The sequence below is a fragment of the Pantoea sp. BS_8 genome (assembly GCF_041954965.1).
Lineage (GTDB): Bacteria > Pseudomonadota > Gammaproteobacteria > Enterobacterales > Enterobacteriaceae > Pantoea > Pantoea stewartii.
The window spans coordinates 56,502-113,499 of record NZ_JAVAXU010000012.1; the positions used below are offsets into that span (position 1 = coordinate 56,502).

The window sequence follows — 56,998 nt, forward strand, 5'->3', positions numbered from 1 at the left end:
CGGGCGAAGTTTGCCATCAGATCGCTAAAACCGACCACGTCGACATTGGGCAGATGTGCAGTGGCCTGTTGCGCCAGCGCCACTCTTTCGTCCAGCGTAAACAGCGGTTTTTTACTCGGGCTGGCGGCAATCGCCACAACAAGCCGATCAAACATCTGTGCTGCACGAGTGACGATATCAATATGGCCCAGGGTAATGGGATCGAAGGTGCCAGGATAAATCGCTTTTGTCGTCATGTGCGCCCTTCCGCCGAAGTCTTATTTAGCGCCCAAAGCGCTGCATATTTATTGAATGTGTACTGGGCATTAACGACTGCCAGTAGCCAGCCCTGTTTGCCATCAAGGAATCCGGCACGCAGCAGCAGCGTTTTTACAAAGGCACCCGCTGTATGACTGAAGACAGAAAACAGGCTGCACGTTTTTCCATGCTGGAATCTTTCCTGCGCCCAGGCTTCAGCATAAGCCAGTTGTTTTCGCTGGAAAACCATCAGGTCACGGCAGGTCAGATGCTGTAAATCCCCTTTCAGTACCTTAACGGGCGCACCTTCGGTCTTGAGTGACTCATGGACCTGATTATCGTTATAACCCAGTGTACGAGGATACAGACGCATCACTCTGTCAGGATACCAGCCGCTGTGACGCATAAAACGGCCCAGGAACAGGTTGCTACGACTGAGGCTGTAAACGGTTGGCCCCGGCGGCGCTTCCAGAACCTGTTCAATCGCCTGACGCAATTCTGGCGTCACGCGCTCGTCGGCATCGATCATCAAAATCATATCGCCACTGGCAAAACTTTGCGCCCTCTGGCGTTGTTTTCCATAACCCTGCCATTCCGTTGCCTGAAAAACCTGTGCGCCGGCCTGTTGAGCCAGCGAGAAGGTGTCATCGGTACTTCCGGAATCCAGCACGATAATTTCATCGGCCCAGCTGACTGACGCAAGACAGTCAGGCAGCAAGGCGGCTTCATTTTTGGCAATCATCACCACTGAAAGGCGTTGGCGCGTAGCGGTCATCAATGAGCCCGTGGCGGTAAATGAGGTTCAAGTAACTGTAGCAGGCGCTGCAGCGCACCCTGATTTTGGTGCAGCACCTCGACGGCGTGGCGACCGTAATAACGACGATAGTCGTCATCCTGTAGCAAATTCGTCACTTCTTTTTCCAGCGACGCCGCGTCAGTCACAGTGATCAATCCCTGTGCCTCCTGCAGTTTGCTGCAAATATCTTTGAAGTTCCAGGTATGCGGGCCCATCAGTACCGGGATAGCATGGGCTGCCGGTTCCAGCGGATTATGACCGCCACGCTCAACCAGGCTGCCTCCTACGAAAGCCAGGTCGGCTATACCGTAGAGCAGCATCAGTTCGCCCATTGAGTCACCAATGACAACCTGTGTTGAACTGGAGGGGATCTCTCCGCTACTGCGTAAGGTAAAGCTGAAGTGACGTTTTTGAGTAAGTTCGCGCGCATCGTTGAAGCGCTCAGGATGGCGTGGTACCAAAATCAGAAGCAGATCGGGAAAGGTCTCCAGTAAACGGCGATGCGTATCCAACAGAATCGCTTCTTCACCTTCATGTGTACTGGTCGCGATCCAGACCGGACGGCGCGGAGCCCATTGGCGACGCAGCGTGACGGCGCGTGCCGCCAGCTCGGGAGTAACTGAAATATCGAATTTCAGGCTGCCGGTGATCGACAGGTGAGAGCGTTTCAGCCCAAGCTGGATAAAACGCTCACCATCCTCGGCATTTTGCGCAGCGATCAGCGTGATGCTCTGCAGGAGATTGCGCATAAACTTGCCCAGCTTGCGATAGCCTTTGGCTGAGCGTTCTGACAGGCGAGCATTGGCGATCACCAGCGGAATATGGCGCTGATGCAGAATACGGATGATATTAGGCCACAGCTCCGTTTCCATAATGATGACCAAACGTGGATTCACCGTATCAAGAAAACGATTAATGGCGCCGGGTAAGTCGTAAGGCAAATAGACATGGTGTACATCTTTGCCAAAAGCGGACTGCGCGCGCTCCGAACCGGTTGGCGTCATGGTGGTCACGGTAATGGGCAGGGTAGGATAGCGATGACGCAGCGCGCGTACCAACGGCACCGCCGCCAGCGTTTCCCCCACAGAAACCGAATGCAGGACAATGCCGTCCGGCTTCACTTTTCCGGCGCAGTAGCCATAACGCTCTGCCCAGCGTTTGCGATAGGCCGGGGCTTTACGACCGCGCAGCCACAGGCGCAGCCAGATGAGTGGCTGAATGAAATAGAGCAATGCGGTGTAAATGGTCGTCATAGTTACCGTTATGACACGTTGGCGTCAAAAAAGCAGTTTAAAGTCAGATTACTGCATATTATCAGAAACAGCATGATCACTCATCTCACATCATGATTGGGTACGCAGCACCTGCTCATAGAGGGAGGTAAGGGAATGCGCCAGGTGCTGTGGGCTGTATGGCTCAACCCTGCGCCGCGCCGCTTCTCCCATTCGCGCGTCGACGGTCAGACTCGACAGGGCGTTTATCGCCTGGTTCAGGCCTTTAATATCCAGCGCATCGCGAACAAATCCTTCCTGGCCTTCGCGAATAAACTCAGCGCCGCCACAGCCGGTGCTGGTAATGACCGGTAAACCACAGGCCATCGCCTCCAGTACGACGTTGGGGAAGGGATCATATAAGGTCGGCAGCAGCAAACCATCGGCAGCATGATAGAAAGGCTGTACGTCCTGCTGCACGCCGACAAAACGCAAGCGGTCAAGGCAGTTCAGTTGATTAGCCAACTGCTGATAACGTTTTACCTGTTTGTCCTGGCCTACCACAATCAGATAACGATGACTGTTGGCCAGCGCTTCAATGGCCGCTTTCAGGCCTTTGCGTTCAAAACCCGATCCCACGTAAATCAGCACTGTCGCGTTGGTGGGCAGATTCAGTTGGGTCCGCATGGCATGGCGCGTGGCCTCGGTCGCAGGCTGAAAGCGCGTGGCATCAATCGCATTGTAGATAACGTGTATTTTGTCTGCCTGCAGCGTAAAACAGCGCAAAATGTCTTGTTTTACCATCTCAGAATTGCAGATCACCGCTTTCAGTGAGGGAGACTGGAACATGTCCGCTTCCGCCCGCAAAACGTAACGATGGTAAGGACTCAGGCTGGCACTCAGGCGCTGTAGTGGTGATACAATGCGGGCACGTTGCTCAAGCCAGACACGGTGAACGCCATCGCCGGCCCGAAAAATATCACAGCCTGCGATGCGCTCATGGCTTTGTACGATATCAAACTTCTCCCGCTCCCAGCAGGCCCGCGCAGCCTGTGCAAATCCTCGCTCGCGTGAAACCCGCCCCAGTTTGCCTGGATTACAGATGTGCAGATGCCAGTCTGGGTTGGGTTTGCCCTGCCAGCTGCGGGTAATGATATTGAGATCCAGTTGCTCACTTCCCAGCGCTTCCAGCGCGCGTGAGATAAACCGTTCTGCGCCGCCATCAGGACGATATTTTTGCCGGACAATGGCCAGACGTAACTTACGCATTCAGATAGCTCCTTGCGGCATTCACGACATCCTCAACCGGGATGGCCGATAAATAACGCTGATCGGTCCGGGTATCAATAGAATCCGGATGGGGCAGAGATCCATAGTCGCCCGCCCAGATCACCCGATTGTTATCTCCCCACGGACGCCAGTGCTGCAGCTTGGTCGGTCCGAAAAGGGCGATGCAGGGTGTATCCAGCGCCGCCGCCATATGCATGGGCGCGGAGTCGACACCGATAAAGAGTTGCGCGCCCGCGATAAGCGCCGCCAACTGAGGTAAAGAGAGTTGACCCGCAAACGAGATAACGTGAGGGGAATGGCATTGTGCCAGAATACGTTCGACCATCTCCCGTTCATTTGCATCGGGGCCTGCCGTCAGTATCACTTTGCGATCGGCTTGGGCTAACTGATCGATGGTGGCCGCGACCTTGTCCTCTTCCCAACATTTAAACTGCCAGCGTGAAGTGGGCTGTAAAACAATATAGCCCCCGGCAACCTGCTGCTGACGGAGCTTGTCCTGCACTTTTTGCGCATCGTCGGGGCTGAAATGCATTGAGGCACCGATGCCTTCCGCTGGAATAGTCAATGGAGAAAGTGCGGACAGATTTTGTTCCACTGTGTGTAATTGCTCATGATTTTCAGTGGTAACCAAATGCGTGTGGCACCAGCGCCAGATGGCCTTGTCACGTTTTGTGAAGGCAAAGCCAATACGTACTGGTGCACCAGATAAACCGGTGATAATGGCGCTGCGCCACTGATCGGCAAGGTTAATGACCAGGTCATACTGACAGTTGCGGACGGCAGCGACCAGCGCCATTTCATGGCGGAATTTTTGCCAGCCACCTTCCTTTTTCCAGCCGCGGTCAATGACATGCAGATGGCGGATGGCAGGATGTGCTTCCAGCATAGGACGGGTTTCTTTATAGAGCAGAACATCAATCACGGCCTGTGGGTAATGCCGATGCAAAGCATTGATGACAGGCGTGGTCAGCAGCATGTCGCCATGATGACGCAGTTTGATTATCAGTATTTTTTTCGGTGCAAACTGGACTGGAATCGGGCTTGTCATACTCAAATGCTCTCAAAATTCAGTGAGCTGATTGTAGGGCAAACCCTTTAGGGGTTAAAGCAAGTGACGGCGCTTATTTCCTGCGCCAGTAATAAATCCGTCCCAGCCACAGCAGCAGGTGATACCACTGCTTAATACCACGTGCATTGCGCAACATACGTTTGTGCGTCCCGGTCGCGAACACATCTGCAATCATCGCCTGACGCGCAGCCTCATCGGGCTCACGTCGAATACTGTGACAAACGCTCAGGGCTTCGTGCGTTACCTGATAATGGAACGTCGGGTATATTTTAACTTTATCGCGGTAGCGCGCATTAATCTCTTCCAGCATTCTGGCAATTTTCAGGTAATGGCGCTGATATTCGACATTGGCCTGTCCGGTGCGCTTGCGGTTACTGATTGAAGCGTCATGCGTATGATAACGGTACAGTTGTCTGTCGGTGTAGCGCACGCGCTGCACATTGAGCATAAGTTCTGTCGTCCACGGAATGTCCTGATGGTGTAGTCCGGGTTCGAACGCCAGTTTTGTTTTTTCAATCAGTTCACGGCGATAAATGCCCAGCCAGACAACATGCTTATAGCGATGTGTTTTCAGCGCCTTGTTAAGCCACTCTGGGCCGCTGAGAACTGTCGTGCCAGAAAGGCGCTCCAGCGGTATTAGCGGTTGAATCGCATTGTCGGCCGGAAAAAACCATTCAGCGTTACATTGCGCTACATCCAGATTATCCGCTTCTGCCATATCTGTCAGCGTCTGGTACATGTCGGGCTTCATGGTGTCATCAGCATCAGGAAAGGTCACGTACTTGCCGCGAGCCACTGCCAGGCCAGCATTGCGCGCACGGGATACGCCACCGTTTGGTTGGTGAATGACCCGAATGTGAGGATAGCGTTGCGCGTAGTTGTCAGCCTGTTTACCGGAGTCATCGGTGGAACCATCATCAACGATGATGATTTCAAGTGATGTGAGCGTCTGCGCCAGTAAAGACTGGATAAAGCTTTCAAAACCGGCACCAGCATTAAACATCGGCGTGATAATGGACAATAAAGGCGAATTCTGTATCACGGCATTATGCATTTTAGTGAAATCTAGGCGGAACTTTGCCCGCATTATTACGAAAGCATTCAGAACTTTTTGTGCATTTAGGGTCAAATAAACGAGTAGCAGAAATTATTTTTTATGCAACTTTTGCGTGCGGGTGATCAAAAGCCCGGCTATGACTGTTTTAACCTGGGCACAGTATGAAAAATATTCTCGTCATCAGGCGCGATAACATCGGGGATATGGTGTGTACCACCCCGCTGCTGGAAGGTATTAAAAAGGTTTTTCCCGAGGCAAAACTGACATTATTGGTTAACAAAGTCGCGCAGGATGTGGTGCTGAATAATCCCCACATTGATTCGCTACATGTCTATAAAAAAGCCAAACACCGTAGTAAAAACGAGAGCGCAATGGGTGTCTACTGGCATCGTTTGAAAATTTTCTGGATGTTGCGTCAGACTCGTTTTGATGCGGTAGTGCTGGCCAATCCGGTGCCCTGCAGGTACAGCCTGCGTCTCGCACGTTTAGCGGGAGCAACAAATATCATTGGCGCGGGCCAGCCTAATCAAGGGTTTACCCGAAGTTTCAGTAGCGCAGATTTTTCTGGAAATCATCAGGTTGAACACACCTACTCTTACCTCTCATCGTTAACCGCTCATTTACCCGACGTTCCCCCCGTAAGAGTTTATCTGACAAAGTCAGAGCGGGAGGAGGCAGAATCGCGTGTACATGCGTTGTTTCCCGTTGAGGGCCAGACTTATGGCGTGCATATCAGCAGTCGCTGTGCAAAGCGCCGCTGGGCAATAGATAATTATGCTGCGTTTATCCATCACCTCTTAAAGGATGAAAAGGCTCGCGTATTACTGTTTTGGTCACCTCAGGGTGCGCTGGGGCCTGAGGATATGGGAGATAACGCGCGTGCTGAAAAGCTCCTACAGTTAGTTAATTCTTCACGAATAGCAGCCTATCCTACAGGGTCAGTGCGTGATCTGATGGCGGGTTTTCATTGCTGTGATCAGATTTTGTGTAGTGACGGCGGTCAAATGCATATCGCAGCGGGTTTGCACAAAAAACAGGTCGTGTTTTTTGGTGATACGGATGCCCTTGGCTGGCATCCGTGGTCAGGTGAATACAAAATTTTGCAGTCACCTTCTGGTGAAAGCAATGATTTCACCCCGGAATACGTTATCCACGCCTGGCGAGAACTCGAGGGGATCTCGCAAAAAGGAGAATACAGGCAGTCAACCTTCTGTGAGTCGCCTGTTTTTTTTCAGACGTCCTGAATAAGACATAGCCCCTCTCGAACATGCCGTTCCTGTCATCTGTTAAGGCGATGACAGAACGGCTAACGAGCAAAAAAATTAAGTAACGGCGAGCGCGAGGGTTCAGGTCTCCGCTAACTGCAGATATTGGTGACAAATCGTGGAAAGACTATAGATGCTTAAGTCCACCTGGTTCAAATCGGGCGGATTAGCGTAGATGTCACGCATTTTTTCAGCCAGCGAGGCGGCATTCATTTCAGAAAGACCGCGTGCTAAATCGCCGGTTAAAATACTTGCAGGTCCACCGGGGCATCGCGTGCTGACCACCGGCGTTCCACAGCTCATGGCTTCAATCAGCACATTGCCAAATCCTTCACTGTCCGAACTCAAAATCAGCATTCGCGCATGCTGTAGCCAGGGATAAGGATTCGACTGAAAGCCTGCAAATTGTACGCGGTCTGAAATACCCAATTGTTGAGCCAGACGATATAACTTTTCTTTTGCCCCTTCGTTGCCTTGACCCAGTAGAACTAAAGGTGCGTGAATCCCACTTTGCGCATAAGCATCCAGCAAACGGTCGTGGCGTTTAGTTTCATGAAAGCGCCCGATATGTAGAAGAAATTCAGTGCCTGCGAGTGGGCACGGTTCTGATGCGCGTTGTCTGATTTCATCAAAATCAAAAGGATTGAAAATCACACCGGTCCGGGAAGGTTTCACGCCAACGCGTGTAATTAGATCATCAAGCGCATACTGAGAAACGGCTATCACCTGGCGATTACGATAGACGTGACGGATTTTCTGACGTTTAAGCCACAACGAAAAGCCGGATTTGCGCGCCAGATAAGAGGCTGAAAAGACGCCGTGGATGCAGTACCAGGTCTTAAGGGCGTTAAGTGCACGCGAAGCGCTTACAATGCGGTCAGTTTTATGAAGATGTGAGAGCACTAAATCAAATTTGCCCTCCCGGGCCTCGCTGAGTCGGACGGCATTGTCCAGCAGAGTGGCACGGCGAGCTGTTTCTGTGAGCTTCCGCCAGGGGCGACGACATGTGTCGCGAATGACCTGATAATCAAGCCCTGCCGGAAGGGCATAATCGCAAACGTCCCGCAGTGAAAAAAGCGATACGCGATGTCCTTCATTGATCATACCCTGAGCCAGCGTCAGCACCACTTTTTCAGCGCCGCCGCCGGGTAACCCATCAATTATCATCAAAATACGCTTGGACAACTTACCACCTCATCAACGCCGACAATTTATGCATGATCTCAACGCTGACATTTCCCGTCATAAAAGGGATACCAAAAAACGGACCGGACTGTTCTGAGGTATCTCACTGAATATCAAGAAAACATCGCCATACTTCTACCGTATTTTTACGATGAAGACATCCTGATTAAACGCATTATTCTAGGATATCACTTAGCGGATGACCACGGATAAAGATCGTGCTGTGGACAATTATAGTTTTGCTTGCGTCGGTTGCCCTGCGTAACATAGCAGGATGATCTCTACCGCTTGTTGGATAAGTTATGGACAAACCCGCGTTTTTAATCACCCTGGATACTGAAGGCGATAATATCTGGCGCAATCGCAGTGGCAATGTCACTACGCACAATGTTCGGTTTTTGCCACGTTTTCAGTCTCTGTGCGAAAAATACGCGTTCAAACCTACCTGGCTTACCAACTATGAAATGGTTAGCGATCCGGCTTATGTTGAATTCGGGCGTGACCTTCTTTCACGGGGTCAGGGTGAAATCGGTATGCATCTGCACGCCTGGTATAGTCCTCCTAATTATGCGCTGACTGAAGATGACTGGCGTTATAAACCTTACCTGATTGAATATCCTGAAAACATCCTGCGGGATAAAGTCGCCCGTATGACGGATTTGCTTGAGACCGCCTTTGAGACAAAAATGCGCAGTCATCGGGCCGGTCGCTGGGCCTTTAATGAAATATACGCACGCGCACTAATTGAGCATGGTTATCTGGTGGACTGCTCCGTCACACCACGTGTTGACTGGCGCAATTCGTTGGGGGCACCTCAGGGAACGGGCGGTACCGATTACAGTGGTTTCCCTGACCAGGCTTATTATGTCGATATCAACGACATTTCGAAACCTGGCGACTCGACCTTATTAGAATTACCGATGAGCATTCAGTACCGGCATGGCGCATTGAAAAATACGCTAAAAAAAGCCTGGGATAATGTTCGGGGTAAATCAAGAGGAGCAAGGGTAAACTGGTTGAGGCCCGTGGGTGGAAATCTGGCACAAATGAAACAGGTGGTTGAACAAACCCTGGCGCAGGGTAATGATTATGTTGAGTTCATGCTGCATTCGTCTGAATTTATGCCAGACGGGAGCCCGACCTTCAAAAACCACGCTGATATAGACCGTCTGTATGATGATTTGGAACAGCTGTTTAGCTGGCTTCAGGTACGCACTCAGGGCATGACGCTGACTGAATACGCCCTAAAGAAAAAACATTCCCCGGTGTCATGACCGGGGGAACGTTAAAGGCCCGCTATTGGCTTTTGTAGCGAAGCCATGAAAAAAACGTGTCGACTTCCGGGTAGCGCATTTGCATGTGTTTTTTTGTTTTGCAACTGCCCTTGCAAATACGTGCCGCAGACTTGATTGCGTGTTTAGTCTGATTGTCATAATGATAAAAGCCATAAACTTTTTTCGACATGCTTTTGACTTCATTAAAGCAATTAACGATCATGCCCGCCGCAAGATCGCGCAGTTCATTATTTGACTGCGCCATCGTGCACATTTTGTTCATCGCGAACAGCATATCCTGAATATCACTCTTGCGTACATTCCGCGTAATACTGTGGTTGTTATCACGGTAGTAATAGAGGGTGTTCTCAAGATGAGCGATTTTTTGTGTTTTCAGGTATTGAAAGGGAGTGAACATCACGTCCTCGTAACGTCTCCCTACTTCAAAGCGCTCACCTTCCAGCAAAGTGCGTCTGTAAATGCGATTCCACAGGTGCCACATGGATCGGGTAAAGAGTGAATTCAGGCAATTCAACCCCTGACCTGAAAAATCGTACGCGATGCGTTGGGGCAGTTCGTCATCTGTGGCTTCCGGAATACTGTGCTCAAATCGGGCATAATTAAAATCAATCAGGTCATCCACATCGGCTAACAATAGCGGCCGGATAATTGAGAGATAGTTCCTGCTGAGCAAATCATCAGCATCCAGAAAGGTAATGAATTTTCCTTTGGCTTCCTGAAGGCCTGCATTGCGGGCCGCAGAAACGCCCTGATTAGTTTGCTGGATAAATTCAACTGAACAGGGTGGATTTGTGCTCAGCAATTCTTTAACACGCAGCGCAGAGTCATCTGTCGAACCATCATCGATAATGATGACCTGGATATCCTCACCTGCCTGAATGAACAGCGACGTCAGGCAAGAATGAATATATTGTTGACTATTATATAGAGGGATGATGATGCTTAATAGCCAGTCCCGGTGTTGACTCATTCCGTTTCCTGTAATCCATCGGATGTTTTTATGAGTAAGATACTCATGATGACAGCCAGGCAATAGATCAATGTGCCTTCAGTACTGAAAAAGATGACGTCGCTCAGACCATAGGTTATGAGCGAAATGGTCACGGCCAACAACGCTGGATTACGATAAGGCAGCAGAGCATTATATAATAAACAGAAATACAGGCCAATCAGCGCCAGCACGCCCAGAATGCCTTTAATCGAAAAGGTTTCCATTACTTCGTTATGCATGTGAACCGTGAGATAAGTAAGCGCGCCATAAAGTGCGGGTTCTTTTGCCACAATGGCTTTTGCTTCCTCCGCTCTTTGCTCAGCGGACTCTCCCCAAATGGCTTCTGAGCCTGTCCGAAATGCCACAGTTTGCATACTTAAGCGCGAAATAATCGAGTTTTCACCTTTTTGCTCATGCTTATGCGCAATATCTTCATTAAATTGTTGAATGCGCAAAGCAATAACGTTATGGAAGATGGCTGCACTTAGCGCAATCATCACAGGGACCAGCGTGAACAGAATGATTTTATGTCGGCGGCTGATGATGTGAGTACTCATCAGCACAATGATCAAGGTCAGGACTGGATAAGCAAGCATCGCGGCCCGCGTTCCGGTCAGCACGATCGAAGCATAGCTAAAGGTAAAGGCAGCAAGGAAAAGCAGGACTCTGTGTCTTGATTTTAAGAGTAAGACCGCTTTAATGAAAACCAGGTTAACCGCCGTAATAATATAGGCGGCAACCGTCGCCCTGTCGAAATTCAGCTCTACACGATGAATATGCATGTCAATGCCCTGGTAAATCGCATAGCCGTTCACAACCAGCCCACAAAGAATGGCAGCAATGATTGTATTTTTTTGCAGGGCTGCTTTTTCATTGAGCGTCACAAGTAAAATAAATGCGGCAGCAATCTGTAGTCGCCCTGTCGACTGGTACTGTCTATAAAGACTAATAAAATCACCGGGCTGTTTATACATTACTGTCCAGATTATGCTGATAATCCCAACAGCAAAAAATGCCCCAGGTAATATTAGGTTACGTTTGTTAACGAGATAAGTTTTTAGATTGAAAACGACCAATAAAAAAGAGAGATAACTCGTCAGATAAAACGCATTTCTGCCAAGAGAACCACCGAACGGCGAAGTAATAAAGGAAAAGATACACCCTATAAAAATAAGTATTTTTATAGTGCGAGATAAGGCCTCTTTTTTAATAATTAAATGGTCAGTTTTCATTTTTTTCTTATAACGTCCATTAAAGCATCGTTAAATTCTGTCTTAAACAGCGCATAATCAAAATGTTCTGCTGTCCAGTTTTTTGCTGTGTCACTGTATTGCTGATAGGTTTCATGCTGAGATAAAACGTCAACGGCATCGGCGCAATCAATATGAGAAACCAGTTTGGCGTCTTGCATTACATCCCGCACAGGATCGTAAATCTTATAAGGGAAATCCACATGAATTCCTGTTAATTTTTCATGTTCATCAATCGTTACTGAAGGAATCAACCCCAGGCCACATTGTTGATGCCTGACCACTTCAGGTTGTCCATCGATCATCGGGAATATCACGGGGACGCCGAAATAGAGTGCTTCCATACAGGAAAGACCAAAGGGTTCAGTGACAGGTGTGCTGAGATAAATATCAATACGATTGAAAAATGCACCAATGTCATGCTGAAAACCGCTGAAAGTAACGAATTCGCTGATATCTAAACGTTTAGCGAGTGCAACAAAAGCATCATGATCGGGCCCTTTTCCCGCAATTTCCAGTACGACATTCCGGCCGCGCTGGCGTAATTCCTTTAAAGCTAACAGCGCGACGCTAATACCCTTCAGGCTAACCTGACGAGCAGCAGTGCCGAGACGGATCGGGTTATTTAGCGTCCGGATGCCAGAATGGATTCCCTGAGGCACCATGATGCGGTTAATCACTACGTGATGTGGACAGGGCAGATTAAAACGAAGCTGCATCACGCGATTAGAGGCATAAGAAGCAGAAATGACACCATCCAGCATGGCCATAAAGCCCAGCGTTTTTTTATTTTTGGGATATCGCCATGAGCAGCCATGATCGTAATAAACCAGACTTGCCCGCTCAGGTTTTGCGCTTAATCCCGGAATCAAATCCCAGACGACGATTACATCGGCATCGCTCGACTCTACGCGCTTTTGTAGCAAATATTTCCGAAGAAATTGTGGGACTTTTATTTTCAGGTTATTTAACCATCGATTGGCGAAGATGATTTTTTGTTGAGGGATGTGACGGCGAATGTCATCATCGATCTCGTTACTGATGCAAATAACATCGTCACGCCCGTCAGAAAAATCGTTGATGTACTGTAGGAAAAGACGCTCAACGCCACCCATTTTGCCGAGATTAATGATATGAAGTTTCTTCATGCGGTAATCTCAAAAACCATATCTGCCACGTCCTTAGCGCTAATATCTGCCAATTTGCTGCCCTCTGCAGGACGCAAAACATGCTGATTTTGTCCGTAACCACCAATCAAGCCGGGATCGGTCGGACCGTATAACGTTATATTGGGTCTGTCCAGTGCTGCTGCCATATGGCTCAAACCTGTGTCTACTGAGACAACAGCTTTCGCACCTGCCAGCTGCTGAGCAACCGCTTCAAGAGTGAGCCTGGGCAATACCTCTACATGCTCAAAACCCTCAGCCAGCCGGATCGCACGCTGATGCTCATGCTCAGCGCCCCAGGGCAGTTTTACGCGCAAACCTGTCGGCTGGAGCCGTTCAATTAACTCGCGCCAGTGGGATTCCGGCCAGTGCTTGTTATCACGGGTCGTGGCATGCAGGAAGACCAGATAAGCGTTTTCACCCTGTAATGCCACATTGCGGAAATGGCCAGCAATAGCATAGTCTCCCTGCGTTTGCGGCTTCTCATAACCCAGGCTTTTCGCGAACAGTTCCCGGGTCCTCTCTACTGCGTGTTGCTGCTTACTGACCTCGTGCTTTTTGTCGTACCACCAACTGGCAAAGGGTTCACGCGCACTGCGGCTGTCCAGACCGTGCTTGACACCTTTAGCCAGACGCGTCACGAGTGCGGCACTCTTAATCAGCCCCTGAGCATCAATCACCACATCATAGTGGCGAGACTGTAAATCGCGTTTAAATCGAACACGTTCTTCACGCTGCTCGCTGCCGAACCAGTGCTTACGCCAGCGACGGATTGCAACGGGCAGAACCTTATCAACGGCGGGATGCCATGCAGGAATCTGGGCAAAATTTTCTTCTACCACCCAATCAAAACGAATACCGGGAAGGGCATGCATAGCATCAGTCAGGGCAGGTAACGTATGGAGCACATCCCCCATTGACGAGGTTTTAACAATCAGGACGTGCATGAACTCTCCTGGGCTTCACGCAACAAACTGCGTAATGTTTCATGGACTTGTGAAGGCTGGATGTCAATCAGGCTTTGATGGTAGCCCTGCTCAGCATCCCCTTTACGGACGCGATGGTAACCGCTGATTAAACGGATGATACGCGCCTGATCCGACAGCGGCGGGGTGAAGTCCGGGCTACTGGGACCATATAAAGCCACCAGTGGGCGGTTCAACGCGGCGGCAATGTGCATAAGACCAGAGTCATTGCTCACTACCGCCCGGCACTGGGCCAGCAGAGTGACAGCCTGTTCCAGCTGGGTTTGACCTGCCAGATTGCGGCAATGCTCACGACTTTTCTCGGGCAGCGACGCGATGATTTCTTCGCCAGTAGGGCCATCTTTTACTGAACCGAACAGCAGGATCTGAAACCCTTCGCGAATTAACTGTTCTGCCAGTGCGGCGTAGTGAAAATGCGGCCAGCGTTTTGCCGGACCAAATTCGGCGCCGGGGCAAAAGCCAATAGCCGGGCGCTCAGAGGAAAGTTGAAACTGCGCAGCCATTACGCTTTTTTCCGCTTCGCTGACCTGTAACTGCGGTTTCAGCAAGGGTTGTGGCAGTTGACGGGCTGAACGGAAAGGCGTGTCATAGGCCAGCGCAACATAACGCTCTACCATTAAAGGAAACGCGGCCTTATCCAGTACCCGCACATCATTCAACAGACCATAGCGCATTTCTCCGCGCCAGCCGACGCGGCGAGGAATACCCGCAAAAAAGGGCACCAATGCCGATTTGAATGAGTTGGGCAACACGTAAGCGCGATCATAACCCTGATCGCGCAGTGATTTACCCAAACGGCGGCGCTCGCCTATCGCCAGCGCACCATGGCCGAGTGGCATGGCCAGCGCCTGATTCACTTCAGGCATTCGGGAAAGTAAAGGACGGCACCATTCAGGTGCCATCACATCAATCACCGCATCAGGATGTTCGGCCTTGAGCGTACGATAGAGACTTTGCGACATCATCATATCGCCGACCCACGACGGGCCGATCACCAGAATTTTCATTACCGGTATCCGTTCCTTAGACGTTGCGGTTTAACCAGGCCATATATTCAGACACGCCCTGTGCCACGGTTTTAAAAGGCTTGTCGTAGCCTGCCTCACGCAGTTTCGTCAGATCAGCCTGGGTATAAGCCTGATAACGGCCTTTCAGTTTTTCCGGGAAAGGAATGTATTCAATTTCACCTTTCTGATGGAAATTAAGCACGGCGTCCGCAACTTCCTGGAACGATTCGGCGCGGCCTGTGCCGCAGTTATAAATCCCGGAAATGCCGTTCTCCCAGCACCACAGATTGACTGACACAACATCATCAACATGAATAAAATCGCGTTTAAAGCTGTCGCTGCCCTCGAACAGTTTTGGATTTTCGTCATTACTGATCTGCGTATTCAGATGGAAGGCAACGCTCGCCATACTGCCTTTGTGGCCTTCGCGCGGTCCGTAAACGTTGAAGTAACGGAAACCACAGACTGGCGACGTTGCTTCTGGCAGAATCTGGCGTACATAGTGGTCAAACAGCATCTTTGAGTAGCCGTAAACGTTTAGCGGCTGCTCGTACTGACGCTCTTCGATGAAATTCTCATTGCGTCCACCATAGGTGGCTGCCGAAGAGGCATACAGAAAGGGGATTTCACGCTCAAGGCAAAAGTGCAGCAGGTCTTTTGAGTACTGATAGTTATTATCCATCATGTACTTACCATCCCACTCCGTTGTGGCTGAGCAGGCACCTTCATGGAACACCGCTTCAATCGGACCCAGATCTTCACCCGACATGATGTAGGTTAAGAACTCTTCTTTATCCATGTAATCTGTGATGTCCAGATCGGCAAGATTCACGAACTTGGTGCCATCTTTCAGATTATCTACGACCAGAATATCTGTATGGCCACGATCGTTCAGCGTCTTAACGATATTGCTGCCGATCATACCTGCGCCACCGGTTACGATAATCATATTGCTACCTTTAACGTTTTGTGGTGAAACGGGACGTCTCACGCGTAATGTCACCATCATAACATTTCATCCCGCCACAGACAGCCAGATGACTCCGTAAGGTCAGGACCCAAAATGCCTGTGACGTGAACTGTGCTACATAATTCACATTATTTTGGTCGATTAGGCGTTAAAAGGCGATATGTTCAGTCGTATTTGCCCCTTCCTACCTTTTCAGGAGTGTAATAATGTCAGCGCATTTTTATCAGCATATTCGTCAGCAACTGGCTATCGCCCAGCAAGAAGGGCTGTTCAAAAAAGAACGTATTATCACTTCCGCGCAGCAGGCTGAAATCGACGTTGGGCATCATCACGCTGTCATTAATTTCTGTGCAAATAATTACCTTGGGCTGGCTAACCATCCTGCTTTGATTCAGGCCGCGAAAGAGGGAATGGATTCGCACGGTTTTGGGATGGCATCGGTGCGCTTTATCTGTGGCACGCAGGATAAGCACAAACAACTGGAAAGAAAACTGGCTGATTTTCTGGGTATGGAAGACGCCATACTTTACTCCTCCTGCTTCGATGCGAATGGCGGATTATTTGAAACACTGCTGGGGGCTGAGGATGCCATCATTTCTGACGCACTTAATCACGCGTCGATTATTGATGGTGTGCGTCTGTGTAAAGCACAACGCTACCGTTACGCCAATAATGACATGAACGAGTTACGTGCCCGCCTGCAGGAAGCCAAAGATAACGGCGCAAAGACCATCATGATTGCAACCGATGGCGTCTTCTCTATGGATGGCGTAATTGCCAATCTGAAAGGCATTTGCGATTTGGCAGACGAATACTCTGCCCTGGTCATGGTCGATGATTCCCATGCGGTGGGTTTTGTGGGAAAGGCAGGGCGGGGAACGCATGAGTATTGTGATGTCATGGGGCGGGTAGACATCATCACCGGCACCCTGGGTAAGGCGCTGGGGGGTGCTTCCGGTGGCTATACGGCAGCCAAAACCGAGGTTATAGAATGGCTACGTCAGCGTTCAAGACCTTATCTGTTCTCTAATTCACTGGCACCCGCAATCGTGGCTGCCTCATTGCGCGTTCTGGATCTGTTAAGCGAAGGCGACGGACTGCGTCAGCGCCTCTGGGAAAACGCACGCCTGTTCCGCGAAAAAATGACGGCAGCGGGCTTTACGCTGGCGGGGGCCGATCACGCCATCATTCCGGTCATGCTGGGCGAAGCCAGCGTAGCGCAGGCGTTTTCACATCTGCTTCAGCAGGAGGGGATTTATGTGACCGGATTTTTCTATCCGGTAGTGCCAAAAGGTCAGGCACGTATTCGCACACAAATTTCAGCCGCGCACAGCCAGCAGCAGCTCGATACCGCTGTGGCCGCTTTCACGCGGATTGGTAAGCAACTTGGCGTGATCGCCTGAGGACAGACCATGAAAGCACTTGCGAAACTGAAAAAAGAGCAGGGTATCTGGATGGTTAACGATGCGCCCATGCCGGAGCCTGGCCACAACGATTTGCTGATCAAAATCCGCAAAACCGCGATCTGCGGCACCGATGTACATATTTACAACTGGGACGACTGGTCCCGTAAAACGATCCCCGTGCCCATGATTGTTGGCCATGAATATGTAGGCGAAGTGGTGGCTGTGGGGCAGGAAGTGAAAGGGTTTCAGATTGGCGATCGCGTTTCGGGTGAAGGTCACATTACCTGCGGGCACTGCCGTAACTGCCGGGCAGGGCGGACACATTTATGCCGCAATACGCAAGGTGTAGGTGTCAACCGGCAGGGATGCTTTGCTGAATATCTGGTGATCCCTGCCTTTAATGCCTTCAAAATTCCTGACAATATTTCAGACGAACTGGCGTCGATTTTTGACCCGTTTGGCAACGCAGTTCATACCGCTTTGTCCTTCGATCTGGTGGGAGAAGACGTTCTGATTTCTGGGGCAGGGCCGATTGGAATCATGGCGGCGGCGGTATGTCGTCATGTGGGTGCACGAAATGTCGTCATCACAGACATTAATGATTATCGCCTTGAACTGGCCCGTAAAATGGGCGTGATCTGTGCGGTCAATGTGGCGAAACAGGACTTGCGTGAGGTCATGCATACGCTCGATATGCGAGAGGGCTTTGACGTGGGCTTAGAAATGTCGGGCGCACCGCCTGCTTTTCGGACCCTGCTTGACGTCATGAATCACGGCGGTCGTATTGCCTTACTGGGCATTCCGCCCGGTGAAATGGCCATCGACTGGAATCAGGTGATTTTTAAAGGGCTGTTTATTAAGGGCATTTACGGGCGGGAGATGTTTGAAACCTGGTACAAGATGGCCGCACTGATACAGTCAGGTCTGGATCTCACCCCGATCATTACACATCGCTACGATATAGATGACTTTCAGCGAGGTTTTGATGATATGCGGTCGGGGCAATCAGGAAAGGTGATTCTGAGCTGGACGTAATGTTGCCCTTTGTTTTTTTAACGTTGACGCTCAGCATCGGGTTTAAGGCCGATGCTGAGTGTGTCAAAAAAGTGCATTAATACGGCGATACAGCGGGCTCTCAGCGATGCTCTCACCAATCACGCCCAGTGCACGCGTAGCAGGCACAGGTGACAGTGGTTGCTTCACTTTACATTCGCCTGGCGCCTGGAAGCCTTGCGCAGGTTTATTGCGCGGCAGGGTTTTTGCCGGCGAAGCACTGCCGTTACGCAGCGGCTCATTTAATAACTGACCCGGTGTCACCAGCGTAATATCCGCAGGCAAAGTGGGCAGCATTTGTTGCAACACGCGCACAGTGTTCGGGTGCGGGTGACCAATCGCAATCGCATAGCCATCCCGCTCGGCCAGTTTCACTGCCCGACTAAATTGCTGACGGATGGCGTTGATGTCCTGGCTGTCGTCCAGAAAGACCCTGCGCTTTAGCACTCTGACATGCGTGCCCTGGGCGGCGGGTACAGACTGGCTGTTGCCAATCGTCATGCTGTCAAGGAAGTACAGATTGTACTGGTTAAGAGCCTGCATGACTTTTTGCATACCCGGCAGACTGGACGTCATTTTGCTGCCCATATGGTTATTCAACCCCACCGCATAAGGCACGTTATTTACTGCACTCCGGATGATGCGATCAATCTCGGCGCTGCTCATCTCGGGCGTTAACGTGTTTTTTTCAAGGGGTTGCTTACTGAGAGGGGCCATGGGCAGATGGATCAGGACTTCGTGTCCGCCCTGATGCGCTTTGATTGCCATTTGACGTGCATAGGGCGCATCGGGGAGGACGGCAACCGATATCGCCTGCGGCATCTGCAACACTTTATTCTCTTCTGTAGGCCGGTAGCCGACATCATCAATAACAATGGCGAGTTTACCGGCCTGGGCTGCGAAACTGAGCAGCAATCCACTCAGCAGCGCAACCAGGGTCTTTCGCTGACGTAACACTTATTTTCCTAACCACGGAAGTGGATTAACCGCTTTACCCTGACGCCGGATTTCAAAGTAGAGCGAAGGTGTACCACGGCCACCGCTGGTGCCGACCAGGGCAATAGGCTGACCTGCTTTTACCTGAGCGCCGACGCTGACCAGTGCGCTTTGGTTGTAACCATAGAGGCTCATATCCCCTTTGCCATGTTCAATCACGACGACGAGGCCATAACCCTGTAACCAGTCAGCCATCAACACGCGACCATCGGCAATGGCTTTAACTTCTGTGCCCTCAGGCGCGTTAATGACCAGCCCTTTCCAGCGTAATTCGCCCTGAAGCTCCTCACCGAAGCGATGCTCAATCCGTCCTCTTACTGGCCAGATGTCCTGACCATTTGGCCGCCCAAGCCCGCCTGTGCGCGCCATCAGTTCGCGTTCACTCTGGGTTGGCTGATAGCTGGAGCCTTTCGCTTTTGCCTGCACCTGACGCTGGCGGACTTTTTCAGCCTCACGCGCTTCCCGTGCGGCGCGTTCACGCGCTTCTCGCTCGGCACGGGCAATTTTGTCTTGCAGGCGGCTTTCGTTCTGCCGCATCTCGACCAAATCAGCCTGATCTTTCTGCAGCGCACTTTCCAGAGAGGTTAGCGTTTTTTTGCGGGCGGCACTGGCTTGCTGAAGTTTGTCTTGCTGTGCTTGCTGCTGAGTTAACAACGATTTTTGCTGCTGCTGTTTTTGTTCCAGCGATGCGCGCTGTTGAGCCAGTTCCTTGCGGGTAGTTTGCAGGGCGGTGATATTTTCCTGACGTGCCGTGTTCAGGTAACCAAAGTAGGCCAGGATGCGCTCGCTGCGCTGACTTTCTTCACCACCTAACAGCAGTTGCAGGCCCTTGTGCTGGCCCTGACGAAAAGCGGCATCCAGTTGCTCTGCCAGCAGTTTTTCCTGCTGAGCCTGTTGTTTCTCAAGGTGGGCAACGGAGGCGGTGACCTGCGCGATGTCATTGTTTAAGGCGGACAGACTATTGCGCGTTTCACGCAACTGCCGGCTGGCCTGCGCAATGATTTTTTCCTGACTTTGCAGCTGATTAAGCAACTGGCTGCGCTGGGCTTTTTGCGCCTTAACGCTTTTTTCTTTTTCAGCAATTTCCTGCTGAATGGATTTCAGTTGCGCTTTGTTATCATCAGCGGCCAGCCCGGGTAAGGGCAATGACAACAGGCCCGCATAAAGCAGGCTAAAAGACAGAACGGACAAGCGTGTAAACAGCGGCACGGTAACGCCGTTGTGACGGGTCCATGTTGGCAGAGCAGTTGTCTTTCCCTTCATAGGTCGATGATTATTCCACGATGAACAGTTGCTTACCAGCATTGCCGACCGGCTTTTGCTTCCCTAAATGTGACCATTTTCAACAGTACAAGGCATAAGCGTCACGACATTTTTGCCATTCGGTGAATTTTTTTGGAAAATGACGCACAAATTATCACTCTGCCCGCTTAGCGTCTGTACATGCGAAGTGGCGCAGGTATACTCAGAAGCCTTGTTTTAGCTTATTAGCCCGGTCTGGAGTCGTTACCCCTCATGCAAGAAATTATGCAGTTTGCAAGCAATCACCCCATCCTGAGTCTGGCATGGGTCGTTTTACTTATACTGGTGATTGTGACCACCGTTAAAGGGATGTTCTCTAAAGTAAAAACGATCAGTCGAGGCGAAGCAACCCGACTTATTAACAAAGAGGATGCGGTGGTGGTAGACGTGCGTTCGCGCGACGATTACCGCAAGGGGCATATTTCGGGCGCGGTCAACGTCGCTGCAGCTGATATCAAGAAAGGCAGTTTTGGCGAGCTGGAAAAGCATAAAACACAGCCCATAATTGTGGTATGCGCTACCGGGCAGAGCGCGGCCGATCCTGCTGCACATCTGAGCGCGGCAGGTTTCAATCAGGTGAGCGTGCTCAAAGACGGTATTAGCGGTTGGAGCGGCGAAAATCTGCCGTTAGTTCGCGGTAAATAACCATCCTGAGGTCCCTATGGCAAACGTTGAGATTTATACCAAACCAACCTGTCCGTATTGTCATCGCGCAAAAGCGCTGCTGAATGAGAAAGGCGCGGCGTTCCAGGAGATCCCCATTGATGAGGACATGGCAAAACGTGAAGAGATGATTAAGCGCAGCGGCCGCACGACAGTGCCTCAGATCTTTATTGATGGGCAGCATATTGGTGGCTGCGACGATTTGATGGCACTTAACGATCGTCAGGGTTTAGATCCGTTACTTCAGGCGTAGTTTTACGCCAGACATTTTAACTTACAGGACTTAGTCACATGTCAGAACATAACACTAACGAAATGCAATTCCAGATTCAGCGCGTTTACACGAAGGATATTTCTTTTGAAGCGCCCAATGCGCCGCAGGTGTTTCAGAAAGAGTGGGAGCCAGACGTTAAGCTGGATCTGGATACTGCCTCTTCGCAGCTGGCTGATGAAGTGTATGAAGTGGTGCTGCGTGTGACCGTTACGGCAACCGTTGGCGAAGATACCGCTTTCCTGTGTGAAGTTCAGCAGGCAGGTATTTTCACCATCGGTGGCATTGAAGGTACCCAGATGGCGCATTGCCTTGGCGCTTACTGCCCAAATATCCTGTTCCCTTATGCCCGCGAATGCATCACCAGCCTGGTTTCACGTGGTACCTTCCCGCAGCTTAACCTTGCGCCAGTGAACTTTGATGCGCTGTTTATGAATTATCTGCAGCAGCAGCAAGGCGAAGAAGCGCAACATCAGGATGCCTGATGACCACTCACGCTTCGATTAGCGTCATCGGTGCCGGTTCATACGGCACCGCTTTGGCGATTACGCTGGCCCGCAATGGCCACCCGGTGCTGCTGTGGGGGCACAATCCTGCCCATATGGCACAACTTCAGTCCGACCGCTGCAACCGTGCGTTCCTGCCAGATGTAACGTTTCCCGATAATCTGACTGTTGAACCTGATCTGAATACCGTTATAGCCGCCAGCCGCGATTTGTTGGTTGTTGTACCGAGTCATGTTTTCGGCGATGTGCTGACGCAGATAAAGCCCGGTTTACGTGATGACTCACGCATCGTCTGGGCAACGAAAGGACTGGAGAAGGAAACGGGTCGTCTGCTGCAGGATGTTGCCCGCGACATTTTGGGCGAAACGATTCCACTGGCCGTCATCTCCGGCCCCACTTTTGCAAAAGAACTGGCAGCGGGTTTACCGACAGCGATTGCGCTGGCGGCTACTGACGCGCAGTTCGCAGACGATTTACAACAGCGACTGCACTGCGGCAAAAGCTTTCGCGTCTATAACAATCCCGATTTTATCGGGGTTCAACTGGGCGGCGCGGTGAAAAACGTCATTGCTATCGGTGCTGGCATGTCTGATGGTATCGGCTTTGGTGCGAATGCACGCACGGCGTTAATTACGCGCGGGCTGGCCGAGATGAGTCGTCTGGGTGCGGCATTAGGCGCAGATGCCACAACATTTATGGGCATGGCCGGTTTGGGCGATCTGGTGCTGACCTGTACTGATAACCAATCGCGCAATCGTCGTTTTGGCATGATGCTCGGGCAGGGTGAAGATGTCGATAGCGCACAACGCATTATCGGACAAGTTGTAGAAGGCTACAGAAATACCAAAGAAGTCAAAGCGCTGGCGGCACGCACAGGGGTTGAAATGCCTATCACCGAACAGATTTATCAGGTGCTCTATTGCGGAAAACCGGCACGAGATGCAGCATTAAGCCTGCTGGGGCGTTCACGGAAGGACGAAAACAGCACAAACTAAAGCAGGAAGCCAAGCGTCATCACCTGTAGCGCCGGTCAAGGCGCTTTTTTTATCGGGAGAAAACAGCATGTCGTCTGATGAGTTAGAACTGGTCTGGAACAACATTAAGGCAGAAGCACGCGCGCTGGCAGACTGCGAGCCAATGCTGGCCAGCTTTTATCATGCGACATTGCTTAAGCATGAGAATCTGGGCAGCGCCCTGAGCTATATGCTGGCCAATAAGCTGGCGAATCCAATCATGCCTGCTATCGCGATTCGTGAAGTTGTCGAAGAGGCCTACCGAAAAGATCCCTCAATGATTGCTTCCGCTGCCTGCGATATTCAGGCCGTACGCCAGCGCGATCCTGCGGTTGATAAATATTCGACGCCGCTGCTGTATCTGAAAGGTTTTCATGCGCTTCAGGCGCATCGTATCGGGCACTGGCTTTGGAATGAAGGCCGGCGCGCTTTAGCCGTTTACCTGCAAAATGAAGTGTCCGTTTCCTTTGCTGTGGACATTCATCCGGCCGCAAAAATTGGACACGGGATCATGCTGGATCACGCTACTGGTATTGTGATCGGTGAAACGGCTGTCGTGGAAAACGATGTGTCCATCCTGCAGTCGGTGACGCTCGGCGGGACCGGTAAAACCAGCGGCGACCGTCATCCGAAAATTCGCGAAGGTGTCATGATTGGCGCAGGTGCAAAAATTCTGGGCAATATTGAAGTTGGTCGCGGTGCCAAGATTGGTGCTGGCTCTGTTGTGCTGCAACCCATTCCGCCTCACACCACCGCCGCTGGCGTGCCTGCGCGCATCGTTGGCAAGCCCGGCAGTGAAAAGCCATCCATGGATATGGACCAGCATTTCAGCGGCAATGGCGCAGGCTTTCAGTTTGGTGACGGAATTTAGGACTTAATCAACGCGCCAGCGTAGTCGAGTTGGCGCCAGGCTTCGTATACCACCACAGATACCGCATTTGATAAATTCATACTGCGGCTTTCCGCCCGCATGGGAATCCGTATTTTTTGCTCTGCAGGCAGCGTCTGTAGCACCTCTGCGGGCAAGCCCCGGCTCTCTGGACCAAACAGCAGATAATCTCCCTGCTGCCAGGCGACGGCACTGTGCGCGGGCGTCCCCTTCGTTGTCAACGCAAACAGCCGCGCAGGTTGCTCGGTCGTCATGAACGTTTGAAAATCAGCATGGAACTTAATGGCGGTGAACTCGTGGTAATCCAGTCCCGCGCGACGAAGGCGCTTGTCGTCCCAGGCAAAACCCAGCGGTTCGATAAGGTGAAGCTGGAAGCCGGTATTGGCGCACAGGCGAATAATATTACCTGTATTGGGTGGAATTTCTGGTTCAAAGAGTACGATGTTAAGCATAAGGCCCCCGGTAACGAGGGCCGAAGCATAGCAAATTATTGTCTGCCAGAGGAGTAAAGTGGCAGCCAGATTGTCAGACGCAGACCACCCAGTGGGCTGTCATCTGCTTTTACCCAGCCACGGTGCTGCTGAATGGCCGTTTCCACAATGGCCAGCCCCAGGCCGGTGCCGCCGGACTCTCGGTCGCGCGCCTCGTCAGTGCGGTAAAATGGTCGGAATATCTGCTCACGATCTTCCGGGCTCACGCCGGGGCCATCGTCGTCAACGTGAACGGTAATGCCTGAAATATCAACGGAAAAACTGACGCTGATATGAGTATGAGAGTAGCGCAACGCATTCCGCACGATATTCTCCAGCGCACTTTCAAGCGCATGGGGGTTACCATACAAAGGCCATGGCCCTGGAGGATAAGGGATCTCCAGTGTCTTACCCATTTGTTCCGCTTCAAATCGGGCGTCTTCCAGCACGCCGTTCCACAGCTGATTTGCCTTCATGGCTTCGCTGACCAGCGCGTTCTTATGCTGGGTCCTCGACAGCACCAGTAGGTCATTAATCATGCCATCGAGGCGTTGTGCTTCCGTCTCTATACGTTCCAGCTCTTTGCCTTCACCATGACGACGGCGCAGCAGGGCGGTCGCCAGCTGTAATCGCGTTAGCGGCGTGCGTAATTCGTGGCTAATATCAGACAGTAAGCGCTGCTGACCGTTCATCATCCGTTCCAGCGCACTGACCATCTGGTTAAAGCTGGAACCTGCCGCCAGAAATTCCTGTGGGCCTGATTCCAGTTCAGGATGCTGGCGCAGATTACCGCTGGCGACTTCGTCCGCGGCATATTTAAGTTTCCGTGCAGGACGCGCCAGGCTCCATGCCAGCCACAACAGAAGCGGTGAGCTAATCAGCATGGTAACAATGAGCAGCAGCAAAGGGCGATCAAACAACAGATTAATAAAATCCAGCTGAGAGCTGCTGGCGGGGCGGATCAGATACAGCTGATAGTTATCCTCTCCATCCCGGACGGCGAAAGGACCTACCATCTCTACCCGGCCATATTTCTTCTTCTGTGGGTGATCGGCGTTATCTGACTGACCGATGAAGTTACGAATGACCTGCATTTCATTATGCTGTGCGCCGATGACCCGGCCTTCACTGGTGACCAGGAGCAAACGTTGGCCGGGTGGAGCCCACTTCTCAATAGCGCGAAATAAGCGCCGCCACCACATCAAATCATTAGGCGGATCGCGTGACAGCTCGGCTTCAACGTGCTGCTCGATCATTGTGCCCTGGCGCTGCTCGCTTTCCAGCAGCGCCGTCATCTGGCGTGAATCAAGCTTGGGTACCATGAGCACCAGCATCAATACCAGTGCCAGCGTCAGCCAGAAAATAGCAAAGATGCGGGTAGTCAAACTGCCTATCATGATGCCGAAACCATCAAATAGCCGCGGCCACGTAAGGTCTTGAACCACGGATGCCCATCGCGACGTTCAGGGAGTTTACGGCGCAGGTTCGAGATGTGCATGTCGATGGCACGGTCAAAAGGCGTCAGGCGTTTGCCCAGCACCTCCTGGCTAAGATGCTCGCGCGAGACAACCTGACCTAAATGCTGAGCCAAAAGGTACAACAGGGTGAATTCTGTGCCGGTGAGATCCAGCGTTTCGTTATCGAAACTGGCTTCCTGACGGCCCGGGTTCAGGCGCAGGCAGTCCACTTCCAGCGTAGGTGAGCTGTTATCGTGCTGCTGCTGTTGTTCGCTCCAGTTCGAACGGCGCAGGATAGCGCGTATGCGCGCAACCAGCTCCCGATCGTTAAAGGGCTTAGGCAGATAGTCATCGGCGCCCAGCTCAAGGCCCAGCACACGATCAAGCTCGCTTCCGCGGGCGGTAAGCATAATCACAGGTGTTTGATACTGCTGGCGTAATTCTTTCAGGGTGTCGATACCGTTTTTCTTGGGCATCATGACATCCAGTAAAAGCAAATCAATTGAGTTATCGAGCAGATTCAGTGCTTGCTCACCATCGCTGGCAACCACCACTTCAAACCCTTCCATTTCTAACAGTTCTTTTAAAAGCGAAGTCAATTCGCGGTCATCATCTACCAACAGGATTTTATTCATTTTTGTAGCCCTCCGCAGGCAAAATAGCGTGTTCCTATGATACCAATCCATCGCTTTACGTACTTTTACACCCCCTGACGGATGTTTGCAGCTATCGCCGTACACTGGCTATCGTTGAATCGCAAAACAGAACGAACTGGAGTAAACGATGCGCAAATTAACCGCCGTCGTTCTTGCCTCAGCGATGGTTCTCAGTCACGCCAGCGCAGGAGCAGCAGAGTCGATGGCGCTTGACGAGGTGCATCACGGCGGATTTACGACAGGCAGTATGACGCAAAATTCGCAAAGTCACATGTTCGACGGCATTGAGTTGACGGAACATCAACGACAACAAATGCGTGACCTTATGCAGCAAGCCCGACATGACCGTCCGGCAACGAATATTGATGATATCGCAGCTATGCACGATTTGGTGACGGCAGATAAATTTAACGAAGCGGCCATACGTGACAAGGCAGAGGCCATCGCCAAAGTTCAGGTTGAACAGCAAGTTGAGATGGCGAGAGTGCGTAATCAGATGTACCACCTGTTAACGCGCGAGCAGCAGGCCGCGTTACAGAAGAATTATGAGCAGCGCCTGAATGCCATGCGTAAGCTCTCAAGTTTGCAGCCAGCTTCGACGCTGCAACCCGTAAGTCGTACCAGTAGTAACCAGTAGTAAATAGTATCCCTGTTTTCCTTGCCATAGACACATCCCTGTCTTCCCCCTCATGATGAGGGGGTTTTTTTTATCTGTTTTTCGCCATTATTTACTGTAGTTTTACAGTGCGCGAAAAAATGATCTGGACGATTGAATGGCAACGTTTTTTTATTTTTCTTACGCACGCTTTCCTGTCTGTTATTACTGTCTTGCCGATCTGTTTTACAGGACGTGAGTTATTTTCAATCGATTGATAAATATAAAGATTACATTAATTTATTTGTGCATTTTCCTTTCTTTTCAAGGGGCTGTAAATATCCCGCTCCGCTTGCACCTTATCCGGCCTCGCCTACACTTATATTGTCTCAGCAAGGAAGCCGATGCACTTCTGAAATTAACGGAGAGCAGCAACCACATCATGTAGTCCGAATTAATCTATTAATGGAGTAAATTATGGCAGAGCATCGTGGTGGTTCAGGTAATTTCGCAGACAACCCGCAAAAAGCCTCTGAAGCCGGTAAAAAAGGCGGAAAGAGCAGCGGCAACGGCGGCGGCGGTAATTTCAAAAATAACCCCGAAAAAGCCTCCGAAGCGGGCAAGAAAGGTGGCAAAAAATAATTTTGCTGAGCACTGAACCAAATCTGCACGTTGATTTGGCGCTTACTTAGGTAAGCAATTCTTCGCCCCATCGTTACCCGATGGGGCGAAGTCGTATTATCTCTTCCCATCTTATCCCTCATCACGCTGTCCGAACGGTATCAGTCGGGCGCATCGCCTGCGTCAGTGTTAAACTTAGCCCTTCTCTGCGGTTATTTTATCTCTTCAGTCATGATGTTCATGGAGTGTGGCATGCAGGCTTCGTATGGAAAGTGGGTTAAATCTGCGGCGATTGCGGCGATGCTGCTGGCGACAACCTTGTTAATTATCAAGATTTTTGCCTGGTGGTATACCGGATCGGTTAGCCTGCTGGCTGCCATGGTTGATTCGCTGGTGGACATTGCCGCTTCCCTGACAAACCTGCTGGTGGTGCGCTATTCCCTTCAGCCCGCTGACGCCGATCACACCTTTGGCCACGGTAAAGCGGAATCGCTGGCCGCCCTGGCGCAAAGCATGTTCATTTCAGGTTCGGCACTTTTCCTCTTTCTGACGGGTATTCAGCATCTCGCTTCCCCGAATGAACTGCGATCGCCCGGTATGGGCATTATCGTGACGGTGCTGGCTCTCATTTCGACATTACTGCTGGTGGCTTTCCAGCGCTGGGTCGTACGAAAAACACGCAGTCAGGCGATTCGCGCCGATATGCTGCATTATCAATCCGATGTTTTCATGAACGGGGCAATTTTGGTCGCGCTGGTGTTAACCAGCTACGGATTCGCTCGCGCCGATGCCCTGTTTGCGCTGGGCATTGGCGTGTATATTCTCGTCAGCGCACTTCGGATGGGCTATGAAGCCGTTCAGTCCCTGTTGGACAGAGCCTTACCCGATGAAGAACGACAACATATTATTGCGATTTCATCAAACTGGCCCGGTGTGCAAGGCGTTCATGATGTGCGGACGCGTCAGTCTGGCCCGACGAAATTTATTCAGCTTCACGTAGAGCTGGAAGATCAATTACCGTTAGTGCAGGCACACCGAATCGCCGATCAGGTTGAAAAAGCATTACGCGAGGCCTTTCCCGGGTCGGACGTCATTATTCATCAGGATCCCTGTTCTGTGGTACCGTCAGAGAAACAGGATGCATTCAATTTCTGACGCACAGGAAAGACGTTAGAAAGATGAAAATGACATGCAGCTAACATTGCTAAAAAAATTAGTGAAAAGTTGTCTGACCTGAATCAATTCAGCATCAGGCCTTTGATATACTATCTGCCATCATATGTCGCGCTTACCACATCAGTGTTCATCAGCGTTGCACAGGCCGGATTAACCCTTAGTTTTGAACAATCCAGAGGTTGTCATGATCAAAAAAATTGGTGTACTGACCAGCGGCGGTGACGCCCCAGGCATGAACGCAGCCATTCGCGGTGTAGTTCGCTCCGCATTAAGCGAAGGGCTGGAAGTTTTTGGTATCTATGACGGCTATCAGGGTTTATATGAAGATCGCATGATCAACCTCGACCGCTACAGTGTGTCAGATATGATCAATCGCGGCGGCACGTTCCTGGGTTCTGCACGTTTTCCTGAATTTCGTAATGATGATGTCCGCCAGGTAGCAATCGAGAACCTGAAAAAGCGGGGCATTGATGCCTTAGTGGTGATCGGTGGCGACGGTTCGTATATGGGTGCCAAGCGGCTCACCGAAATGGGCTTTCCGTGTATCGGTCTGCCAGGCACGATTGACAACGACGTGGCCGGGACAGATTACACCATTGGCTACTTTACGGCGCTGGAAACGGTCGTCGAAGCCATTGACCGCCTGCGTGATACGTCGTCATCGCATCAGCGCATCTCGATTGTTGAAGTCATGGGTCGTTATTGTGGCGACCTGACGCTGGCTGCGGCTATTGCCGGGGGATGTGAATTTATCGTGTTACCTGAGATTCCTTACACTCGTGAGGAGCTGGTGGCAGAGATTAAAGCCGGTATTGCGAAAGGTAAAAAGCACGCGATCGTAGCTATTACAGAGCACATCTGTGATATCGACGACCTGGCGCGTTTCATCGAAACAGAAACCAAACGCGAAACGCGTGCCACGGTACTTGGTCACATTCAGCGCGGCGGCGCGCCCTGCGCTTATGACCGCATTCTTGCTTCGCGCATGGGTGCCTATTCGATTGAGTTGCTGATGCAGGGCTACGGTGGCCGGTGTGTAGGTATCCAGAATGACAAGATGGTCCATCACGATATCATTGATGCCATTGAAAATATGAAACGTCCATTTAAGCGTGACTGGATGGATACGGCTAAGCAGCTGTACTAAGTATTACCGGGCATGCTTAACGGCATGCCCTTATGCCTTCCTCATATTCCCCAAAGTTATAACCGCTTATTTTTAATTCTTTTAGCTATAATCACGTTTATGTCACGCTTGTCTCATCATGAATGGGGAGAGTGCGCAATGAATAAATGGGCCGTGGGTTTAGGGTTGTTACTGGCATCTGGCAGTGTTCTGGCGAAGGATATTCAGCTGCTAAACGTTTCTTATGATCCTACCCGGGAACTCTACGAGCAGTACAACAAGGCCTTTAGCGCGCACTACAAACAGGAAACGGGCGACAACGTGGTCATCCGCCAGTCGCACGGCGGCTCAGGTAAACAGGCGACTTCTGTCATCAACGGTATTCGTGCTGATGTGGTGACGCTGGCGCTGCAGTCGGACGTTGATGCAATTGCTGATCGCGGTCGTATTGATAAAGACTGGATTAAACGTCTGCCCGACAACTCCGCGCCTTATACCTCCACGATTGTCTTTTTGGTGCGTAAAGGCAATCCTAAAGGCATCCATGACTGGAGCGATCTTATCAAGCCCGGCGTTTCGGTGATTACCCCAAATCCTAAAACATCAGGCGGCGCTCGCTGGAATTACCTGGCTGCCTGGGGCTGGGCACTGGATCATAACAACGGCGATCAGGCAAAAGCACAGCGTTACGTGAAAGATCTGTTTAAGCATGTTGAAGTGCAGGATTCCGGTGCGCGCGGCGCAACCAATACCTTTGTAGAGCGCGGTATTGGTGATGTCCTGATCGCCTGGGAAAACGAAGCCTACCTGGCGGTCAATAAACTGGGTAAAGACAAATTTGAAATTGTGACGCCAAGTGAATCGATTCTCGCGGAGCCAACTGTGTCCGTCGTGGATAAGGTGGTCGATGAGAAGGGAACGCGTCAGGTGGCGGAAGCCTATCTGAAATATCTCTACTCGACGGAAGGGCAGACGATTGCGGCTGAAAACTATTATCGTCCGCGCAATGAAGAGGTCGCGAAGAAGTTCGCCAGCACGTTTGCGCCGGTAAAACTGTTTACCATCGACGACAAGTTTGGCGGCTGGGCGAAGGCGCAAAAAACGCACTTCGCTGATGGCGGCACCTATGATCAGATCATGAAGCCGTAATCCTTACCGGTTATTCTTGAAACCAGCGGAAACGCTGGTTTTTTTATGCGTGACATTTACGCGCTGTCAGGTGAGGATGCGAATGAAAACAGTCAGGGGAAGATAACAATGCAGGCAAATCGTCGGGCCTTCATCATCATTGCGCTTCTGCTGGTATTGATCGGCGCAGGGATCCTGGTTGCGGCTACGCATGTTAAAACGAATGCGGATGCGCTTTGGCAAATCGTCAGTGAAAAGTGTCTGCCCGATCAGCTCACGCATGGTCAACCCGCGCCGTGTCAGCGCGTTGATCTGCAGCACCGCTACGCGCTGTTGAAAGATCGAAACGGCCCCCTTCAGTATCTGCTCATCCCCATTGATAAAATCACCGGAATCGAAAGCCCACAGTTGCTCCGTTCAGACACGCCGAATTATTTTGACCTGTCCTGGCAGGACAGAGGCGTCGTGGCGCAAAAATATGGCAAGCCCATCAACGATAGTGTGCTGTCACTGGCCATCAATTCCCAGTACGGCCGTACCCAGAATCAGCTTCATATTCATCTTTCATGCCTTCGGCCTGATGTGAGAAAGCAACTGGATGCGCTGACACCCACGTTCACACCGGAATGGAAAGCCGTCACCTTTCTCAGTCATCCTTATCACGTGCGTACGCTGAGTGAAGCCGAGCTGGCAGAGCAAAGCGTATTTATCCGTCTGGCCGCTGAGATACCGCATGCACGCGATGAGATGGACCGCTACGGTCTCGCATTGGCGCGCTTGTCTGATGGGCGGTTGATACTGATGGCGGTGGAGCGCAACTGGCTGTTGTTAAATAAAGGTTCCGCTGAGGAAGTGCAGGATCACGACTGCGCGTTACTGCAACCCATAAAAAAAGCGGCCTGATTTGGCCGCTCAGAATGGACTAAGCGCCAGGTCAGCCTTGTTTGGCTGCCGCGGCTGCTTTAACGATGACCGCAAATGCATCGGCTTTCAGTGACGCACCGCCAACCAGGGCACCGTCAATGTCCGGCTGCGTAAACAGCTCGGCTGCATTTTTATCGTTGACTGAACCACCGTACTGAATAATCACTTGCTCAGCGACAGCAGCATCTTTTTTCGCGATATGGTCACGAATGAATTTGTGAACGGCCTGCGCCTGCGCTGGGGTGGCTGATTTACCCGTGCCAATCGCCCAGACGGGTTCGTAAGCGATAACCGCATCTTTAAATGCTTCGGCACCCTGAGTGGTCAGTACAGCATCAAGCTGACGTGCACACACTTCTTCGGTTTTGCCTGCTTCATTTTCGGCTTCGGTTTCGCCGATGCACAGAACCGGCACCAGACCCGCTGCTTTTAAGACGGCAAATTTTTTCGCAATGAATTCATCGCTTTCTTTATGGTAAGTGCGGCGTTCTGAGTGACCAATGATGATGTACTTCGCGCCAATATCTTTCAGCATCTCAGCGGAAATCTCGCCGGTAAATGCGCCAGACAGGTTTACATCAACGTTTTGAGCACCCAGTGCAATATGGCTACCGGAGACAGCATGTTTAGCCTGATCAAGATAGAGCGCAGGGGGGGCAATAGCAACGCCACAGCCTTCCACGCCCGACAGTTCTTTGCGCAGACCGTCGATCAGTTCGGCTGTCATATGCTTGCTGCCATTCAACTTCCAGTTACCCATAACCAGTGGATGTCGCATTCTATCCTCCGCATAACGCGATACATGAAATGGCGCTGCCCTGGGGCAACGTTGTCTGCCAGACAGTATAGAGATCAAATAATGCCATGGCTTTGCTTTTCGTCATTTTTGCCCCGTCCATCAGGGCGTAGCCAGCGCCAGTTTTACCGGCTCAATGGCAAAGGTGAGTCCTTTATCCCCGTTATCTGAAACCACGAAACGCAGTGCGCCTTCAACGTGCTCATAGTATCGTGAGCCTTTACCGGCTTTAAGCAGCGTTTCCAGCTTTTTTCGCCCTTCTTCCTGCGTGAGTCCCGGCACAAAAAAACGTAACATGGCGGTCATATAATCAAGCGCCTTAGCCTGCGAGGCACTCTGGTCAGGCCCCGGAATCGGCAGCCACGTGATCTGCAACGTTTTGATTTTGCCCGTGCCCGGCTCAAGCGCCGTAGAAGAATAAAGGGTTTCATTAATTTTGGTGGCGGCGCGTGTCAGATCGCTCTTTTCATCGCGCGTATCAATGGCACTGTATTCCCTGAGCGGCAATTGGGGATTGGCCAGGTTGTATTTTTCACGAAACTGGCCAATGGTCATGTCCAGCGTGGGTGCGCCCGGTAACAGATAGGGTGCGGTTGGCATGTGTTCAGCCTTGTCGAGGGGTTGCGGATCGGCGGCAAATACCGGAACCGTCAGCGCGACGCTCAGCAACAGTACGCCTGGCAAATTCTTCATTTTGTCGGCTCTGACCAATAAACTCGATGCCAAATTAGAACGGTTTTTATCTTCAAGGTCAAAAGTGTGCAGCGTAAAATTTTGTCTAAGGAAAGTGCATGATAATCCAGCAATGGTTTTTCTCTTTTCGCGGGCGCGTAGGGCGTCGGGATTTTTTGCTCTGGCAGGCAATCTGGGTACTGCTAACCAGCCTGCTGTTTTTCCTGGCAGGTAACGATCTGCTGGACACACAGATGGCTGCGTTTGGCATCGTCTGCTTATTGTGGCCTGCCAGCGCGATTGTGGTTAAACGCCTGCACGATCGCGATCGCCGGGGCTACTGGGCCCTGCTGCTGATTGCCGCCTGGCTACTGATGGCGGGCAACTGGAGCATGACGGGAGAGGTGTTACAGTGGCTCATCGGGCGCGTACTGCCCTTTATTATCCTGGCCGGATTGATTCTGGATCTGGGGGTGTTTCGTGGCACCGCCGGCGACAACCGCTTTGGTGCCGCGCCGGTGCCCTTGCGTCTGAAACGCGCGCCTTACCAGTAGTTTTCGCTGGTGATATGGCCGGGTTTGCGCTTAAGGTGCTTGCGCATACCGCGCGTCTCTTTCAGTAACTGCTGCGTATCACGTACCATCTGTGGATTACCACAAACCATGACATGGCTGGTCTCTGCGTCAATGGCTAACCCTGCTGCCTGCTCCAGCTTGCCATTCTCAATCAGGGCCGGAATGCGTCCCGTCAGCGACCCCAGACTTTCCTCACGGCTGACAACCGTGATGATCTGCAACTTACCGTTATAGATTTGCTGGAGTTGCTGCATCAGCGGTAAAAAGCTCAGGTCGGCGGCATAACGGGCGGCATGGACCAGGACGATATTATCGAAGCGATCCAGGCCTTCGCCCTGTTGCAGGATCGACAGGTAAGGGCCCACGGCGGTACCGGTCGCCAGCATCCATAATGTTTGACACTCAGGGACTTCATCCAGAATAAAAAAGCCCGCCGCATCTTTGGTGATCATCACCTGATCACCGGGGCGCAGCGCCTGCAGATGCGGGCTTAATTTGCCGTCGGGTACGGTGACTAAGTAGAACTCAAGCAGGTCGTCATTGGGTGCATTGACGTAAGAGTAAGCTCGCTGCACACGTTCGCCCTCAATTTCGAGTGCCAGTTTTGCGTACTGTCCGGCATGGAAGGGGGCAATCGGTGCCTTAACCCGCAGGCTAAACAGCGCATCGGTCCAGTTTTTCACTTCCTTCACTTGCGCATTGATCCACTCGGCCATAGTGACTCCTTAAGCGTTGATAGTCAGGCGGATAAACATCTTCGCTACTGCTCTGACAGATTACCAGTCGGTAACGGGGCAAAGGCTCTAATCGACAAACTGTAATATTAAGTTTACATCCTGGTTGCATTTATTGACGTGAATGGCGCACCCACTTTGTGTGAATCACTCGCTTTGTCACGTAATCCTGATATTTTCCTGCCACAACCTGTTTCAGCCGTTAGTTGTGCTGTTTAAACGTTCCTTTTCATACAGAATTTTTGTTCAATGATGATGAAGAAGATAGAAAATCGCCCGTTGTTGATCATGCTCATCGCATTGGTCGCAGTAGGGCAGATGGCTCAGACCATTTATGTGCCGGCAATGGCGGCAATGGCGGACGCACTGCAGGTGCGTAACGGCATGATGCAACATGTCATGGCGGCCTATTTAATGACCTATGGTGGATCGCAGCTGATCTATGGCCCGTTGTCTGACAGCGTGGGACGCCGTCCGGTGATCCTGGCGGGCATGGCGATCTTTATGATCGGATCAATAATTGCCTTACTGGCCTCATCACTGGATATGCTGGTCATTGGCAGTGCGATTCAGGGCGCGGGCACTGGCGTGGCCGGGGTGATGGCGCGGACCATGCCGCGCGACCTCTATAATGGCCATGCGTTACGTCAGGCGAACAGCTGGCTCAACATGGGCGTGCTTGCCAGCCCGTTAGTCGCGCCAGTGATTGGCGCAGCGTTGACACAACTGTTTGGCTGGCATGCCTGTTTCGCTTTTTTACTGCTGTTATGCATGATCGTGACGGTGACTATGGCGTGCTGGTTGCCGGAAACACGCCCGGTCAGCGCCGAAGTAACGCCGTTCCTTAAACGTTACATTCGTCTGTTACGCGATGCGAATTTTGTCCGCTATCTGGTACTGCTGATTGGTGCGCTGTCAGGCATTGCCGTCTTTGAGGCCAGCTGTGGTGTGCTGCTGGGCGGCGTACTGGGTCTGAACAGTTTTACCGTCAGTATCTTGTTCATTCTGCCCATCCCGGCCGCCTTCTTTGGGGCATGGTTTGCCGGGCGTGAGCAGCGTTCCTGGCACAGCCTGATGTGGTTTGGCGTCAACAGTTGCCTGCTGGCAGCAGTGCTGATGTGGGTGCCTGCCTGGTTTGGCATCATGACTATCTGGACGTTATTGATACCGGCATCGCTGTTCTTCTTTGGCGCGGGGATGCTGTTTCCCCTGGCGACATCGGGTGCCATGGAACCCTATGCCTGGCTGGCAGGAAGCGCGGGTGCATTGATTGGTGGTATGCAGAACCTGGGGTCCGGGCTGGTCGCTTCTTTGTCGGCGTTGATGCCACAGCGCGATCAGTTCAGTCTTGGCATGCTGATGTTCGTCACGGCGCTGGTGATGCTGCTCTGCTGGCTACCGCTTTCGCGCCAGCCAGCAGGTGACAATCAGGCGGTTACAGGATAAAAGGGTGCAGAGCTGGATCTTTACGGTCGAGATAATGTACAGACTGAATGCGGCGAATCGTGCGCGATTTGCCGCGTATTAACAGCGTTTCGCTGGTGGCCATATTGCCCTGACGAGTAATACCTTTCAGCAGGTCGCCGCTGGTGATGCCGGTAGCCGCAAAAACGACATTATCATTGCGCGCCATCGTCTGAAGTGGCAGAATCTTTCCGGCTTCGATTCCCATACCAGCACACCGTTTCAGCTCATATTCGCCAATGCGGCGGTTTTCCTCCGTGTCACCTTTCACATGGTGACGTGCCAGTAATCTGCCTTGCATATCACCATCCAGCGCACGGATAACGGCGGCTGAAACCACGCCTTCAGGCGCGCCGCCAATCCCGTACATCACGTCAACTTCACTGTCCGGCATACAGGTCAGTATGGATGCCGCAACGTCGCCATCGGGAAAGGCAAAAATGCGTACGCCCAGCGCTTTAAGCTGCTGAATGACAGCGTCATGGCGCGGCTTGGCCAGAATTGATACGGTGAGCTGTGACAACGGTTTATTCATGGCGATCGCGATATTACGCAGGTTAAGCTCAAGCGGTTGATCCAGATTTATATGGCCGCGCGCCGCCGGACCCACGATAAGCTTCTCCATATACATGTCAGGCGCATGAAGAAAGGTGCCTTTATCGCCTACGGCCATGACGGCAAGCGCATTGGCTTGTCCCATCGCCGTCATGCGTGTGCCTTCAATGGGATCGACCGCAATATCTACCGCGTCACCCTGGCCGGTTCCCACTTTCTCGCCGATATAAAGCATCGGGGCTTCGTCGATTTCCCCTTCGCCAATCACAATCTGGCCATCGATCTGGATGGTATTTAAGACGTGACGCATGGCATGGACCGCCGCACCGTCGGCCGCGTTTTTGTCGCCGCGTCCTAACCATTTATAGCCTGCCAGCGCGGCAGCTTCGGTTACGCGGGAAAATTCAATGGCAAGTTCTCGTTTCATTGTAGGCACCTGACAAAAAACAGGCAGGCAGTGTAGCGGAGGGAGAAGGCGGGGAAAAGGCCCGTGACAGCCGAGGTCACGGGCATAGGGCAGATTACTCTTTTTCTTCCCACGCTTGCGCGCGCGCAACGGCTTTTTTCCAGCCGGCGTAGCGGAAGTTACGCTCTGTGGTTTCAAGCGTTGGACGGAATTCGCGCTCAACGACAGCCTTAGCACGGACTTCATCCAGGTCTTTCCAGAAGCCAACGGCCAGACCCGCCAGATACGCGGCACCCAGTGCTGTGACTTCGCGCACTTCAGGACGCTCAACGCGCGTACCCAGAATGTCAGACTGGAACTGCATCAGGAAGTTATTGGCAACCGCACCACCGTCGACACGGAGTGACTGAAGACGTGTGTTAGCATCGTTTTGCATGGCTTCCAGGACGTCACGCGTCTGGTAAGCGATGGACTCCAGCGTTGCACGGATGATGTGGTTTGCATTCGCACCACGTGTCAGACCGAACAGCGCACCACGCGCATAGGGATCCCAGTAAGGTGCGCCCAGACCGGTAAAGGCTGGCACCATATATACGCCGTTAGAATCTTTCACTTTCATCGCGAAGTATTCAGAGTCAGCTGCATCGCTAATCAACTTCATCTCATCGCGTAACCACTGAATGGCTGCGCCACCGATAAAGACGGCACCTTCCAGCGCGTAGTTCACTTCTCCACGCGGGCCGCAGGCAATAGTCGTCAGCAGACCGTGCGTTGAAGTCACCGCTTCGGTACCGGTGTTCATCAGCATAAAGCAGCCGGTGCCGTAGGTGTTTTTCGCCATTCCCGGCTGCACGCACATTTGACCGTAAAGCGCAGCCTGCTGGTCGCCTGCAATACCGGCGATAGGAATACGCGTACCGCCTTTACCACCGATGTTAGTCTGTCCGTATACTTCAGACGAAGATTTCACTTCTGGTAACATTTCACGCGGGATATCAAGAACATCCAACAGGCGTTGATCCCACTCAAGTGTGTGGATGTTGAACAACATGGTACGTGAGGCATTCGTGTAATCGGAGATATGCACACGTCCCTGAGTCATTTTCCAGACCAGCCAGGTATCCACAGTACCGAACAGCAATTCGCCACGTTTTGCACGCTCACGCGCACCTTCAACGTTATCAAGAATCCATTTCACTTTGGTGCCGGAGAAGTAGGGGTTAATCACCAGACCCGTGGTGTGCTGAATGTATTCTTCCAGCCCCTCACTCTTCAGCTTGTGACAGTAGTCAGCGGTACGGGGATCCTGCCAGACAATGGCATTATAAACCGGTTTGCCCGTTTCTTTATCCCAGACGATGGTCGTTTCACGCTGGTTCGTAATGCCGATAGCGGCGATTTCATCAGAACGAATATCAGCATGGGCCAGCACTTCTACGAGCGTTGAACTCTGGGACGCCCAAATATCCATAGGGTCATGTTCTACCCAGCCCGCTTTGGGATAGATTTGAGTAAATTCGCGTTGCGATACCGCCACAATGTTAGCGTCATGATCCAGCACAACAGCGCGTGAACTGGTTGTGCCCTGATCCAGAGCGACGATGTATTTTTTATCGGTGGTAGTCATAAATTCATTCCTGATGATAAAAGTGGAACTTACGCTTTACGTTCATGCGCGGACGCAATCGGTTTGTCAGTGCTGGGTGAGGCAATCACCGCGCCGGGTAAATGGCGACCAATCAGGGCGCGATAACCAAAGGCACCCAGGCAAGCACCGACCAGTGGACCAAAAATTGGCACTAGGAAATAAGGGATCTGATGGCCGCCCGTAAAGGCAACGGAGCCCCAGCCAGCCAGCCATTCGAAAACTTTAGGTCCGAAATCACGAGCCGGGTTCAGCGCAAAACCGGTCAGTGGACCCATTGAACCGCCAATCACCGCTACCAGCAGGCCAATCAACAGGGGTGCCATTGGACCACGTGGAACGCCGTTGCCGTCATCCGTCAGCGCCATAATCACAGACATCAATACCGCGGTGATGACCATTTCTACCAGGAACGCCTGGCCCACGGAAATCTGTGGATTTGGATAGGTAGAGAAAATGCCGGCCAGACTCAGGCTTTCAACTGAACCGCGCACTATGTTATGACTTTGTTCGAAATTGATAAACAAGCTGTAGTAAAGACCATATACCAGCGCTGCGCCACAGAATGCGCCTGCGACCTGAGACAGGATATAAGGCACGACTTTACGGCCTTCAAAATTAGCGAAAAGACAAAGTGCAATCGTAACGGCTGGATTGAGGTGGGCGCCTGATACGCCAGCACTGAGGTAGACCGCCATTGAAACGGCTAAACCCCAGACGATACAGATTTCCCATTGGCCAAAAGAGGCGCCAGCCAGCTTAAGCGCGGCAACACAACCCGCGCCGAAAAACAGGATCAAACCGGTACCCAGAAATTCGGCAATACACTGACCTTTGAGTGTGGTTGTAGTCTGACTCATGATAGTTGTTCCTGAAGCGAGGTTAAATTTTATCAGTTTTTGTTCTCAGTCCGTGAGTCACCCATCTTCGTTGTAGGGCTGATGTTAATTTATCGTTAACGAGCATAAACGAGAAATAGCGAAATTGATTTTTGTGTGGCGCGTCAAAAAAATGCGCGTTTTCGCGTGTTTCAGTTTTCTTTAAGCACCATTGAGTGCCTTTCTGCGGGCTTTCTTCAGGCTCTGACAGTAATGCGCGCAGCAAAAAGTGGTTTTTAGGGATAGGCTGAAAAGTGGTACTGACAGTGGACTGCAGGCCTGCGTTGCTGGACTTGCGGGATGAGGCTACATACAATCGGGACAACGTTGCTGGTAAACGCCTTGTGTGCGAAAGCTGGCATCATCAACGCCTTGCAGGATTTTAGGAGAGGTCAGAAAGATGTCATTTGAAGTGTTTGAGAAACTGGAAGCGAAAGTACAGCAGGCGATTGATACTATCACCTTGCTGCAAATGGAAATTGAAGAGCTGAAAGAGCAGAACAACAACCTGCGCAATGAGGCGCAGAACGCAGCCGGCAACCACGAAGCTCTGATGCGTGAAAATCAGCATCTGAAAGAGGAGCAGCATGTCTGGCAAGAACGCCTGCGTGCCTTGTTGGGAAAAATGGAAGAGGTTTAAGCCTCTGCTGATACAAAAACGGGTGCCACTGGCACCCGTTTTCGTTTGCAGACATTATTCAATATCAAGCGGGTCTTCCGACAAAATCATACCGGTGTTGTCTGCATACAGGTGATCGCCGGAGAAAAAAGTGACACCACCAAAATTCACGCGCACATCGCTTTCACCAATCCCTTCGCCCGCTGCGCCCACCGGAATGGCTGCAATGGCCTGGATACCAATTTCCAGCTCTTCCAGTTCGTCAACCTGACGAACTGAACCGTAAACGACGATGCCTTCCCACTCATTCTGTGCTGCCAGACGCGCAAGTTGTGCATCCACTAACGCACGGCGCACTGAACCGCCGCCATCAATTAACAGTACGCGACCCCGGCCATTCTCTTCCAACAGATCGTAAAGCAGGCCGTTATCTTCAAAGCATTTCACTGTGGTTATCTGACCGCCGAATGAGGTCCGCCCACCGAAATTTGAGAAAAGCGGTTCAACAACATTCACTTCTTCGTGGTAGATGTCGCAGAGTTCAGAAGTATCGTATTTCATAAGGGTTTCGTCTGTTTGCCACAGGAGCGCTAAGTATATCGCTTTATGCTAATTGTTGGCAAAATCATCAACCGTAAAAAACGGTACGGCATCAAGCGCATGCAGAAAAAAGCCCAGACGTAATGTCTGGGCTTTGATACAACGCATGGACACGAAGTGTTACAGAATAAAGCGGCTTAAATCTTCATCTGCAACCAGTTCATCCAGATGCTTGCCGACGTAATCAGCATCGATGGTTACGGACTCTCCACTGCGATCGCTGGCATCGTAAGAAATATCTTCCATCAGGCGCTCCAGCACGGTATGCAGACGACGCGCACCGATGTTTTCGGTCGTTTCGTTGACCTGCCAGGCCGCTTCCGCGATACGGCGAATACCATCGTCGGTGAAGTGAATGTTCACGCCTTCGGTATTCATCAGCGCTTTGTACTGTACGGTGACGGAGGCATTCGGTTCAGTCAGAATGCGCTCGAAATCATTGACCGTCAGCGCCTGCAGTTCAACGCGAATCGGTAAACGGCCCTGTAGCTCAGGAATCAAATCAGACGGGCTGGCCACCTGGAATGCGCCCGAGGCGATAAACAGGATATGGTCAGTTTTAACCATGCCATGCTTTGTCGACACGGTACAGCCCTCTACCAGTGGCAGCAGGTCGCGCTGGACACCTTCGCGCGAAACATCGGGGCCACCGGCGTTCTGGCCGCCGCGTTTACAGATCTTATCGATCTCATCGATGAAGACGATGCCGTGCTGTTCAACCGCGTCGATGGCATCCTGTTTCAGTTCTTCCGGGTTAACCAGCTTAGCCGCTTCCTCTTCAATCAACAGCTTCATCGCTTCTTTGATTTTGAGTTTGCGTGGCTTTTGCTTTTGACCACCCAGATTCTGGAACATGGACTGTAGCTGGCTGGTCATCTCTTCCATGCCCGGCGGTGCCATGATTTCTACACCCGGCCCTGTTACAGCTAAGTCGATCTCGATTTCTTTATCATCGAGCTGGCCTTCACGCAACTTCTTACGGAAAGACTGACGCGCAGATGAGGGCTCACTGGTGTGTTCAGCCTGTCCCCAGTTATTTTTTGCCGGCGGGATGAGGACATCCAGGATACGCTCTTCCGCCATTTCTTCTGCGCGGTATTTGTTCTTCTCAATGGCCTGGCTGCGCACCATTTTAATCGCGGAGTCCGTCAGGTCGCGAATGATGGAGTCGACTTCTTTACCGACATAACCCACTTCGGTGAACTTGGTGGCTTCCACCTTGATGAAGGGAGCGTTAGCCAGTTTTGCCAGTCGGCGAGCAATTTCCGTTTTACCTACACCGGTCGGGCCGATCATGAGAATGTTTTTCGGTGTCACTTCGTGACGCAACTCTTCATCAAGCTGCATACGGCGCCAGCGATTACGCAGCGCGATGGCCACGGCGCGCTTGGCGCTGTCCTGACCAATGATAAAGCGGTTCAGTTCGCTGACGATTTCGCGTGGAGTCATTTCAGACATGGTTAAATCCTTACGACTTAGACGTTAATTCTTCAAAATTAACGTTGTGGTTAGTGTAGATGCAAATATCGCCAGCGATATTCAGCGATTTCTCAACGATGTCACGTGCGCCCAGCTCTGTATTCTCCAGGAGTGCGCGCGCCGCCGCCTGGGCGAAGGGACCGCCTGAACCGATGGCAATAAGATCGTTTTCAGGCTGAATGACGTCACCATTACCACTGATAATCAGCGAGGCGGATTCATCGGCCACCGCCAGTAGCGCTTCAAGACGGCGCAACATCCGATCGGTGCGCCAGTCTTTCGCCAGCTCAACGGCCGCTTTCACCAGATGGCCCTGATGCATTTCAAGTTTACGTTCGAAGAGTTCAAACAGGGTAAAGGCATCGGCGGTACCGCCAGCGAAGCCAGCAATGACTTTATCGTTGTAAAGACGACGCACTTTTTTAACGTTGCCTTTCATTACGGTATTACCGAGCGTAGCCTGGCCATCACCGCCAATCACTACCTGGCCGTTGCGTCGAACACTTACTATTGTTGTCACGGGCAGACCCCTTTTACTGTCGGAAAAAAGCTCCGCGCACAAGGCGCGGAGGATCATGCAGACAGATATGGGGCGGGTTTGACGGGTTTCAACCCCCAATGGCGAGCGGAATGCAGCCGGAATGGCCTGACGCACGCAGACGTTTCAGCGTACTGTCGGCACTGGCCCGATCTTTAAAGGGCCCGACCACCACACGGTTCCAGCCGCCGCCGGAGGTGAGGCGACTTTCAAAACCTTCGAACGCCAGGGCAGCACGTACGGATTCAGCCTGTTCTGTTCCCTTGAACGAACCGCACTGCACCATCCAGCGTTGCGATGCCGCTTTTTCAGCAGGTTTCGTTTTCGCCGTATCCTGTGTCTTAGGCTGGGCGGTAGGTTCGCGTGTCACCGGCGCAGGTTGTGACTGCTGCTGAGTATTCTGCTGTTGCTGGCGCTGTGTATGTTGTTCCTGAATCTGCTGGCGCGGCTGTTGTACCTGCTGCTGACGTTGCTGCACCTGCTGTTGCTGACGCTGGAATTGTTGCACCTGCTGTTGCTGACGCTGGAATTGTTGCACCTGTTGTTGATGCTGGTATTGCTGAACCTGTTGTTGATGTTGCAGCGTTTGCTGCCGCTGTGCCGGGGTTTGCTCGTTCCACGGGACTTCGTTCAACTGGGTAGGCTGCTGGCGCATATCTGCCTGCATTTGTTCCAGCAACTGACGTTGCTCATCCGTCAACTGAGTATGTGACTGGACTTCGCCACCCGAGGTTGGTTCGCTGGGCGTTGGAACGGTAACCTGACGATTTTCAAGCTCTTTTATGTATTTCCAGCGTTCTTCAGGCTTGGGCGGCAAGCCATTACCGTTGGCTTTATGATCCGTAATGACCGGCACATCTTCCTTCTTATGATGCGCAAGGAACCATAAACCACCGGCAAAGGTCACTAATACAGCCACCGCCAGTACAATCATAAGTTTAGAGGTGCCTGAACCGCTTTTCGTTTTTTTACCACGGCTGGGGCTTTTCTTGCGACGCGTCCCTGTTGAACGCTCGCGGCCTACATAATCTTTTTGTGCCACTCTCGTCCTGATACCCTTCAAAATATGATGCCATTTGGGCGAATCCGTTGTTACCACACGCCCGGCAAGGAGCCCGCCATGTTACTTAAGGGCTGGAACTTTGACCAGCAATGATAGCCCTAAGAATCTCCTGAAAATAGCGGAACATTTTCTGTATCAACGCCCCATTTTTGCCAATGTTGTGCTACCGCGTATCACTAATTCTGCGTCGAGTAACTTTGACCCGCTCCGCGTGCCTTTCCCCTGAAGTTCGTTCAGCAGTAGCAGCAACGCTTCGCGGCCAATGTCAAAACAGGGTTGTTTCACCGTGGTCAGCGGCGGTTCGCAGTAGCGCGACAGCTCGATGTCATCGAATCCCACCACGGACAGGTCTTCCGGCACACGTAAGCCCAGTTTTTTTGCCTGACTGATGGCACCGATGGCCATGATATCGCTGTGACAAAACAGGGCCTGCGGGGGCTCGGCTAAGGTCATGAGCTGATTGATCGCGGCCACACCTGATTCGAAAGTGAAATCTCCCCGAACAATACAGGTCGGATCGACGCTAATCCCGCTGCGTCGTAACGCCTGTACGTAGCCCTGCAGACGATACTGACACAGGGCGACATCTTCCGGACCGGCCAGGCAGGCGATGCGTTTATGGCCTAACTCCAGCAGATGGTTAACGGCAACAAATGAGGCGGTAAGATTGTCGATATTCACCGTCGGCAACGACATCTCGGGATCGAACTCAATCGCCATCACCATGGGCGGAAGATTACGTTGTTCGTCCGGGCTGACGTCAAAAGGCAACTGCGCGCCCAGCAGCACCATGCCATCAATCTGACGTGTCAGTATCAGGTTGAGAAATGTCCACGCCTGCGGTTTCTGATGCGCACAATCGCCGATAAGCACGAGATAACCGGCTTCTGAGGCGGCGACTTCAACGCCGCGAATAATGTCGCTGAAAAAGGGATCGCAGATATTGGGGACGATCAACAAAATCGTTTGTGTGTCGTTGCGCCGGGAATGTCGTGTCATGCTTTGCGACGCATAGCCTACGGCCGCGACGGCCTGTTCCACCTTTTGGCGAGTGGCCGAAGAGACTTTTTCGGGATTCATCAGCGCACGCGACACGGTAGCAGTGGAGACGCCGGCTTTTTCTGCGACGTCTTTCATGGTGGCGGCGGCCGGCGGTTGATTCTGATCCAACACATGCTCCTGATGCGTAATCGCGCATTCAACGTTCGTATCGACGGGTATAAAAACAAGCCGGGCACTATTGTTATCGATTGGCCAACAAGGCTGTTACTTAATTTGCATAAAAATTGTGACTTATGCGACGTATTTCGATCCCGCTCGCAACCTGGCCGGCCTTAACTTTCGGTAGGATCGACATCCAGCGTCCACTTCACCTTTCGTGAGGCGGGCAAGGTTGTGACCAGCGGCAACGAACTGCTCAGCAACTGTTGCAGGCGTTTACGCGAGGGATGCTGAACCAGTAACTGCCAGCGCCAGCGGCCACTGCGTTTGGGCTGTAAGGCAGGTAACGGGCCCATAAACCACATTGACGCATCGTTATGCGGGCTGGCTTCCAGCATATTGCGTAGCTGTTGCAGAAATTCTGCAGCCTGATGATTATCCATGTCTTCTGCCCGGAACAAGGCATGGTGCGTCCAGGGAGGTAAAAAGACCGACTGGCGTTCCAGCAACGTTTGTTGTGCGAAAGCGAAGTAGCCCTGATGCAGCAGCGTTTGCAGCAGGGGATGATCAGGATGATGGGTTTGCAGTAAAACCTCACCTTGCTTACCGGCACGTCCGGCACGTCCGGCCACCTGGGTATACAGTTGAGCAAAGCGCTCCGCAGCACGGAAATCGGCTGAGAACAAGGCACCGTCTACATCCAGCAGCGACACTAAGGTGACATCCGGGAAATGATGACCTTTTGCCAGCATCTGCGTGCCAACCAGAATACGCGCGCCCCCGCGATGAACGTCGGCGAGGTGCTGTTCAAGAGCGCCTTTTCGGCTGGTGGTATCACGGTCAATGCGTGAGACAGGGACGCCGGGAAAAAGGGTGCCGAGCTGTTGCTCCAGCTGTTCCGTGCCCACACCGACCGGCAGTAAATGTGTTGAACCACATTGCGGGCACTGATGCGGCAACGGTCGTTGACTGTCACAGTGGTGGCAACGCAACTGGCGGTGATGCTGATGCAGCGTGTAATAACGGTCGCAGCGCTGGCATTCGGCGATCCAGCCGCAATCGTGACAGAGCAGAGCCGGCGAAAAACCGCGGCGGTTCAGAAACAGCAGAACCTGGTTATCGGCTTTCAGGTGCTGACGCATTTTGAAGATCAGGGCGGGTGCCAGGCCACCAGTAAGTTGTGCCCCTTTCAGGTCGATCAACTGCTGCAGTGCCGGTTTAGCATTGCCGGCACGCTTCATCAGATCAAGCTGGCGATATTTACCGTTACGCACGTTATGAAGGGTTTCCAGTGCCGGCGTTGCGGATCCCATGACTACAGGAATGTTTTCTTCATGCGCGCGGAAGACAGCCAGATCCCGTGCCTGATAGCGCCAGCCTTCCTGTTGCTTATAGGAACTGTCGTGCTCTTCATCAATAATGATCACGCCCGGTCGCGCCATGGGGGTAAAGAGCGCGGAACGCGTACCAATAATGATGGCGTTTTCCCCCCGTCGCGCCCGCAGCCACACGGACAGACGCTCGCTGTCATTAAGTCCCGAATGCAGGACATCCACCGGCGCGTCAAAACGTTCACGGAAACGGGCAATGGTTTGTGGCGTCAGGCCAATTTCCGGTACCAGCACCAGTGCCTGTTTCCCCCGCGCCAGCACATTTTCCAGTACGCTGAGATACACCTCGGTTTTACCGGAACCTGTAATTCCTGCCAGCAGCCAGGCGGCATAGTGCTCATCTTCTCCCCGGATGGCGCCCACCGCAGTCGCCTGATCGGTGTTCAGGCGCAGACGCTCACCCTTTACCGCAAACGCGGTTCGCCAGTCATGCATTTGCGGCTGGTGCTCGTGCAATTCGCACAGCCCTTTCGCGCGCAACGCCTGCATAGCCGCCTCGGTCAGGTCATGTTCACTGACTTCATGACGATAGAGCGGTTGCTGGCGCAGCACCGCCAGACCTTGTTGTTGTCTGGGCGCGCGTTTAAGACTTTCCGGGGACGTCGCGCGGCCCTGTTCCGTGATTTCCCAGCGCCACAGGGGATCATCCTGAGCCGGTTTACCTTGTCTGAGGAGTATCGGAATGGCATGGCTGAGCACCTCACCCAGCGGAGAGTGATAATAGTCGGCTGCCCAGTGAAGAATGCGCCACAGAGAGGACGGAAACAGGGATTCCCTGTCCAGGACGGTAAGCACCTGTTTAAGCTGTGAGGTCGCCAGATCGCTGCTGTCAGAGAACGCCACCACAATGCCGATCATTTTCCGGTTACCAAACGGCACGATCACGCGACCGCCAGTCACCGGCTGCACACCCTCAGGCGGCAGATAGTCAAAAAGGCGGGGAAGGGGAACGGGCAGGGCAACCTGAACAACGGGCATAACTTTCTCTTTCCGGTTCATCTGACAGGGCGATTAGTGTACACGCTGGCGCACAGGACGGGTATCTCAGGCGACATTTGCAGCAGCAAACATTAGCCTGTATAATATGCCGCCTTCGGTAGGAAAGACCTTACCGGAGTACACCATTAATGTTCAATCGCGTGTGGTGCTGCGCAGGTTTCGTCCTGGCGCGGAGAGCGACACGGCCTTCTATGAGGTTTCCCATGAAACAAGGTATTCACCCTAAATACGAAGCAGTTACCATCAACTGTACTTGCGGTAACGTGATTCACACTCGCTCTACGCTGACTCACGAACTGAACCTGGACGTTTGTGGTAAGTGCCACCCGTTCTACACCGGTAAGCAGCGTGAAGTTGCCACTGGTGGCCGCGTTGACCGCTTCAACAAGCGTTTCAGCGTGCCAGGCACCAAAAAATAAGAAACGGCATTCGAACATTTGTTCGGCGGCAAGAAAAACCCAGCTCAGGCTGGGTTTTTTTATGTCTGGCTGACTCAGTATTCCCAGGTGTCCGGGTCAATGCCCATCTCGCGCATAATTTTCTTCGCTTCTTCCGGGATTTCGTCGTTACGTTCTTTACGCAAATCGACATCATTTGGTAACGGTTGCCCGGTAAAAGCATGCAAGAAGGCTTCGCACAGGAGCTCACTGTTGGTCGCATGGCGCAGGTTATTCACCTGACGACGTGTCCGTTCGTCAGTCAAAATCTTTAACACGCTCAACGGAATAGAAACCGTGATTTTTTTAACCTGTTCGCTCTTCTTGCCGTGCTCAGCGTACGGGCTGATATATTCGCCGTTCCATTCAGCCATGGGATACCTTAATCAATAAAAGTTAAAAGTTACGAAATCAGCCGATTATGCCTGATTTTCTTCTACCGGACCCCTTCTCTGGCGGGTTTCTTCGTCCAACACAGGAAGAAAATGGGTTGAACGCCAGCATGGGCGCATAATTTTAGCGGTTATTGCGGCCATGCTCAATCTATACGCAAAGACATTTGGATGTCCAGATGTATTGACGTCTAAATGTAAGCTGATATCCTGTGGTCAGTTTATTTCTCACTTCAGGAACAGTTAGCCCTATGACGCGTAAACAGGCAACCATCGCAGTGCGCAGCGGTTTGAATGACGACGAGCAATATGGCTGCGTTGTCCCGCCCATCCACCTTTCCAGCACCTATAACTTCCATGATTTCAATGAGCCGCGAGCCCACGATTATTCTCGTCGTGGTAATCCTACGCGCGACGTTGTGCAACGCGCGCTGGCAGAGCTGGAAGGCGGGGCGGGCGCGGTATTGACTAATACCGGCATGTCCGCCATTCATCTGGTCACAACGGTTTTCCTGAAGCCTGGCGATTTGCTGGTGGCACCGCACGACTGCTATGGCGGCAGCTACCGTCTGTTCGATAGTTTAAGCAAGCGCGGTGCTTATCGGGTGAAGTTTGTCGATCAAGGCGACAGTGCCGCGCTACAGGCTGCGCTGGACGAGAAACCTCAGCTCGTATTAGTAGAAAGCCCCAGCAACCCGCTGCTGCGTGTCGTCGATATCGCGGCCATCTGCGACGCCGCGCGCAAAGTAGGCGCAGTAAGCGTTGTGGACAACACCTTTATGAGTCCGACGCTGCAAAACCCGCTGGCGCTGGGCGCAGATCTGGTTATTCACTCCTGTACCAAATATTTAAACGGGCACTCCGATGTCGTGGCTGGCGCTGTCATTGCCAAAGATCCTCAGGTCGCGACCGATCTGGCGTGGTGGGCGAATAATATTGGCGTGACCGGTTCCGCTTTTGACAGCTACCTGCTGTTACGTGGTATGCGTACGCTGGGGCCGCGTATGGCCGCTGCTCAGCGTAATGCGTTAGAAATTGTTGCTTATCTGAAGCAGCAGCCCCTGGTGAAAAAGTTGTATCATCCTTCTCTGCCAGAAAATGCCGGGCATGAAGTCGCTGCGCGTCAGCAGCGTGGGTTTGGCGCCATGCTCAGTTTCGAACTGGATGGCGATGAAGCGCGCTTGCGTCGTTTCCTGAAAGCGCTTGAACTGTTTACGCTGGCTGAATCACTGGGTGGCGTTGAGAGCTTAATCTCGCATACCGCGACCATGACACACGCTGGCATGTCTGCAGAAGCCCGTGCCGCAGCAGGTATTTCTGAAACATTGCTCCGTATTTCTGTGGGGATTGAAGACCACGAAGATTTAATTGCCGATTTGGATAATGCATTCCGGATCGCAGCAGAGGATTAACCATGACGATTTCAGCAGGCGCAGGAACGCCAAACAACAGACAGCTCCACAAGTTTGGTGGCAGCAGCCTTGCCGATGCACGCTGCTACCAGCGTGTTGCCAGCATCATGGCGGATTACAGCCAGCCAGGCGACATGATGGTGGTCTCAGCCGCAGGTTCAACGACCAATCAGCTGATTAGCTGGCTGAAACTGAGCCAGAGTGACCGCTTGTCCGCGCATCAGGTGCAGCAGACATTACGTCGTTATCAGAGTGAGCTCATCAGTGCCCTGTTGCCTGCCGAAATCGCCGAACCTTTAATATCGGCCTTTATTCGCGATCTTGAGAAGCTTGCCGGATTACTCGATGGTACCGTTACCGACGCGGTTTATGCGGAAGTCGTGGGCCATGGTGAAGTCTGGTCGGCACGTTTAATGTCCGCCGTGCTGAATCAACACGATCTGCAGGCCTGCTGGCTGGACGCGCGCGATTTTCTGCGTGCAGAACGTGCCGCGCAGCCTCAGGTTGATGAAGGAAAATCCTGGCCGTTGTTACAAACGCTGCTGGCCCAGCATCCCCATAAACGTATCGTGGTGACGGGCTTTATCTGCGCCAACGATGCGGGTGAAACCGTGTTGCTGGGGCGTAATGGCTCTGATTACTCCGCCACACAAATTGGTGCGCTGGCCGGTGTGGGACGCGTCACTATCTGGAGTGATGTGGCGGGTGTTTACAGTGCCGATCCACGTAAAGTTTCTGATGCCTGTCTGCTGCCGCTGTTGCGTCTTGATGAGGCCAGTGAACTGGCGCGTCTCGCCGCACCGGTGCTGCATACCCGCACCTTACAGCCCGTTTCCGGCAGCGACATCGATTTGCAGTTGCGCTGTAGCTATCAGCCAGAACAGGGCTCAACCCGTATTGAGCGCGTCCTCGCTTCCGGAACGGGCGCACGCATTGTGACCAGTCACGATGATGTGTGTCTGGTCGAAATCCAGCTTCCCGGGCAGCACGATTTTACGCTCCTGCGCAAAGAGATCGATCAGTTGCTCACGCGCGCGCAGATGCGCCCACTGGCAATGGGCGTTCATCCTGATCGTCAGCTGCTGCAACTCTGTTACACCTCTGAAGTGGTTAACAGCGCCTTCACATTGTTACAGGACGCAGGCTTACCCGGGCATTTACAGTTACGTGATGGCTTAGCGCTGGTAGCGCTGGTCGGAGCAGGCGTGACTCGTAATCCGTTGCATACGCACCGTTTCTGGCAGCAATTGAAAGATCAGCCGGTTGAGTTTGTTTGTCAGTCGCCAGAACATATCAGCGTGGTGGCGGTCCTGCGCGTGGGGCCGACGCAGCATTTAATTCAGGGCTTACACAGCTCCCTGTTCCGTGCCGAAAAGCGAATTGGCCTGATGCTGTTTGGCAAAGGCAATATCGGCTCACGCTGGCTGGAACTGTTTGCGCGTGAGCAGGAAACCTTGTCAGCACGAACCGGTTTTGAATTTGTGCTCGCGGGTGTGGTCGACAGTCAACGCAGCCTGCTGAACTATGACGGGCTTGATGCCAGCCGCGCGCTGGCCTTCTTTGACGATGAAGCGGAAACACGTGATGAAGAATCGCTGTTTCTGTGGATGCGGGCGCATCCTTACGATGATCTTGTGGTGCTGGACGTCACCGCCAGTAAACCACTGGCACAGCAGTATCTGGATTTTGCCAGTCATGGCTTCCACGTGATTAGCGCTAATAAGATTGCGGGCGCGTCCGACACGCAAACCTGGCGTGAGATTCGCGATGCCTTCGAAAAAACCGGGCGTCACTGGTTATATAACGCCACCGTAGGCGCAGGTTTACCCATCAACCATACGGTGCGGGATCTGCGTGAAAGTGGCGATACCATTCTGTCGATTAGCGGTATTTTCTCTGGCACATTGTCCTGGCTGTTCCTGCAGTTTGACGGGTCGGTGCCCTTTACCGAACTGGTGGATCAGGCATGGCAGCAGGGCTTAACCGAGCCGGATCCGCGAGTTGATCTGTCTGGCGAGGATGTGATGCGTAAGCTGGTCATTTTGGCCCGTGAAGCGGGCTATAACATTGAACCCGATCAGGTACGCGTCGAGTCACTGGTGCCCCAGAACTGTGATGAATCCGTCGACCATTTCTTCGAGAACGGTGACGAACTTAATGAGCAGATGCTGCAACGGTTTGAAGCCGCTCAGGAAATGGGGCTGGTCCTGCGTTACGTGGCACGGTTTGATGCCAATGGCAAAGCACGTGTGGGTGTGGAAGCCGTTCGTCCTGAGCATCCTCTGGCAGCCTTACTGCCCTGCGATAATGTGTTTGCCATCGACAGCCGCTGGTATCGCGATAATCCTCTGGTGATTCGCGGACCTGGCGCGGGTCGTGACGTCACGGCAGGCGCCATACAGTCTGATATCAATCGCCTCGCGCAACTCCTCTAAACAGGTTTCAACACAGGTGCTCCGGCACCTGTTTTTTTGCCCTGTTTCTGCTCGCCGATGTCATAACGTGCGGTAACGTTTGCCTGCCTGTGGCGCCATTTTGACTGGCGCTGAGGGGAGCATCGATCACGTTGAATGTCTGAACGTCTCACTATGTTGGGGGGAAGCGTTGGGTGGTGGTGGCAGGATGCGTTTTTTTGCCGCTCAGCGCTAAACAGACAGATTACTCTTCATTCTTCCCGCCCCGGATCAGCGAAATGGCAGAGAAGCTATGGCATGCCATTGGTCACCTGAGCCTGCTACGAACAGGGTGAATATTCTGTCACGCGAAAGGGTAAAAGACCGGTATTTCTACAATCTGAAATGTGCGATACCTTTTGCCCCCGCGTCAGTTGGGCGACCTGTAATGGCGATATGAGGATGACGTTAACTGATACGAAACAGGGCGGTATCAACCGCCCTGTTTCTGTGAGTTAACCTGTATTACGCATCCCTGCAGCGACACCGGCAATCGTCACCATCAGCGCCTGTTCGACGCGCGCATCCGGTTCTTCACCACGGGCTTCCTGTGCACGTGAACGGTGAAGCAGCTCTGCCTGGAGTACGTTCAGGGGATCGGTATAAACGTTACGCAGGGCAATCGATTCGGCAATCCACGGCTGGTCCGCCATCAGATGGGAATCGTTGGCGATGGTCAGCACCGCTTTAATATCGGCATCCAGCTGGTCACGCAGCTGTTTACCTAATGGCCATAACGATTTATCAACCAGCCGCTGATCGTAATACTCCGCCAGCCACAGGTCTGCTTTCGAAAACACCATTTCCAGCATACCAAGGCGGGTTGAGAAAAAGGGCCAGTCGCGGCACATGGCCTCAAGCTGATCCTGATGGCCTGCCAGCATCGCCTGCTGCAGGGCGGCGCCCGCGCCCAGCCAGGCGGGTAACATCAGGCGGTTTTGCGTCCAGGCAAAAATCCAGGGAATGGCGCGCAGGGATTCCACACCGCCCGTCGGACGACGCTTCGCCGGACGAGAGCCCAGGGGCAGCTTGCCCAGTTCCTGCTCAGGGGTTGCGGAACGGAAGTAAGGCACAAAATCCTTATTCTCACGCACATAACCCCGGTACATGGCGCAGGAGTCGGCAGAAAGCTGGTTCATGATATTACGCCATTCCGGTTTGGGTTCCGGCGGCGGCATCAGGTTGGCTTCCAGAATCGCGCCGGTATAAAGCGACAGGCTGGCGATAGTGACTTCCGGCAAGCCGTACTTGAAGCGAATCATTTCGCCCTGTTCCGTCACGCGCAGGCCGCCTTTGAGGCTGCCTGGCGGCTGGGACAGCAGTGCGGCATGCGCGGGTGCACCACCGCGGCCGATGGTGCCGCCGCGTCCGTGGAATAGCGTGAGGGAAACGCCCGCCTTTTCGCAGGTTTTAATCAGTGCATCCTGTGCCTGGTATTGTGCCCAGCTGGCGGCCATCACGCCGGCATCTTTCGCCGAGTCGGAATAGCCAATCATGACCATTTGTTTGCCCTGAATAAAACCACGGTACCAGTCGATGTTAAGCAGTTTGCTCATCACATCATTGGCATTGTTCAGGTCATCCAGGGTTTCAAACAGGGGAGCAACCGGCATAGCGAACGGAATGCCAGCCTCTTTCAGTAACAGATGGACGGCAAGGACATCAGACGGCGTTTTCGCCATCGAAATGACATAGGCTGCGATAGAGCCCTGGGGCGCTTCTGCCACTACTTTGCAGGTTTCCAGCACTTCGCGGGTTTCGTCACTCGGTTCCCAACTGCGAGGAAGTAAAGGGCGCTTGGAGTTCAGCTCACGGATAAGAAAAGCCTGCTTGTCGGCTTCCGACCAGCTTTCATAATCGCCCAGGCCCAGATAGCGGGTAATTTCAGCGATAGCTTCAGTGTGACGTGTGCTTTCCTGACGGACGTCGATGCGAACCAGCGGCACGCCAAAGCATTTCACGCGGCGCAGCGTATCCAGTAACTGACCGTTGGCAATAATGCCCATGCCGCACTGCTGCAGGGACTGATAGATAGCGAAAAGCGGATCCCACAACTGCGCGTTGGAGACCAGCAGGTCTGCCGGGCGGGGCAAGCGCTCGCCTTTCAGGCGGCGCTCCAGGTAAGCCTGGGTAGACATTAGCTGACTGCGCAGACGCTTTAAGATCACGCGATACGGCTCCAGCGCCTCAGGATCGCCGCTCAGCTCGGCAACTTCCTGACTGCATTCGGACATCGACAGTTCCGAAATCAACACGCCAATATCGCGCAGAAACAGATCGGTGGCTTTCCAGCGGCTGAGCTGCATAACATGGCGGGTAATGGCGGCGGTGACGTTCGGGTTACCGTCACGGTCTCCGCCCATCCAGGAGGTGAACTGCACCGGCACAAAATCAACCGGTAACTTAATGCCAAACGTCTCTTCTACCTGCTCATTCAGCTCACGCAAAAATGCAGGTACACCTTCCCACAGGCTGTTTTCAACGACGGCAAATCCCCACTTGGCTTCATCAACCGGCGTGGGACGGTATTTACGGATCTCATCCGTATGCCAGGCCTGCGCGACCAGTTGGCGCAGGCGGCGCATAATCTGGTTGCGTTCGTATTCAGAGATATCGCTGTGGTCGAGTTGTTCAAGACAGCTGTTGACCTCGCCCAGTTTGTGAATCAGCGTGCGGCGTGTAATTTCAGTAGGGTGCGCGGTTAAAACCAGTTCCAGGGAAAGTGATTCAATGGCTTTATGAATCGCACTTTCACTGAGATTATTTTGCTTGAGGGTTTCAAATGTTTTTTTCAATAGTTCAGGGTGGTTTGCGCCATCGCCGCTGCGGGAAATCGTTTGATACTGCTCAGCCACGTTAGTGAGGTTGAGGAACTGACTAAAGGCACGCGCCACGGGCAATAACTCGTCATTTGACAGGTTTTGCAGCGTATTCAGCAATTCCTTACGATGAGTGTCATTTCCTGCACGGGATGACTTAGAAAGCTTACGGATGGTTTCCACCTGGCCCAGGATATTCTCTCCCAGCGCATCCTTAATCGTATCCCCGAGCAGTTTGCCGAGCATACTGACATTACTTCGCATTGCGGAATATTGTTCGTTCATGTGACCCTGACACCCTTATCGTCTTGATAAACCTCTATACCCGGCCTTTTCAGGCAGCAGAAAAGCCAGCAACGTCGTCCTCCCGGCTCTGACCGGGGTTCTTCAGTTGCTGCCCGTCGCAAGCTGAATAAAGTGGGATGATTGCCCAGTGGGTATAACATCGTCTTTTATCTAGCCACGTAATCAGGCGTTCGTCAAATGACTTAAAGTGAGGGAAACGTGCAGCTAACTGACGGAAATTCATGGAATTTGATAGCGGCGAAGCGGGATAAGTTATTCTTATTATCAAATCCCACAGATTGGCAGGGCATATTGCTGTTAATACAGTGAAATGCCCCGTTTGATGATAATTAGTGACAGAAATGCTGCACAACCTGAGCGATTAAGGCGCGCGTAGGCTGAATAAATGCGGTATCGATAAATTCGTCCGGCTGATGCGCCTGGTTGATAGAACCCGGGCCCAGCACCAGCGTTGGACAAAGTTGCTGGATAAACGGGGCTTCAGTGCAATAATTCACCACTTCTGTCGGTGTACCCAGCAGTTTTTCCACCACCTTGACCAGCTCGTGGTCAACCGGACATTCATAGCCCGGAATCGGCGGATGCAATTCTTCGATGGTAATCCGTCCCGGCCAGCGTTCGCTCACCGGCGCTAGTGCCTCATTCAGCAGCGCGTCAAGATCGCTCAGCGTCAGCCCCGGCAAAGGGCGGATGTCCATGTGCAATTCGCAGCAGGCGCAGATACGGTTTGCTGCATCACCGCCATGAATATGACCAAAGTTCATTGTGGGATAAGGAATTGCAAAACCATCATGGTTGTAACGGGATTTCAGCGTATTGCGCAGTTGCATGAGTTCGGTAATCGACTCATGCATCAGCTCAATGGCATTGACGCCGCGACCCGGATCGCTGGAATGGCCGGATTGACCCTGAATACGAATCGCATTCGAGATATGTCCTTTGTGCGCACGGACAGGTTTCAGCGACGTCGGTTCGCCAATAATGGCGCAGTCAGGGCGAAGCTGTGTGGATGCGGCAAAATATGACGCGCCCGCCATGGTGGTTTCTTCATCAGCGGTGGCCAGAATATAAAGCGGCTTACTCAGGGCTGTCACATCCACATCACGGAGCGTGTCCAGAATAAAAGCGAAGAAGCCTTTCATATCGGCGGTACCCAGACCGTACAACTTGTTGTCGTGCTCGGTCAGGGTAAAGGGATCGCGAGTCCAGCGACCATCATCAAACGGAACGGTATCGGTGTGCCCGGCAAGCAGCAGACCGCCCGCACCGCTTCCGGTGCGCGCCAGCATATTAAATTTATGCCGCGTGCCCGGCACGGGTTGGACTTCCACGATAAAACCCAGGTCACGGAACCAGCCAGCCAGTAAATTGATTAAAGTTTCATTGCTCTGATCGAGAGCGGCATCGGTTGCGCTGATAGACGGTGTTGCGATCAACTGGCGGTAGAGTTCGATAAAAGGCGGTAATTTTGTCTTCACTGTTGACGGTCCTTGAGTTAGGATGTATCAATATTCATGCATTAATAGTGAATAAAAATACATTAACGTCGTGTGCATGTGAACCTTAAATCGCTGCAA

54 protein-coding genes (1 of these 54 running past the window's edge) are annotated in these 56,998 nt (G+C 52.3%); 21 read left to right on the forward strand and 33 right to left on the reverse strand.

Annotated elements, in window-relative coordinates; all coding sequences use genetic code 11:
* The 6 genes from coaD to RAC65_RS18735 all read right to left on the reverse strand — a co-directional run.
* On the reverse strand, positions 1 to 236 hold the 5' end (the start) of the coding sequence (gene coaD, locus RAC65_RS18710) for a pantetheine-phosphate adenylyltransferase (RefSeq protein ID WP_006121252.1). It extends 244 nt beyond the left edge of the window; only the first 236 of its 480 coding nucleotides appear in the window; its start codon is at positions 234 to 236; the stop codon falls past the left edge of the window.
* Entirely contained in the window at positions 233 to 1,012 is a 780-nt protein-coding gene (locus RAC65_RS18715) for a glycosyltransferase family 2 protein (RefSeq protein ID WP_324029425.1), read from the reverse strand. The genes coaD and RAC65_RS18715 overlap by 4 nt, the downstream gene beginning before the upstream one ends.
* Positions 1,012 to 2,286, reverse strand: coding sequence for a lipid IV(A) 3-deoxy-D-manno-octulosonic acid transferase (gene waaA, locus RAC65_RS18720; RefSeq protein WP_039342468.1), 1,275 nt, complete (start codon positions 2,284 to 2,286; stop codon positions 1,012 to 1,014). Before waaA ends, RAC65_RS18715 begins: the two co-directional genes overlap by 1 nt.
* Before the next feature lie 90 nt (positions 2,287 to 2,376).
* Positions 2,377 to 3,513: a glycosyltransferase family 4 protein gene (locus tag RAC65_RS18725; RefSeq protein ID WP_058701566.1), complete on the reverse strand. Its 1,137-nt coding sequence runs from the start codon at positions 3,511 to 3,513 to the stop codon at positions 2,377 to 2,379.
* The gene (rfaQ, locus tag RAC65_RS18730; protein WP_033738063.1) at positions 3,506 to 4,582 is read right to left on the reverse strand and encodes a putative lipopolysaccharide heptosyltransferase III; all 1,077 of its coding nucleotides are present in this window, start codon (positions 4,580 to 4,582) and stop codon (positions 3,506 to 3,508) included. The genes RAC65_RS18725 and rfaQ overlap by 8 nt, the downstream gene beginning before the upstream one ends.
* 73 nt (positions 4,583 to 4,655) lie before the next feature.
* On the reverse strand, positions 4,656 to 5,657 hold the full coding sequence (locus tag RAC65_RS18735) for a glycosyltransferase (RefSeq protein WP_164482765.1): 1,002 nt from the start codon (positions 5,655 to 5,657) through the stop codon (positions 4,656 to 4,658).
* Between the two features lie 164 nt (positions 5,658 to 5,821).
* Between RAC65_RS18735 and RAC65_RS18740 the strand changes: the two genes are divergently transcribed.
* Entirely contained in the window at positions 5,822 to 6,904 is a 1,083-nt protein-coding gene (locus tag RAC65_RS18740; protein WP_054632869.1) for a glycosyltransferase family 9 protein, read from the forward strand.
* Positions 6,905 to 7,006: 102 nt separating this feature from the next.
* Here the strand turns inward: RAC65_RS18740 and RAC65_RS18745 are convergent, their stop codons facing one another.
* Positions 7,007 to 8,092 (reverse strand): glycosyltransferase, encoded by a 1,086-nt coding sequence (locus tag RAC65_RS18745; protein WP_054686806.1) that lies wholly within the window; start codon positions 8,090 to 8,092, stop codon positions 7,007 to 7,009.
* Positions 8,093 to 8,412: 320 nt separating this feature from the next.
* Between RAC65_RS18745 and RAC65_RS18750 the strand changes: the two genes are divergently transcribed.
* Positions 8,413 to 9,384 carry a polysaccharide deacetylase family protein gene (locus tag RAC65_RS18750; protein WP_367143542.1) on the forward strand — a complete coding sequence of 324 codons (972 nt, stop codon included), beginning with the start codon at positions 8,413 to 8,415 and terminating at the stop codon, positions 9,382 to 9,384.
* 22 nt (positions 9,385 to 9,406) lie between these two features.
* On the opposite strand, the gene RAC65_RS18755 is transcribed toward RAC65_RS18750, so the two are convergent.
* From RAC65_RS18755 to rfaD, 6 genes are read right to left on the reverse strand one after another with little or no spacing between them, the layout of a single operon-like run.
* The gene (locus RAC65_RS18755) at positions 9,407 to 10,375 is read right to left on the reverse strand and encodes a glycosyltransferase family 2 protein (RefSeq protein ID WP_375097033.1); all 969 of its coding nucleotides are present in this window, start codon (positions 10,373 to 10,375) and stop codon (positions 9,407 to 9,409) included.
* Positions 10,372 to 11,628 carry an O-antigen ligase gene (locus tag RAC65_RS18760; RefSeq protein WP_164482766.1) on the reverse strand — a complete coding sequence of 419 codons (1,257 nt, stop codon included), beginning with the start codon at positions 11,626 to 11,628 and terminating at the stop codon, positions 10,372 to 10,374. Before RAC65_RS18760 ends, RAC65_RS18755 begins: the two co-directional genes overlap by 4 nt.
* Positions 11,625 to 12,794: a glycosyltransferase gene (locus RAC65_RS18765; RefSeq protein ID WP_054632874.1), complete on the reverse strand. Its 1,170-nt coding sequence runs from the start codon at positions 12,792 to 12,794 to the stop codon at positions 11,625 to 11,627. Before RAC65_RS18765 ends, RAC65_RS18760 begins: the two co-directional genes overlap by 4 nt.
* Positions 12,791 to 13,759, reverse strand: a complete 969-nt coding sequence (rfaC, locus tag RAC65_RS18770; RefSeq protein ID WP_054632875.1) for a lipopolysaccharide heptosyltransferase RfaC — start codon at positions 13,757 to 13,759, stop codon at positions 12,791 to 12,793. Before rfaC ends, RAC65_RS18765 begins: the two co-directional genes overlap by 4 nt.
* On the reverse strand, positions 13,747 to 14,805 hold the full coding sequence (gene rfaF, locus RAC65_RS18775) for an ADP-heptose--LPS heptosyltransferase RfaF (protein WP_054632876.1): 1,059 nt from the start codon (positions 14,803 to 14,805) through the stop codon (positions 13,747 to 13,749). Before rfaF ends, rfaC begins: the two co-directional genes overlap by 13 nt.
* A gap of 16 nt (positions 14,806 to 14,821) precedes the next feature.
* Entirely contained in the window at positions 14,822 to 15,754 is a 933-nt protein-coding gene (rfaD, locus tag RAC65_RS18780; RefSeq protein WP_033738074.1) for an ADP-glyceromanno-heptose 6-epimerase, read from the reverse strand.
* A 227-nt stretch (positions 15,755 to 15,981) separates the two neighbouring features.
* Here rfaD and RAC65_RS18785 point away from each other — a divergent pair, with 227 nt between their 5' ends.
* Both RAC65_RS18785 and tdh read left to right on the forward strand, forming a co-directional pair.
* On the forward strand, positions 15,982 to 17,178 hold the full coding sequence (locus RAC65_RS18785) for a glycine C-acetyltransferase (RefSeq protein WP_375097034.1): 1,197 nt from the start codon (positions 15,982 to 15,984) through the stop codon (positions 17,176 to 17,178).
* Between the two features lie 9 nt (positions 17,179 to 17,187).
* Positions 17,188 to 18,216 (forward strand): L-threonine 3-dehydrogenase, encoded by a 1,029-nt coding sequence (gene tdh / locus RAC65_RS18790; protein WP_039342501.1) that lies wholly within the window; start codon positions 17,188 to 17,190, stop codon positions 18,214 to 18,216.
* 63 nt (positions 18,217 to 18,279) lie between these two features.
* Here the strand turns inward: tdh and RAC65_RS18795 are convergent, their stop codons facing one another.
* Both RAC65_RS18795 and envC read right to left on the reverse strand, forming a co-directional pair.
* On the reverse strand, positions 18,280 to 19,191 hold the full coding sequence (locus RAC65_RS18795; protein ID WP_039342504.1) for a divergent polysaccharide deacetylase family protein: 912 nt from the start codon (positions 19,189 to 19,191) through the stop codon (positions 18,280 to 18,282).
* Positions 19,192 to 20,493 (reverse strand): murein hydrolase activator EnvC, encoded by a 1,302-nt coding sequence (gene envC, locus RAC65_RS18800; protein ID WP_039342507.1) that lies wholly within the window; start codon positions 20,491 to 20,493, stop codon positions 19,192 to 19,194.
* Between the two features lie 252 nt (positions 20,494 to 20,745).
* On the opposite strand from envC, the gene RAC65_RS18805 reads away from it, so the two are divergent.
* The 5 genes from RAC65_RS18805 to cysE all read left to right on the forward strand — a co-directional run bounded on the left by RAC65_RS18805 (position 20,746) and on the right by cysE (position 23,856).
* Positions 20,746 to 21,177: a rhodanese-like domain-containing protein gene (locus RAC65_RS18805; RefSeq protein WP_006121275.1), complete on the forward strand. Its 432-nt coding sequence runs from the start codon at positions 20,746 to 20,748 to the stop codon at positions 21,175 to 21,177.
* Between the two features lie 16 nt (positions 21,178 to 21,193).
* Complete coding sequence (grxC, locus tag RAC65_RS18810; RefSeq protein ID WP_375097035.1) at positions 21,194 to 21,448, forward strand: glutaredoxin 3; 255 nt, start codon at positions 21,194 to 21,196, stop codon at positions 21,446 to 21,448.
* A 38-nt stretch (positions 21,449 to 21,486) separates the two neighbouring features.
* Positions 21,487 to 21,951 carry a protein-export chaperone SecB gene (secB, locus tag RAC65_RS18815; protein ID WP_006121277.1) on the forward strand — a complete coding sequence of 155 codons (465 nt, stop codon included), beginning with the start codon at positions 21,487 to 21,489 and terminating at the stop codon, positions 21,949 to 21,951.
* Positions 21,951 to 22,967, forward strand: a complete 1,017-nt coding sequence (gene gpsA, locus RAC65_RS18820) for an NAD(P)H-dependent glycerol-3-phosphate dehydrogenase (protein WP_006121279.1) — start codon at positions 21,951 to 21,953, stop codon at positions 22,965 to 22,967. The genes secB and gpsA overlap by 1 nt, the downstream gene beginning before the upstream one ends.
* 67 nt (positions 22,968 to 23,034) lie before the next feature.
* Positions 23,035 to 23,856 (forward strand): serine O-acetyltransferase, encoded by an 822-nt coding sequence (gene cysE, locus RAC65_RS18825; protein ID WP_006121280.1) that lies wholly within the window; start codon positions 23,035 to 23,037, stop codon positions 23,854 to 23,856.
* Here the strand turns inward: cysE and trmL are convergent.
* Genes trmL through cpxR form a run of 3 tightly spaced genes read right to left on the reverse strand, consistent with a single transcriptional unit; the run spans position 23,853 to position 26,436 of the window.
* Positions 23,853 to 24,326: a tRNA (uridine(34)/cytosine(34)/5-carboxymethylaminomethyluridine(34)-2'-O)-methyltransferase TrmL gene (gene trmL, locus RAC65_RS18830; RefSeq protein WP_375097036.1), complete on the reverse strand. Its 474-nt coding sequence runs from the start codon at positions 24,324 to 24,326 to the stop codon at positions 23,853 to 23,855. The two genes, cysE and trmL, sit on opposite strands and share 4 nt — an antisense overlap.
* Before the next feature lie 35 nt (positions 24,327 to 24,361).
* Positions 24,362 to 25,741 (reverse strand): envelope stress sensor histidine kinase CpxA, encoded by a 1,380-nt coding sequence (gene cpxA / locus RAC65_RS18835; protein WP_006121282.1) that lies wholly within the window; start codon positions 25,739 to 25,741, stop codon positions 24,362 to 24,364.
* Complete coding sequence (gene cpxR / locus RAC65_RS18840; protein ID WP_006121283.1) at positions 25,738 to 26,436, reverse strand: envelope stress response regulator transcription factor CpxR; 699 nt, start codon at positions 26,434 to 26,436, stop codon at positions 25,738 to 25,740. The genes cpxA and cpxR overlap by 4 nt, the downstream gene beginning before the upstream one ends.
* Before the next feature lie 148 nt (positions 26,437 to 26,584).
* On the opposite strand from cpxR, the gene cpxP reads away from it, so the two are divergent.
* From cpxP to RAC65_RS18870, 6 genes are all read left to right on the forward strand, one after another.
* Positions 26,585 to 27,094: a cell-envelope stress modulator CpxP gene (gene cpxP / locus RAC65_RS18845; protein ID WP_375097037.1), complete on the forward strand. Its 510-nt coding sequence runs from the start codon at positions 26,585 to 26,587 to the stop codon at positions 27,092 to 27,094.
* A 435-nt stretch (positions 27,095 to 27,529) separates the two neighbouring features.
* The gene (locus tag RAC65_RS18850; RefSeq protein ID WP_028723167.1) at positions 27,530 to 27,694 is read left to right on the forward strand and encodes a KGG domain-containing protein; all 165 of its coding nucleotides are present in this window, start codon (positions 27,530 to 27,532) and stop codon (positions 27,692 to 27,694) included.
* A 231-nt stretch (positions 27,695 to 27,925) separates the two neighbouring features.
* Positions 27,926 to 28,828 carry a CDF family cation-efflux transporter FieF gene (fieF, locus tag RAC65_RS18855; protein WP_375097038.1) on the forward strand — a complete coding sequence of 301 codons (903 nt, stop codon included), beginning with the start codon at positions 27,926 to 27,928 and terminating at the stop codon, positions 28,826 to 28,828.
* A 205-nt stretch (positions 28,829 to 29,033) separates the two neighbouring features.
* On the forward strand, positions 29,034 to 29,996 hold the full coding sequence (pfkA, locus tag RAC65_RS18860) for a 6-phosphofructokinase (RefSeq protein WP_006121288.1): 963 nt from the start codon (positions 29,034 to 29,036) through the stop codon (positions 29,994 to 29,996).
* A gap of 138 nt (positions 29,997 to 30,134) precedes the next feature.
* Entirely contained in the window at positions 30,135 to 31,124 is a 990-nt protein-coding gene (locus tag RAC65_RS18865; RefSeq protein ID WP_033738094.1) for a sulfate ABC transporter substrate-binding protein, read from the forward strand.
* Positions 31,125 to 31,232: 108 nt separating this feature from the next.
* Positions 31,233 to 32,006 (forward strand): CDP-diacylglycerol diphosphatase, encoded by a 774-nt coding sequence (locus tag RAC65_RS18870; RefSeq protein WP_375097045.1) that lies wholly within the window; start codon positions 31,233 to 31,235, stop codon positions 32,004 to 32,006.
* A gap of 31 nt (positions 32,007 to 32,037) precedes the next feature.
* Here RAC65_RS18870 and tpiA read toward each other — a convergent pair whose 3' ends face one another.
* Entirely contained in the window at positions 32,038 to 32,805 is a 768-nt protein-coding gene (gene tpiA / locus RAC65_RS18875) for a triose-phosphate isomerase (protein WP_033738096.1), read from the reverse strand.
* Positions 32,806 to 32,925: 120 nt separating this feature from the next.
* Complete coding sequence (locus RAC65_RS18880) at positions 32,926 to 33,516, reverse strand: DUF1454 family protein (RefSeq protein WP_006121292.1); 591 nt, start codon at positions 33,514 to 33,516, stop codon at positions 32,926 to 32,928.
* Between the two features lie 98 nt (positions 33,517 to 33,614).
* Between RAC65_RS18880 and RAC65_RS18885 the strand changes: the two genes are divergently transcribed.
* The gene (locus tag RAC65_RS18885; RefSeq protein ID WP_375097039.1) at positions 33,615 to 34,049 is read left to right on the forward strand and encodes a DUF805 domain-containing protein; all 435 of its coding nucleotides are present in this window, start codon (positions 33,615 to 33,617) and stop codon (positions 34,047 to 34,049) included.
* Here the strand turns inward: RAC65_RS18885 and fpr are convergent.
* Entirely contained in the window at positions 34,040 to 34,786 is a 747-nt protein-coding gene (fpr, locus tag RAC65_RS18890; protein WP_033738099.1) for a ferredoxin--NADP(+) reductase, read from the reverse strand. The two genes, RAC65_RS18885 and fpr, sit on opposite strands and share 10 nt — an antisense overlap.
* Positions 34,787 to 35,056: 270 nt before the next feature.
* Between fpr and emrD the strand changes: the two genes are divergently transcribed.
* A complete protein-coding gene (gene emrD, locus RAC65_RS18895) occupies positions 35,057 to 36,250 on the forward strand; it encodes a multidrug efflux MFS transporter EmrD (RefSeq protein WP_269750932.1) in 1,194 nt (397 codons plus the stop codon).
* Here emrD and glpX read toward each other — a convergent pair.
* From glpX to RAC65_RS18910, 3 genes are all read right to left on the reverse strand, one after another.
* Positions 36,240 to 37,250 (reverse strand): class II fructose-bisphosphatase, encoded by a 1,011-nt coding sequence (glpX, locus tag RAC65_RS18900; RefSeq protein ID WP_375097040.1) that lies wholly within the window; start codon positions 37,248 to 37,250, stop codon positions 36,240 to 36,242. The two genes, emrD and glpX, sit on opposite strands and share 11 nt — an antisense overlap.
* 94 nt (positions 37,251 to 37,344) lie before the next feature.
* A complete protein-coding gene (glpK, locus tag RAC65_RS18905) occupies positions 37,345 to 38,856 on the reverse strand; it encodes a glycerol kinase GlpK (RefSeq protein ID WP_039342527.1) in 1,512 nt (503 codons plus the stop codon).
* Between the two features lie 29 nt (positions 38,857 to 38,885).
* Positions 38,886 to 39,734 carry an MIP/aquaporin family protein gene (locus RAC65_RS18910; RefSeq protein WP_033738104.1) on the reverse strand — a complete coding sequence of 283 codons (849 nt, stop codon included), beginning with the start codon at positions 39,732 to 39,734 and terminating at the stop codon, positions 38,886 to 38,888.
* Positions 39,735 to 40,152: 418 nt separating this feature from the next.
* Between RAC65_RS18910 and zapB the strand changes: the two genes are divergently transcribed.
* Positions 40,153 to 40,392, forward strand: a complete 240-nt coding sequence (gene zapB / locus RAC65_RS18915; RefSeq protein ID WP_006121300.1) for a cell division protein ZapB — start codon at positions 40,153 to 40,155, stop codon at positions 40,390 to 40,392.
* A gap of 54 nt (positions 40,393 to 40,446) precedes the next feature.
* Here zapB and rraA read toward each other — a convergent pair whose 3' ends face one another.
* The 6 genes from rraA to priA all read right to left on the reverse strand — a co-directional run bounded on the left by rraA (position 40,447) and on the right by priA (position 47,581).
* The gene (gene rraA, locus RAC65_RS18920; RefSeq protein WP_006121301.1) at positions 40,447 to 40,932 is read right to left on the reverse strand and encodes a ribonuclease E activity regulator RraA; all 486 of its coding nucleotides are present in this window, start codon (positions 40,930 to 40,932) and stop codon (positions 40,447 to 40,449) included.
* A gap of 159 nt (positions 40,933 to 41,091) precedes the next feature.
* Positions 41,092 to 42,429: an HslU--HslV peptidase ATPase subunit gene (hslU, locus tag RAC65_RS18925; protein ID WP_006121302.1), complete on the reverse strand. Its 1,338-nt coding sequence runs from the start codon at positions 42,427 to 42,429 to the stop codon at positions 41,092 to 41,094.
* Between the two features lie 10 nt (positions 42,430 to 42,439).
* On the reverse strand, positions 42,440 to 42,970 hold the full coding sequence (hslV, locus tag RAC65_RS18930) for an ATP-dependent protease subunit HslV (RefSeq protein WP_006121303.1): 531 nt from the start codon (positions 42,968 to 42,970) through the stop codon (positions 42,440 to 42,442).
* Between the two features lie 88 nt (positions 42,971 to 43,058).
* Positions 43,059 to 44,030, reverse strand: a complete 972-nt coding sequence (gene ftsN, locus RAC65_RS18935) for a cell division protein FtsN (protein WP_375097041.1) — start codon at positions 44,028 to 44,030, stop codon at positions 43,059 to 43,061.
* Positions 44,031 to 44,186: 156 nt separating this feature from the next.
* A complete protein-coding gene (cytR, locus tag RAC65_RS18940) occupies positions 44,187 to 45,221 on the reverse strand; it encodes a DNA-binding transcriptional regulator CytR (RefSeq protein ID WP_282498347.1) in 1,035 nt (344 codons plus the stop codon).
* 164 nt (positions 45,222 to 45,385) lie between these two features.
* Complete coding sequence (priA, locus tag RAC65_RS18945) at positions 45,386 to 47,581, reverse strand: primosomal protein N' (RefSeq protein ID WP_375097042.1); 2,196 nt, start codon at positions 47,579 to 47,581, stop codon at positions 45,386 to 45,388.
* 224 nt (positions 47,582 to 47,805) lie between these two features.
* Here priA and rpmE point away from each other — a divergent pair, with 224 nt between their 5' ends.
* Positions 47,806 to 48,021 (forward strand): 50S ribosomal protein L31, encoded by a 216-nt coding sequence (gene rpmE / locus RAC65_RS18950; protein WP_006121308.1) that lies wholly within the window; start codon positions 47,806 to 47,808, stop codon positions 48,019 to 48,021.
* 74 nt (positions 48,022 to 48,095) lie between these two features.
* On the opposite strand, the gene metJ is transcribed toward rpmE, so the two are convergent.
* The gene (metJ, locus tag RAC65_RS18955) at positions 48,096 to 48,413 is read right to left on the reverse strand and encodes a met regulon transcriptional regulator MetJ (protein ID WP_006121309.1); all 318 of its coding nucleotides are present in this window, start codon (positions 48,411 to 48,413) and stop codon (positions 48,096 to 48,098) included.
* 269 nt (positions 48,414 to 48,682) lie between these two features.
* On the opposite strand from metJ, the gene metB reads away from it, so the two are divergent.
* Together metB and RAC65_RS18965 are read left to right on the forward strand one after the other, a co-directional pair.
* The gene (gene metB, locus RAC65_RS18960; RefSeq protein ID WP_006121311.1) at positions 48,683 to 49,843 is read left to right on the forward strand and encodes a cystathionine gamma-synthase; all 1,161 of its coding nucleotides are present in this window, start codon (positions 48,683 to 48,685) and stop codon (positions 49,841 to 49,843) included.
* Positions 49,844 to 49,845: 2 nt separating this feature from the next.
* A complete protein-coding gene (locus tag RAC65_RS18965) occupies positions 49,846 to 52,278 on the forward strand; it encodes a bifunctional aspartate kinase/homoserine dehydrogenase II (RefSeq protein ID WP_033738110.1) in 2,433 nt (810 codons plus the stop codon).
* 473 nt (positions 52,279 to 52,751) lie between these two features.
* Here RAC65_RS18965 and ppc read toward each other — a convergent pair whose 3' ends face one another.
* Positions 52,752 to 55,400 (reverse strand): phosphoenolpyruvate carboxylase, encoded by a 2,649-nt coding sequence (gene ppc / locus RAC65_RS18970; protein ID WP_006121177.1) that lies wholly within the window; start codon positions 55,398 to 55,400, stop codon positions 52,752 to 52,754.
* 350 nt (positions 55,401 to 55,750) lie between these two features.
* Positions 55,751 to 56,899, reverse strand: coding sequence for an acetylornithine deacetylase (gene argE / locus RAC65_RS18975; protein ID WP_277283496.1), 1,149 nt, complete (start codon positions 56,897 to 56,899; stop codon positions 55,751 to 55,753).
* Positions 56,900 to 56,998 lie beyond the last annotated feature (99 nt).

What these genes read in the sequence shown, in the direction of transcription:
- RAC65_RS18715 (WP_324029425.1), bottom strand. Translation starts at nt 1,012, where the DNA reads ATGACCGCTACGCGCCAACGCCTTTCAGTGGTGATGATTGCCAAAAAT.
- waaA (WP_039342468.1), bottom strand. Translation starts at nt 2,286, where the DNA reads ATGACGACCATTTACACCGCATTGCTCTATTTCATTCAGCCACTCATC.
- RAC65_RS18725 (WP_058701566.1), bottom strand. Translation starts at nt 3,513, where the DNA reads ATGCGTAAGTTACGTCTGGCCATTGTCCGGCAAAAATATCGTCCTGAT.
- rfaQ (WP_033738063.1), bottom strand. Translation starts at nt 4,582, where the DNA reads ATGACAAGCCCGATTCCAGTCCAGTTTGCACCGAAAAAAATACTGATA.
- RAC65_RS18735 (WP_164482765.1), bottom strand. Translation starts at nt 5,657, where the DNA reads ATGCATAATGCCGTGATACAGAATTCGCCTTTATTGTCCATTATCACG.
- RAC65_RS18740 (WP_054632869.1), top strand. Translation starts at nt 5,822, where the DNA reads ATGAAAAATATTCTCGTCATCAGGCGCGATAACATCGGGGATATGGTG.
- RAC65_RS18745 (WP_054686806.1), bottom strand. Translation starts at nt 8,092, where the DNA reads ATGATAATTGATGGGTTACCCGGCGGCGGCGCTGAAAAAGTGGTGCTG.
- RAC65_RS18750 (WP_367143542.1), top strand. Translation starts at nt 8,413, where the DNA reads ATGGACAAACCCGCGTTTTTAATCACCCTGGATACTGAAGGCGATAAT.
- RAC65_RS18755 (WP_375097033.1), bottom strand. Translation starts at nt 10,375, where the DNA reads ATGAGTCAACACCGGGACTGGCTATTAAGCATCATCATCCCTCTATAT.
- RAC65_RS18760 (WP_164482766.1), bottom strand. Translation starts at nt 11,628, where the DNA reads ATGAAAACTGACCATTTAATTATTAAAAAAGAGGCCTTATCTCGCACT.
- RAC65_RS18765 (WP_054632874.1), bottom strand. Translation starts at nt 12,794, where the DNA reads ATGAAGAAACTTCATATCATTAATCTCGGCAAAATGGGTGGCGTTGAG.
- rfaC (WP_054632875.1), bottom strand. Translation starts at nt 13,759, where the DNA reads ATGCACGTCCTGATTGTTAAAACCTCGTCAATGGGGGATGTGCTCCAT.
- rfaF (WP_054632876.1), bottom strand. Translation starts at nt 14,805, where the DNA reads ATGAAAATTCTGGTGATCGGCCCGTCGTGGGTCGGCGATATGATGATG.
- rfaD (WP_033738074.1), bottom strand. Translation starts at nt 15,754, where the DNA reads ATGATTATCGTAACCGGTGGCGCAGGTATGATCGGCAGCAATATCGTT.
- RAC65_RS18785 (WP_375097034.1), top strand. Translation starts at nt 15,982, where the DNA reads ATGTCAGCGCATTTTTATCAGCATATTCGTCAGCAACTGGCTATCGCC.
- tdh (WP_039342501.1), top strand. Translation starts at nt 17,188, where the DNA reads ATGAAAGCACTTGCGAAACTGAAAAAAGAGCAGGGTATCTGGATGGTT.
- envC (WP_039342507.1), bottom strand. Translation starts at nt 20,493, where the DNA reads ATGAAGGGAAAGACAACTGCTCTGCCAACATGGACCCGTCACAACGGC.
- RAC65_RS18805 (WP_006121275.1), top strand. Translation starts at nt 20,746, where the DNA reads ATGCAAGAAATTATGCAGTTTGCAAGCAATCACCCCATCCTGAGTCTG.
- grxC (WP_375097035.1), top strand. Translation starts at nt 21,194, where the DNA reads ATGGCAAACGTTGAGATTTATACCAAACCAACCTGTCCGTATTGTCAT.
- secB (WP_006121277.1), top strand. Translation starts at nt 21,487, where the DNA reads ATGTCAGAACATAACACTAACGAAATGCAATTCCAGATTCAGCGCGTT.
- gpsA (WP_006121279.1), top strand. Translation starts at nt 21,951, where the DNA reads ATGACCACTCACGCTTCGATTAGCGTCATCGGTGCCGGTTCATACGGC.
- cysE (WP_006121280.1), top strand. Translation starts at nt 23,035, where the DNA reads ATGTCGTCTGATGAGTTAGAACTGGTCTGGAACAACATTAAGGCAGAA.
- trmL (WP_375097036.1), bottom strand. Translation starts at nt 24,326, where the DNA reads ATGCTTAACATCGTACTCTTTGAACCAGAAATTCCACCCAATACAGGT.
- cpxA (WP_006121282.1), bottom strand. Translation starts at nt 25,741, where the DNA reads ATGATAGGCAGTTTGACTACCCGCATCTTTGCTATTTTCTGGCTGACG.
- cpxR (WP_006121283.1), bottom strand. Translation starts at nt 26,436, where the DNA reads ATGAATAAAATCCTGTTGGTAGATGATGACCGCGAATTGACTTCGCTT.
- cpxP (WP_375097037.1), top strand. Translation starts at nt 26,585, where the DNA reads ATGCGCAAATTAACCGCCGTCGTTCTTGCCTCAGCGATGGTTCTCAGT.
- RAC65_RS18850 (WP_028723167.1), top strand. Translation starts at nt 27,530, where the DNA reads ATGGCAGAGCATCGTGGTGGTTCAGGTAATTTCGCAGACAACCCGCAA.
- fieF (WP_375097038.1), top strand. Translation starts at nt 27,926, where the DNA reads ATGCAGGCTTCGTATGGAAAGTGGGTTAAATCTGCGGCGATTGCGGCG.
- pfkA (WP_006121288.1), top strand. Translation starts at nt 29,034, where the DNA reads ATGATCAAAAAAATTGGTGTACTGACCAGCGGCGGTGACGCCCCAGGC.
- RAC65_RS18865 (WP_033738094.1), top strand. Translation starts at nt 30,135, where the DNA reads ATGAATAAATGGGCCGTGGGTTTAGGGTTGTTACTGGCATCTGGCAGT.
- RAC65_RS18870 (WP_375097045.1), top strand. Translation starts at nt 31,233, where the DNA reads ATGCAGGCAAATCGTCGGGCCTTCATCATCATTGCGCTTCTGCTGGTA.
- tpiA (WP_033738096.1), bottom strand. Translation starts at nt 32,805, where the DNA reads ATGCGACATCCACTGGTTATGGGTAACTGGAAGTTGAATGGCAGCAAG.
- RAC65_RS18880 (WP_006121292.1), bottom strand. Translation starts at nt 33,516, where the DNA reads ATGAAGAATTTGCCAGGCGTACTGTTGCTGAGCGTCGCGCTGACGGTT.
- RAC65_RS18885 (WP_375097039.1), top strand. Translation starts at nt 33,615, where the DNA reads ATGATAATCCAGCAATGGTTTTTCTCTTTTCGCGGGCGCGTAGGGCGT.
- fpr (WP_033738099.1), bottom strand. Translation starts at nt 34,786, where the DNA reads ATGGCCGAGTGGATCAATGCGCAAGTGAAGGAAGTGAAAAACTGGACC.
- emrD (WP_269750932.1), top strand. Translation starts at nt 35,057, where the DNA reads ATGATGAAGAAGATAGAAAATCGCCCGTTGTTGATCATGCTCATCGCA.
- glpX (WP_375097040.1), bottom strand. Translation starts at nt 37,250, where the DNA reads ATGAAACGAGAACTTGCCATTGAATTTTCCCGCGTAACCGAAGCTGCC.
- glpK (WP_039342527.1), bottom strand. Translation starts at nt 38,856, where the DNA reads ATGACTACCACCGATAAAAAATACATCGTCGCTCTGGATCAGGGCACA.
- RAC65_RS18910 (WP_033738104.1), bottom strand. Translation starts at nt 39,734, where the DNA reads ATGAGTCAGACTACAACCACACTCAAAGGTCAGTGTATTGCCGAATTT.
- zapB (WP_006121300.1), top strand. Translation starts at nt 40,153, where the DNA reads ATGTCATTTGAAGTGTTTGAGAAACTGGAAGCGAAAGTACAGCAGGCG.
- rraA (WP_006121301.1), bottom strand. Translation starts at nt 40,932, where the DNA reads ATGAAATACGATACTTCTGAACTCTGCGACATCTACCACGAAGAAGTG.
- hslU (WP_006121302.1), bottom strand. Translation starts at nt 42,429, where the DNA reads ATGTCTGAAATGACTCCACGCGAAATCGTCAGCGAACTGAACCGCTTT.
- priA (WP_375097042.1), bottom strand. Translation starts at nt 47,581, where the DNA reads ATGCCCGTTGTTCAGGTTGCCCTGCCCGTTCCCCTTCCCCGCCTTTTT.
- rpmE (WP_006121308.1), top strand. Translation starts at nt 47,806, where the DNA reads ATGAAACAAGGTATTCACCCTAAATACGAAGCAGTTACCATCAACTGT.
- metJ (WP_006121309.1), bottom strand. Translation starts at nt 48,413, where the DNA reads ATGGCTGAATGGAACGGCGAATATATCAGCCCGTACGCTGAGCACGGC.
- metB (WP_006121311.1), top strand. Translation starts at nt 48,683, where the DNA reads ATGACGCGTAAACAGGCAACCATCGCAGTGCGCAGCGGTTTGAATGAC.
- RAC65_RS18965 (WP_033738110.1), top strand. Translation starts at nt 49,846, where the DNA reads ATGACGATTTCAGCAGGCGCAGGAACGCCAAACAACAGACAGCTCCAC.
- ppc (WP_006121177.1), bottom strand. Translation starts at nt 55,400, where the DNA reads ATGAACGAACAATATTCCGCAATGCGAAGTAATGTCAGTATGCTCGGC.